At 62.4% G+C, this 57,671-nt stretch carries 51 protein-coding genes and 1 pseudogene (1 of these 52 cut by a window edge); 31 read left to right on the top strand and 21 right to left on the bottom strand.

Features of this window, described 5'->3' with window-relative positions:
* The first annotated feature begins 232 nt into the window (after positions 1-232).
* From AADX97_RS04600 to AADX97_RS04585, 4 genes are all read left to right on the top strand, one after another.
* The gene (locus AADX97_RS04600; protein WP_374232225.1) at positions 233-1,498 is read left to right on the top strand and encodes a DNA cytosine methyltransferase; all 1,266 of its coding nucleotides are present in this window, start codon (positions 233-235) and stop codon (positions 1,496-1,498) included.
* Between the two features lie 89 nt (positions 1,499-1,587).
* On the top strand, positions 1,588-2,676 hold the full coding sequence (locus AADX97_RS04595; RefSeq protein ID WP_374232224.1) for a hypothetical protein: 1,089 nt from the start codon (positions 1,588-1,590) through the stop codon (positions 2,674-2,676).
* A 71-nt stretch (positions 2,677-2,747) separates the two neighbouring features.
* Entirely contained in the window at positions 2,748-3,032 is a 285-nt protein-coding gene (locus tag AADX97_RS04590) for a hypothetical protein (protein ID WP_374232268.1), read from the top strand.
* A 40-nt stretch (positions 3,033-3,072) separates the two neighbouring features.
* Entirely contained in the window at positions 3,073-3,246 is a 174-nt protein-coding gene (locus AADX97_RS04585) for a hypothetical protein (protein WP_374232223.1), read from the top strand.
* A gap of 117 nt (positions 3,247-3,363) precedes the next feature.
* Here AADX97_RS04585 and AADX97_RS04580 read toward each other — a convergent pair whose 3' ends face one another.
* The 7 genes from AADX97_RS04580 to AADX97_RS04550 form a co-directional block, all read right to left on the bottom strand.
* On the bottom strand, positions 3,364-3,792 hold the full coding sequence (locus AADX97_RS04580) for a hypothetical protein (protein WP_374232222.1): 429 nt from the start codon (positions 3,790-3,792) through the stop codon (positions 3,364-3,366).
* Positions 3,793-3,912: 120 nt separating this feature from the next.
* The gene (locus tag AADX97_RS04575) at positions 3,913-4,140 is read right to left on the bottom strand and encodes a hypothetical protein (protein WP_374232221.1); all 228 of its coding nucleotides are present in this window, start codon (positions 4,138-4,140) and stop codon (positions 3,913-3,915) included.
* 222 nt (positions 4,141-4,362) lie between these two features.
* Entirely contained in the window at positions 4,363-4,779 is a 417-nt protein-coding gene (locus AADX97_RS04570; RefSeq protein WP_374232220.1) for a hypothetical protein, read from the bottom strand.
* Positions 4,780-5,420: 641 nt separating this feature from the next.
* A complete protein-coding gene (locus AADX97_RS04565; RefSeq protein WP_374232219.1) occupies positions 5,421-6,095 on the bottom strand; it encodes a hypothetical protein in 675 nt (224 codons plus the stop codon).
* A 1,495-nt stretch (positions 6,096-7,590) separates the two neighbouring features.
* Positions 7,591-7,764 (bottom strand): hypothetical protein, encoded by a 174-nt coding sequence (locus AADX97_RS04560; protein WP_374232218.1) that lies wholly within the window; start codon positions 7,762-7,764, stop codon positions 7,591-7,593.
* 227 nt (positions 7,765-7,991) lie between these two features.
* On the bottom strand, positions 7,992-8,282 hold the full coding sequence (locus AADX97_RS04555; RefSeq protein WP_374232217.1) for a type II toxin-antitoxin system RelE/ParE family toxin: 291 nt from the start codon (positions 8,280-8,282) through the stop codon (positions 7,992-7,994).
* Positions 8,275-8,526: a type II toxin-antitoxin system ParD family antitoxin gene (locus AADX97_RS04550; protein ID WP_374232216.1), complete on the bottom strand. Its 252-nt coding sequence runs from the start codon at positions 8,524-8,526 to the stop codon at positions 8,275-8,277. Before AADX97_RS04550 ends, AADX97_RS04555 begins: the two co-directional genes overlap by 8 nt.
* 260 nt (positions 8,527-8,786) lie before the next feature.
* Between AADX97_RS04550 and AADX97_RS04545 the strand changes: the two are divergent.
* From AADX97_RS04545 to AADX97_RS04520, 6 genes and pseudogenes are all read left to right on the top strand, one after another.
* Positions 8,787-9,002 (top strand): annotated as a pseudogene (locus AADX97_RS04545) (helix-turn-helix domain-containing protein); the annotation flags it as partial.
* A gap of 475 nt (positions 9,003-9,477) precedes the next feature.
* Positions 9,478-10,197: a hypothetical protein gene (locus AADX97_RS04540; protein ID WP_374232215.1), complete on the top strand. Its 720-nt coding sequence runs from the start codon at positions 9,478-9,480 to the stop codon at positions 10,195-10,197.
* Between the two features lie 352 nt (positions 10,198-10,549).
* Positions 10,550-11,617 carry an undecaprenyl-phosphate alpha-N-acetylglucosaminyl 1-phosphate transferase gene (locus tag AADX97_RS04535; RefSeq protein WP_374232214.1) on the top strand — a complete coding sequence of 356 codons (1,068 nt, stop codon included), beginning with the start codon at positions 10,550-10,552 and terminating at the stop codon, positions 11,615-11,617.
* 59 nt (positions 11,618-11,676) lie between these two features.
* Positions 11,677-11,823 (top strand): transcription termination/antitermination NusG family protein, encoded by a 147-nt coding sequence (locus tag AADX97_RS04530; RefSeq protein ID WP_374232213.1) that lies wholly within the window; start codon positions 11,677-11,679, stop codon positions 11,821-11,823.
* A gap of 427 nt (positions 11,824-12,250) precedes the next feature.
* Complete coding sequence (locus AADX97_RS04525; RefSeq protein WP_374232212.1) at positions 12,251-13,219, top strand: UDP-glucuronic acid decarboxylase family protein; 969 nt, start codon at positions 12,251-12,253, stop codon at positions 13,217-13,219.
* A gap of 69 nt (positions 13,220-13,288) precedes the next feature.
* Positions 13,289-13,897, top strand: coding sequence for a D-sedoheptulose 7-phosphate isomerase (locus AADX97_RS04520; RefSeq protein WP_374232211.1), 609 nt, complete (start codon positions 13,289-13,291; stop codon positions 13,895-13,897).
* Between the two features lie 244 nt (positions 13,898-14,141).
* Here AADX97_RS04520 and AADX97_RS04515 read toward each other — a convergent pair whose 3' ends face one another.
* The 4 genes from AADX97_RS04515 to AADX97_RS04500 all read right to left on the bottom strand — a co-directional run bounded on the left by AADX97_RS04515 (position 14,142) and on the right by AADX97_RS04500 (position 17,272).
* Positions 14,142-14,822: an IS4 family transposase gene (locus tag AADX97_RS04515; RefSeq protein ID WP_374232210.1), complete on the bottom strand. Its 681-nt coding sequence runs from the start codon at positions 14,820-14,822 to the stop codon at positions 14,142-14,144.
* Between the two features lie 24 nt (positions 14,823-14,846).
* Entirely contained in the window at positions 14,847-15,527 is a 681-nt protein-coding gene (locus AADX97_RS04510) for a transposase DNA-binding-containing protein (protein ID WP_374238651.1), read from the bottom strand.
* Entirely contained in the window at positions 15,524-16,405 is an 882-nt protein-coding gene (locus tag AADX97_RS04505) for a Druantia anti-phage system protein DruA (RefSeq protein WP_374238650.1), read from the bottom strand. Before AADX97_RS04505 ends, AADX97_RS04510 begins: the two co-directional genes overlap by 4 nt.
* Before the next feature lie 90 nt (positions 16,406-16,495).
* Positions 16,496-17,272: a hypothetical protein gene (locus AADX97_RS04500; RefSeq protein ID WP_374232207.1), complete on the bottom strand. Its 777-nt coding sequence runs from the start codon at positions 17,270-17,272 to the stop codon at positions 16,496-16,498.
* Positions 17,273-17,697: 425 nt separating this feature from the next.
* Here AADX97_RS04500 and AADX97_RS04495 point away from each other — a divergent pair, with 425 nt between their 5' ends.
* The 6 genes from AADX97_RS04495 (at position 17,698) to AADX97_RS04470 (ending at position 25,314) form a co-directional block, all read left to right on the top strand.
* The gene (locus AADX97_RS04495) at positions 17,698-18,387 is read left to right on the top strand and encodes a hypothetical protein (RefSeq protein WP_374232206.1); all 690 of its coding nucleotides are present in this window, start codon (positions 17,698-17,700) and stop codon (positions 18,385-18,387) included.
* A gap of 323 nt (positions 18,388-18,710) precedes the next feature.
* Positions 18,711-19,097 (top strand): hypothetical protein, encoded by a 387-nt coding sequence (locus AADX97_RS04490; RefSeq protein WP_374232205.1) that lies wholly within the window; start codon positions 18,711-18,713, stop codon positions 19,095-19,097.
* Positions 19,098-19,276: 179 nt separating this feature from the next.
* Positions 19,277-19,597 carry a transposase gene (locus AADX97_RS04485; RefSeq protein ID WP_374232204.1) on the top strand — a complete coding sequence of 107 codons (321 nt, stop codon included), beginning with the start codon at positions 19,277-19,279 and terminating at the stop codon, positions 19,595-19,597.
* A 536-nt stretch (positions 19,598-20,133) separates the two neighbouring features.
* A complete protein-coding gene (locus AADX97_RS04480; protein ID WP_374232203.1) occupies positions 20,134-20,541 on the top strand; it encodes a hypothetical protein in 408 nt (135 codons plus the stop codon).
* Positions 20,542-20,582: 41 nt separating this feature from the next.
* Positions 20,583-22,913: a PAS domain S-box protein gene (locus AADX97_RS04475; RefSeq protein WP_374232202.1), complete on the top strand. Its 2,331-nt coding sequence runs from the start codon at positions 20,583-20,585 to the stop codon at positions 22,911-22,913.
* Positions 22,914-23,220: 307 nt separating this feature from the next.
* The gene (locus AADX97_RS04470) at positions 23,221-25,314 is read left to right on the top strand and encodes a SulP family inorganic anion transporter (RefSeq protein WP_374232201.1); all 2,094 of its coding nucleotides are present in this window, start codon (positions 23,221-23,223) and stop codon (positions 25,312-25,314) included.
* 184 nt (positions 25,315-25,498) lie between these two features.
* Here AADX97_RS04470 and AADX97_RS04465 read toward each other — a convergent pair whose 3' ends face one another.
* The 4 genes from AADX97_RS04465 to AADX97_RS04450 form a co-directional block, all read right to left on the bottom strand.
* Positions 25,499-26,953 carry an OFA family MFS transporter gene (locus AADX97_RS04465; protein WP_374232200.1) on the bottom strand — a complete coding sequence of 485 codons (1,455 nt, stop codon included), beginning with the start codon at positions 26,951-26,953 and terminating at the stop codon, positions 25,499-25,501.
* Complete coding sequence (locus AADX97_RS04460) at positions 26,950-27,909, bottom strand: hypothetical protein (protein WP_374232199.1); 960 nt, start codon at positions 27,907-27,909, stop codon at positions 26,950-26,952. Before AADX97_RS04460 ends, AADX97_RS04465 begins: the two co-directional genes overlap by 4 nt.
* Positions 27,910-27,920: 11 nt before the next feature.
* Positions 27,921-29,825, bottom strand: a complete 1,905-nt coding sequence (locus AADX97_RS04455) for a DUF4914 family protein (protein WP_374232198.1) — start codon at positions 29,823-29,825, stop codon at positions 27,921-27,923.
* 455 nt (positions 29,826-30,280) lie between these two features.
* Positions 30,281-30,532: a transposase gene (locus AADX97_RS04450; protein ID WP_374232197.1), complete on the bottom strand. Its 252-nt coding sequence runs from the start codon at positions 30,530-30,532 to the stop codon at positions 30,281-30,283.
* A gap of 82 nt (positions 30,533-30,614) precedes the next feature.
* Here AADX97_RS04450 and AADX97_RS04445 point away from each other — a divergent pair, with 82 nt between their 5' ends.
* The 8 genes from AADX97_RS04445 (at position 30,615) to AADX97_RS04410 (ending at position 39,548) form a co-directional block, all read left to right on the top strand.
* The gene (locus AADX97_RS04445; protein ID WP_374232196.1) at positions 30,615-31,976 is read left to right on the top strand and encodes a DUF1576 domain-containing protein; all 1,362 of its coding nucleotides are present in this window, start codon (positions 30,615-30,617) and stop codon (positions 31,974-31,976) included.
* Positions 31,973-32,173: a hypothetical protein gene (locus AADX97_RS04440; protein ID WP_374232195.1), complete on the top strand. Its 201-nt coding sequence runs from the start codon at positions 31,973-31,975 to the stop codon at positions 32,171-32,173. The genes AADX97_RS04445 and AADX97_RS04440 overlap by 4 nt, the downstream gene beginning before the upstream one ends.
* Before the next feature lie 650 nt (positions 32,174-32,823).
* Positions 32,824-33,189, top strand: a complete 366-nt coding sequence (locus AADX97_RS04435; RefSeq protein ID WP_374232194.1) for a type IV pilin protein — start codon at positions 32,824-32,826, stop codon at positions 33,187-33,189.
* Between the two features lie 16 nt (positions 33,190-33,205).
* Entirely contained in the window at positions 33,206-33,802 is a 597-nt protein-coding gene (locus tag AADX97_RS04430; RefSeq protein ID WP_374232193.1) for a GspH/FimT family pseudopilin, read from the top strand.
* Positions 33,803-33,804: 2 nt separating this feature from the next.
* Complete coding sequence (locus tag AADX97_RS04425; protein ID WP_374232192.1) at positions 33,805-34,389, top strand: prepilin-type N-terminal cleavage/methylation domain-containing protein; 585 nt, start codon at positions 33,805-33,807, stop codon at positions 34,387-34,389.
* 98 nt (positions 34,390-34,487) lie between these two features.
* Positions 34,488-35,468: a PilW family protein gene (locus tag AADX97_RS04420; RefSeq protein WP_374232191.1), complete on the top strand. Its 981-nt coding sequence runs from the start codon at positions 34,488-34,490 to the stop codon at positions 35,466-35,468.
* A 2-nt stretch (positions 35,469-35,470) separates the two neighbouring features.
* Entirely contained in the window at positions 35,471-36,076 is a 606-nt protein-coding gene (locus tag AADX97_RS04415) for a PilX N-terminal domain-containing pilus assembly protein (protein WP_374232190.1), read from the top strand.
* A gap of 22 nt (positions 36,077-36,098) precedes the next feature.
* Positions 36,099-39,548: a pilus assembly protein gene (locus AADX97_RS04410; protein WP_374232189.1), complete on the top strand. Its 3,450-nt coding sequence runs from the start codon at positions 36,099-36,101 to the stop codon at positions 39,546-39,548.
* 51 nt (positions 39,549-39,599) lie between these two features.
* On the opposite strand, the gene AADX97_RS04405 is transcribed toward AADX97_RS04410, so the two are convergent.
* Positions 39,600-42,779 (bottom strand): efflux RND transporter permease subunit, encoded by a 3,180-nt coding sequence (locus AADX97_RS04405; protein ID WP_374232188.1) that lies wholly within the window; start codon positions 42,777-42,779, stop codon positions 39,600-39,602.
* 3 nt (positions 42,780-42,782) lie between these two features.
* Entirely contained in the window at positions 42,783-43,808 is a 1,026-nt protein-coding gene (locus AADX97_RS04400) for an efflux RND transporter periplasmic adaptor subunit (RefSeq protein WP_374232187.1), read from the bottom strand.
* 710 nt (positions 43,809-44,518) lie between these two features.
* Here AADX97_RS04400 and AADX97_RS04395 point away from each other — a divergent pair.
* The gene (locus tag AADX97_RS04395) at positions 44,519-46,933 is read left to right on the top strand and encodes a penicillin-binding protein 1A (protein WP_374232186.1); all 2,415 of its coding nucleotides are present in this window, start codon (positions 44,519-44,521) and stop codon (positions 46,931-46,933) included.
* 204 nt (positions 46,934-47,137) lie between these two features.
* On the opposite strand, the gene AADX97_RS04390 is transcribed toward AADX97_RS04395, so the two are convergent.
* Positions 47,138-48,019, bottom strand: coding sequence for a DUF6279 family lipoprotein (locus AADX97_RS04390; protein ID WP_374238604.1), 882 nt, complete (start codon positions 48,017-48,019; stop codon positions 47,138-47,140).
* Between the two features lie 198 nt (positions 48,020-48,217).
* Between AADX97_RS04390 and AADX97_RS04385 the strand changes: the two genes are divergently transcribed.
* The 6 genes from AADX97_RS04385 to AADX97_RS04360 all read left to right on the top strand — a co-directional run bounded on the left by AADX97_RS04385 (position 48,218) and on the right by AADX97_RS04360 (position 54,875).
* Positions 48,218-48,730, top strand: a complete 513-nt coding sequence (locus AADX97_RS04385) for an MOSC domain-containing protein (protein WP_374232184.1) — start codon at positions 48,218-48,220, stop codon at positions 48,728-48,730.
* Positions 48,727-49,140: a hypothetical protein gene (locus tag AADX97_RS04380; RefSeq protein WP_374232183.1), complete on the top strand. Its 414-nt coding sequence runs from the start codon at positions 48,727-48,729 to the stop codon at positions 49,138-49,140. The genes AADX97_RS04385 and AADX97_RS04380 overlap by 4 nt, the downstream gene beginning before the upstream one ends.
* Positions 49,137-51,317: a protein-disulfide reductase DsbD family protein gene (locus AADX97_RS04375; RefSeq protein ID WP_374232182.1), complete on the top strand. Its 2,181-nt coding sequence runs from the start codon at positions 49,137-49,139 to the stop codon at positions 51,315-51,317. Before AADX97_RS04380 ends, AADX97_RS04375 begins: the two co-directional genes overlap by 4 nt.
* A gap of 268 nt (positions 51,318-51,585) precedes the next feature.
* Positions 51,586-52,206, top strand: a complete 621-nt coding sequence (locus tag AADX97_RS04370) for a redoxin domain-containing protein (protein ID WP_374232181.1) — start codon at positions 51,586-51,588, stop codon at positions 52,204-52,206.
* Between the two features lie 77 nt (positions 52,207-52,283).
* The gene (alaC, locus tag AADX97_RS04365; protein ID WP_374232180.1) at positions 52,284-53,486 is read left to right on the top strand and encodes an alanine transaminase; all 1,203 of its coding nucleotides are present in this window, start codon (positions 52,284-52,286) and stop codon (positions 53,484-53,486) included.
* A 72-nt stretch (positions 53,487-53,558) separates the two neighbouring features.
* A complete protein-coding gene (locus AADX97_RS04360; RefSeq protein ID WP_374232179.1) occupies positions 53,559-54,875 on the top strand; it encodes a homoserine dehydrogenase in 1,317 nt (438 codons plus the stop codon).
* 51 nt (positions 54,876-54,926) lie between these two features.
* On the opposite strand, the gene AADX97_RS04355 is transcribed toward AADX97_RS04360, so the two are convergent.
* The 3 genes from AADX97_RS04355 to AADX97_RS04345 form a co-directional block, all read right to left on the bottom strand.
* Complete coding sequence (locus tag AADX97_RS04355; protein WP_374232178.1) at positions 54,927-55,433, bottom strand: hypothetical protein; 507 nt, start codon at positions 55,431-55,433, stop codon at positions 54,927-54,929.
* A gap of 172 nt (positions 55,434-55,605) precedes the next feature.
* Positions 55,606-57,129, bottom strand: coding sequence for a fused MFS/spermidine synthase (locus tag AADX97_RS04350; protein WP_374232177.1), 1,524 nt, complete (start codon positions 57,127-57,129; stop codon positions 55,606-55,608).
* A 242-nt stretch (positions 57,130-57,371) separates the two neighbouring features.
* Positions 57,372-57,671, bottom strand: the 3' portion of a protein-coding gene (locus tag AADX97_RS04345) for a DUF4340 domain-containing protein (protein WP_374232176.1). 756 nt of this gene lie beyond the right edge of the window; 300 of the gene's 1,056 nt are visible here — the last part of the coding sequence; the start codon falls outside the window, past its right edge — the gene reads right to left on this strand; it ends in the stop codon at positions 57,372-57,374.

The following is a 57,671-nucleotide window of genomic DNA, read 5'->3' as shown; positions in this document are numbered from 1 at the left end:
TTTCCGGACTCTTGTTTGCGACGATTGACCAGATATCGACAGACAAGGCGAGCAATCGCGGTGATCAGCGCTGACGGTTCCAGATGCTGGGTTTGATCTCGTCTCCGAGGCCAAGCGGCGCACCGCGTTGAAGCTCATGGCCGGTGCGGTTAGCATCGTTGCTTGAGGCTGCCTCGTGCGGTCGAGTTACGACGCTCCTACAACGCCGAGCCCACACTAAGTAGCCAGCCATATGTCCTTCGAAAAGCGTTACACCGCTCTGAGTCTTTACACTGGTGCCGGCGGCCTCGATCTCGGGTTCGAGGCTGCAGGTTTCGATTGCCGAGCGGCGGTTGAAGTCGACCAGGACTGCGTTGCTACGCTTCGGGCCAACCGCGCGTGGCCGGTCATCGACCGCTCCATCCACGAGGTATCCAGCACTGATCTGCTGCGCACCGCCGACCTGGAGCCGGGAGAGGTGGATGTCCTGATCGGCGGACCGCCCTGCCAGCCCTTCTCCAAAGCGGGCTATTGGGCCTCGGGCGATGCGCGTCGTCTCGATGATCCAAGGGCAGACACGGTTGCCGCCTATCTTCGGGTCCTGCGCGACACCCGTCCACGCGCGTTCCTGATGGAGAACGTGGCGGGGCTGGCGTTCAAGGGAAAGGACGAAGGGTTGCGCCTGATCCAGTCGACCCTGGAATCGATCAACCGTGCCACGGGAACCCAGTATCAGGCGTTCCTGTTGGTTCTCAACGCCGCCGAACTCGGGGTCCCACAAGCGCGCGAGCGCGCCTTCCTGATCGGTGCGAGGGACGGAACGGCCTTCGGCAAGATCGAGGCCACTCATCGGTTGCCTGTAGACGACGTGCAATGCAGGCTGAACCTCGACATAGCGCTACAGCCATTCATAACGGCTTGGGACGCCCTGTGGGATCTTCAGGATGACGACGCTCCCGACCTCAAGCCGAGGGGCAAGTGGGCTGACCTCCTGGCGTCCGTGCCCGAAGGTGCGAATTATCTCTATTTCACCGATCGAGGTCGTGGGCCGCCGCTCTTCGGCTGGCGACGGCGCTACTGGAACTTCCTGCTCAAGCTGGCCAAAGATCAACCGTCCTGGACCCTGACTGCTCAGCCCGGACCGGCCACCGGCCCGTTTCATTGGAAGAATCGCCGGCTCTCCGCGCGTGAACTCTGTCGTCTGCAGACGATGCCGGACGATTATCGGGTACTGGGCTCTTTAAACAGTGTTCAGCGACAAGTCGGCAACGCCGTGCCGTCCGCCCTTGCTGAACTCTTGGGGCTCGCGATCCGGCAACGCCTTTTCAACGACACGCGAGTCCTGGACTTGACGCCGACCCTGCTACCACGGCGACAGTTAGGTATCCCGCCACCCGAGCCAGTCGTCCCGGTGCCGTCGAAGTATCTCCAGTTCGAAGGCACCCACAGCCCCCACCCCGGCACGGGCAAGGGGCACGGTGCACTCCGTCGCGAACTTGCGGCGGGGATTATCGACTGATGGATTATCGTCGCTTCCGCGTCAGCGCCCCCGATCGTCGCCCTCTGCTAGCGTTTATCCAGGATGCACTCGAACGGTGCGGATGCACCGTGCTGAATGCCTCGTCCCCGAACGAGGCGCCTTTCCGACTCACCTTCGAGGCACCCGACGGGGAGCGCATGGGCATCCTTGTGTATGCGTTTCTCGCCAACTCCAGGGCGACGCGGAATCGTCCTTCCGACGAACATCGCTTCCAGGTCAAGTACGGTTCCAACGACGGCGACCTTCATGACCTATGGCAGGATCCATTCCAGCTTTATACAACCCTGCTCGTAGGTATCAATCCTGAGCTTGGATTCTTCGTCGGCGCCGATCCGCTGCACCATAGTCCGACCCGATTCTTCATCTCGATCGAGTTCAAGGATCGCGACGTTAGAGCGATCCTTGCCGACGGATGGGCATTCTGGGAGCGTGCCACGAGGCGCGCCGGGATCGACCAGCCAATTGAACTCATGGTCGGCGGAACGGCCGAGAGCTTCCTGCGCTACGTCCGCTTCGAGCGCGCGGCAAAGGGTCTCGATGTCGGTCACCGAGCGCTCTTGGCAGAGAAGCTCGCAGCGCTCTATCAATTTGGATCGATCCAGATTGCGCAGACACCCGGCCCGGAGGTCTCCGCAGCTCTCGTTCACCATCTCACGCAGGAATTCGAACTCGCGGAGACCGAGATCCTGGATCTGATCCAGAGCGCGCCGCGACTCAAGATGGCGGTACGCGGGTGGGTGGCCGAGGTCCACCTTCAACGGACACTTGCCGAGCTACCGGGAGTGACCGAATGCGTCAGGCTGGAAGAGGAGGGCAGTCCTGATATTCGCCTACGGATAGCCGACGCGCGGCCGCTCCTGATAGAGTGCAAAAACGTTCTACGGGGGCGACTTGCCGATGGAACCGTCCGAGTCGATTTTCAGCGGACCCGCTCGTCGAAGGATGACCCTTGCACCCGTTTCTACCGCCGCGAGGACTTCGAGGTCGTTGCGGCTTGCCTGCACCCCTGTACCGAGAGGTGGGAGTTCCGTTTTGCGTTGACCGGAGCCATGGACCCGCATAAGCGGTGCATCGGACGGCTGAGTAACCTCGTTCGGTTGGACGACCGCTGGTCACCCGACGCCTTGGGTGCATTCAACCGTGCGCTCGAAGCCTGAGCCAACACTGAGGCTAAGGGGCTGCTCCGAGCTTTGAAGGTCGAACTCCAGCCTCCCCGCTCACCTCAAGGATCAAGCAGTGGGACCGCAAGGTCGGGACGAAGGCCGAGATGGCTGTTCGCCGCGCGCTTTGGCACAGAGGATTACGCTACCGGGTAAACCGGGAGGACCTCTCGGGATGCCCGAACCTAGCCTTCATCCGCTACTTGCGAGGCACCGGCGTTGCGGCCTATCTTTCGACTTTCGAGGCCAATTTGGCGCACGCGCAGCGCATGGGCTGGCGCACGGACCGCAAGACCAAGCGGCTCTATGACCGGCGCACGGATCAGCTTTCGATGGACGAATCGAAAGGATAGGTATGTAATTGCCTGCACCGCCTTTAGCGAGACTCTCGATATGACGAAGCAAGAAGCCAAGGCCGTCGCGTTTTCCTTCATCCGCAATCAACTCCAGGATCTGTCTATTGCGTTGCAGGAAAATTTCGAGGATCTTTCGGAGGAAGTTGCAGATGAATTGCAGGCGGAGATACTAGCGCAGTTTGATCACTGCTTTGGTCAGACCCAGAACTGAAACTCGACTTGGCCTGTACTGATTCTATGAGTCCCGGCAGGGCGAGCCGGTAAACACAGTCAACGTCAGCGGCTCCCAGAGCAAAGTAGGGCCAATCGGACGTACAAGTTGTGAAGTTTACGAAAAAAGGTGTGCCCTCATCGCGTTGATCTGGTCGATTTGTGCTTCCTCCATCAGGACATCCTCGGCAGTGGTCCCTCCGACCCCCCAGCCAAAGAGACCCTTCTCGGGATTATCGAACCCCAGCAGGTGAAGAACCATTTCAGCGGCTTTGAGCTTGTCCGCGGGCTTCTGAGCGGTGTCCAACACCTCTTCAAGGGTCTTGGTCGCCTTCGTGCCTAGCGCCCGCAGATGGTCTCTTGTAGCGTCTAGCATAGCCTTCCGTTCGCGGTTGATTGCCGCCACGAACGCGGGGTTCTTCATCCAGGATGCGGACAGTGATTGCTCGGTTACACCGGCTTCCTGAGCGGTTGCCTTTTGAGTCCATCCAGATGCAATTCTAAGGGCTGCAAGCTCTTGGGCTGGTTTGAGGATATATGTCGGCATTTTTCTTAACCTTCGTTAAAATATCTTCGGGTCTGTACCGACAAGAGACGTCCCGCATGGATCAGACAGTCATAGTCGCGTCAAGATGCACCACAATAAATCGAGTCCAACTAGCTGCACTCACACTGCACCCGGCCAATCCTTGTTGACTTCGTTTTCTGGGACTTGAGACCCATAAAACATGGGTTTCAGCCTGTCACCCGTATAGGGCACCCAGCTTTTTTTCGTACTTGACCAGACCTCACCGCACCCGGCGAACTCGGCTACTGCCTTGGTCCTGAACAGCGCCCCCTCTTTGTCGAAGTAGCGGTATTTGCCTTTTGTTTCTGTCTCTTTGGCTTTGAACACTTTTGAAAAGCCCTCCATTTTGCGAATGCCCTTGAGTTTTTCTTCCTGCTCTATGATGTCTAGCCTAACTGTGAGTATACGGGGCAAGCCGATTAGGTTAATAGTCAGGTTCTGATGTTTCTTGATTGAATGACCGAAGTGACTCTAAGATAGCTTGGGGTGGCACTTCCGTCAAATGAGATGGTTGCAATTAATTGCACCGGGGTTAGTGGACACGCCCTCCTACACGTCCGCATGAAATCGTTTGTACCAGCCGTTCACCTTGTTTTGAAGCCACTCCTCCCACCAACTTGGGTCCTGCCCCAGCTTGAGGCGGTGCGGTTGTAGGGCCGTCCTGATTTGTTTGCGCTGGTCCTTGTTGAGTTTCAAGTATGCCTGATGTCCAGTCATCCCCTGGTTGATATGGTGAATAAATAACTGCTCCGCCTTGTTATTCCCGAGGTGGACTAACTTTTCGGTGGGGACCATTAGGAGTTTGCGGTATGGGGGCGGCAGTGAGGCTAGCTCACTCATAGTGAGCTTAGTCCCCTTAATCCGCGCCTCGATTCTGGTCAGGGGGTAGTCGATATAAATACCCTTCTTCTCAAGGAGCTGTTTCTTTTGGTTGCCGTTTGGTTGCCGTTTCGCCAGACCTACCATGTCCGATCACCCGCGATCTCAAGCGATCGGCTGCTTCCCTCCCTATGGGTCCGCTCGGGTGCGTTCCCCACGCTCAACGGTACTATCAGCCGACTCTAATTGCTCAGTTGCCATCGCGCCGCACGTCGTGACCTTCGCTTGGCGCTACCTGGCCGTCGGTCCTGTTCGCTCCCGTCGGCCGGACCAGCGCCGACGGGCCGGGGCGGCTTCTTCCGCGGTGCCCGCGCCGCGTCTCGGGCAAGGAACCACTGAGCGCTTCCGGGTTCCTGGACGACCCGTGCGTACATGCCCTGCTCTCAGACCCCGGCGGAGTCTCGACATCTGGCCGTTGCGATGCCGAGACTGTTGCCTTCCGATGTTCGGAAGACGTCGGCTCCGCTGGAATCAGTGACGGGGCTCCATCACATGGCCTGCACGCCCCCTGTGTACGCTTCGCAGGCGGGATCGCTCCCGCACCACGCAACACTCGGTTCCGGTGGATGGCCACTCCTTACCGGCTGGGGACTTGCACCCGGTGGGTCGAAAAAAGGGAGTTTCCGATTGGCTTATCCGTTCGCTATCTTCCTCTCCTTCCAGGCTTTGCCTGGCGCAACGGAATGGTGAACTGCGGGGTCAGCCTTAACGGATCCGATGGAAGAGGGTTATGGCTTGCCCGTTTCCTCGACCGAAAGACACTGGATATGTAACTCACGATCTCTGCGGATTAGCGGCGTGTAGATCATTGCTCGCGCGATATCGCGCGGATTCCAGATCTCCGAGTCTCCGAGAACGGCCACATAATCCCCACCAATGCCATACGGATCCCAGAAAATGACCTGATATGCTCCCGGCTCGGTGATCGGCTGCGTCCAGAGTTGGCCACTGAAGTATGTCTTGCCGCCGAACGGTTCGTAGAAGCTGTCACGAGGCTCTCCGGGTTGTGGTCCGGGGATCACAATGGCCCCCTGTCCCGGTGGAATCTCGACACTCTCCGGCAAGTCCAAAATCGGCGCTGGCAGTCCAGGCCCGATCAGAGCAAACCAAGGCATGAAGTCCTCGTACCCGATACAGGCCGGAACGATCACCTCAATATACACCTCCGCGGGTGCTTCGACCTGGAAGCGGTAAAAATCAACGTCTGACTCGATACCAATACTGCGATCATCAATCCACGAATAGACAGCGATCGACTGCTCGATCTCGCCGCGCACGACAAACGGCCGCGTAGAAGACCAATCCAGATGCTCGAAATAGGGAACGTGCGCCGAGGTCGGCAGGGCGAAAGCGACGGTGAACGTCGCGCTCAGTATTAGGTGAAAAGGGGGTGGTCGAAACATATCCGCAGCTCTCGATTAGGTTTTGATGAACCAGCCATTCCCTGCTCCGGGGCCGGATGGTCGCCTGACGTCTTGATGTCGAATAGCGAGAATGCCCGATTGGTGTAGCACAGGCCACTGATCCCGCAACTGCTCGCCCCTCTCTCTCTCCCTCGCTGAGGAAAGGCTTGACAACGCATCCTGACTGGCCGCCGAGAGAGCTATGCTCGATTCTGGTGTATGAGCGGGGGCTGATAGAGCTTGAGCAGGCGGCGCACCGTTACCGGCAACGTGATTGTCGAGACCCAAAGCACCAACGACCGATGTGCGCCATGAGCGACGATACGAGTACGGGGTCCGGAGTGCAAGAAGGAATCGGGGGGAGCCGCTGGCCGAGCTGGGCCTGCCGTTAATGGAATACCAGGGACAGGCCACGGTTACTGCACAGTTCCGGTGCAGTTCCGGGGACAGTACACGTATCTCATGGTCCCGGCGAGTGTTCGCTGCCTACTCGACTGCGGATCCCAGCCTGCGAACCATCACGTCCGCTACTGGCCCGTTGCTGCCACAACGAAGACCCAAGACCAGCATAGTGATGAATCACAAGCCTCGATGACAGCAATGGCGGAGATTGCCAAATATAGCGGGAAACATTCCGAGAAAAACAGGCGGAAAAACGGAAGTGACACCACTAATGCCTGACAAAACCCCTTCCGAACTTTCCGACCGGGATACTCACGATCCGCAGTCGTCAGCCTCATCGACAGGCTGATTTCAGAACATCAACTGAGTCGATCCGGAGTCCCGGCTTGCGGTAGGTCAGTTTCTCGACCTGCTGTACACGCGCAACGTTGACACGGCAGGATCTTGTTCTAAGCTGTTTGACTGTGGCCTTGATGCAGCTCGACAGGGGCCGCCGTGTCGATCATGAGGCATCGACGAAGGACATCCGCTTTCGGCAACTCCCGTTGGGAACAGCCGAGCCGGACATCGCGTGATTTAGTTGAGTGTACGGAATGCACATGGAACCAGATCAGTGCCCCGATTCGCGCAGTCTTCCGATTTCCGACCCTTTCCCCAGGTCGCAACGACCTTTCGTCCGTCTTACGGGCGATCTGAATTTTCGTCTGACCCATCCAAGCACAAGCCTGAGGAATCGCACGAGATCCACTATCAGTGGCTTCGTAGCGTTGCGTATTTGAGTAATATCGATCAGATAAGATAAATCAAAGACTGCAACGGGAAAGGTTGTTTGTAGACGGTCGTGCAAGCGAAACCCCTATTTCACAAGGTCTTGATGGATCGATAACAAGCGAAATTGGAGCACATAGCATGGAACCCGCAACAATTGCATTTCTATTTAGAGCGCCAAGTTTCGCAAAGTCGGTAGGAGCATACGTGGGTCTCATTGAATCCATTGACAAAAAGATGGAGAAACTACTCCAGGGTGATTTCAATGCGGGAATCCGATGTCTACAAGAGTCTTTACTCGCTAACAATCAAAGGGATTTTATTCTCAAAGAAGCGTGGCGACGGTTTCACACGGCAATATCTCATGAAACAGGCCCCCGAGGTTCAGGAGCGTGATCTGCCGGACCTTGCCGCCGACCCGCGTGGAGCGCACCAGCCGGTGGGTGTGGTAGCGCTCGCCGGTGGCGCTGTTGCGGGTGTGCGTGCGACGGATGTACATGCCGTACGCTAGCCCATGCGCTGCCGGCTGCCTAGGGCCATGCCGAAATAATATGGCACTACTTTTTACGGCGAGGTTTCCGTGTGCATATGAATCAATGGCATAGATCGAACTCGGGCACGAAATCGGCCCCGGCCGTGTTTAACTTGGGTTAATAACGACAGTTCTGGTCTTCGACGTGCCGTCTTCAAAGTCGGAGTAGTACCTCTTGGATAAGCGCTATTCCTTTATAAATGCGAATCCGGGTCCATCCGCCTATGCAGTACCCGGACGATCCGGATGACGGAAGGCGTAACGAGGTAGAAGACCACGTGTTGGTTGATCCGCAGCGAGCGGCATCCCGCTCTTAGATCATCCCGAGACTTTCCCATTTCCGGATGCTCTTTGAGCCGAGCGATCCCCGCGACGATCTCGGCAAGGTATTTGTCCGCCTGTGCTTCGCCCCATTCGGTGAAGCTATAGCGCCAGATGTCTTTCAGGTCTTCTCTGGCACGCGGGCGTTTGACGATCTCACGCATCCAGTCCCGCGTCTTTCCGCGCCTCGCGCTTGATCTCTTCCATGTCGAGCAGTGAATCCTCGCCGCTTTCTTCGCCTTCGATCAGGGCCCGGCGCAGCGCTTCGAGTTTCTGTTCCCGTTCTTCGAGCAGGCGCAGGCTTGCGCGTATTACCTCGCTTGCCGAGCCATAGCGACCGTTTTTGACCTGCTGCGAGATGAATCCCTCGAAGTGGTCGCCCAACGAAATACTGGTATTTTTGGACATGTGAAAACCCTCCTTCATGCTACCAATAAATACCATATACTGGTATTTTAGCCAAGATCAAGCAGATTCTCCGAAAACAGGATGCATAATTGCTCAACTGCGAAGGAGCAGAGAAAACCATCGTTAAAAGCGATGACGAGAAGCCGCCCTGTTTTGCTCGTCTCATGCGCTCAGAACACAAAATGACAGGAGAAACGCCCATGGAACTGACGCGAACCGCCCAGATACGCGAGCGTATTCACACGTAACGTGATCGCTGCGGCCTCAGCCACGAGGCGCTGGCCGCGCTGACCGACCGGGCGATGAGTGCCCCGCGCCTTGCCAACTACGAGAGCGGGCTGCGCCGTCCTGGCATCGAGGAGGCTGAGGCTCTCGCCAAGGCACTTGGCGGTGTTTCGGCGGCCTGGTTGTTGACCCTGGAAGACTGCGGGCACCCGCCCGGCGTTGACCGGTTCGGCGGTGTTCTTGCCGTTTAGGAAGGCCCACCCAACCTGACCGATTCAGCCCGAGAACCATCAGGATCGTGTTCGGCAAGCTCCGTAATTTGGTGGTCGGACGCGGGCAGATCTCGGCGGTTTCGTGCTTGCCGCAGTCGGTGGTGCGGCAGCTGGCTGTCTATGCGCAGACAGCGATGGGCGGCCACTGAAGAAAGGAGAGAGCCTGGCTGTAGGGCGGCGTTCTTGTTCGCGGTGCTCTCCATTTCAGGCCGATTGCGATCCGCGGAGTACCTCGGGAACTAGCCGCCCATTCTGAAGGACGATGCGAAGGGCGTATATTCACGGCTGTAGCGCGTGCGATGGTAGCGGAGTGCCGCCGATCTTGACATGAGTCCTTGAGGATGCGTGATACTTGTCCCGCAGATCACCGTGACTAAAACGTGACGCACAGCAGTCGCCCGGTGGCGATCCGTGACATTTTGAGTCACGTTTGCGTGGGGTTGGATGGCGTAACATGTTGATATTTAATAGCTCGTATATCGACGCTATGTTTTGTAATCAGCAGGCCGTCGGTTCGAATCCGTCCGCCAGCTCCAATAAAAACAACGGCGTAGGCAGTTATTCAGCAGGTCAAGCCGGGGCGAGCGAACGGCTCGCGACGCATCCGCTCTTTCGCAAGGTCGATCTCGATGTTGGCGGGACTGGTCATTTGAACCAAAGCCGCGTCTGGATAGGCGCCGATGTCGCGCAAGGCATGGGCATCACGGGTCGAGGTACCATTGTCGCTGCGCCCGAAGCCGGGATCGTCGTGGTCGAGGTCACGAACGCGAGCAACGAAATGTGCTTGTCACATCCGCTCCGCGGTGTCACGCATGCCCCGTGGCGCTCTGCGCCACGTGCCAATATGGCCGAAATGACGAACGAGGCCGTTGGTTCGGCCAAACCAGCGATCGTCAAATCGCCGTCCACGGCGCCCGCATCCGCCCGGAAGGAAAGGAAAGTTGTGGCGCACGGGCAGGGGTCGGCGTGCGCTATCGCGATCGATGCCCAGTGGCGCAGGGTCGACCGCACCGGCACCATCGCTTACCTGTGTTGGACGGCCGCGGTGCGGACGCTCGGATTCTACGGGTCTCGCTTTGATGTCCGCCCGGCCGCCGTCGCGGATCCGCTTGTATGCTGCTGGCGCATGATCAAGAACGTTCTCATTAGGTCGATCATTGCGTATTCGCAATAGTAATGTTGCGACTTGTGATTTTCCCTGAACGGGATTGAATGCTGAAGCTGCGGTCTTGAGACCGGTTTTTTGGTTGCCGCGATGACGGGATCGAGTAAAGGATTTGAGGAGGGTTATATACGATTTGTGGAGTCCGGTTGACCGCTTAGGCGATTTCCGCAAACTTCCATACCCGTAGGTTGTGCTGACGATAGGAAGCACAACTTGCGCCGAGGGTTGGTTGTGCCTCGCACGGCTCGGCACAACCTACGCCCTTGGCATGAAGGTTTCCGGAGTTCGCCTTAGAGGTGGAGACGGAAATGATCGCCCACGATCTGATGACGGTTCTCGGATTCACGCCGGAGAACATCCGGTGATCACGATTCCGGACATGGTCGTCGCGTTTCTCGTCAGCAGCGTCGTTCTAGCCGCGCTCTATCCGCTCGCACCCATGATCGGCCTGATGGATCACCCGGGCGAACGGCGCAAAGTCCATCGCCACGCAGTGCCGCCGATCGGCGGGATCGCGATCTTCTCGGGCCTCGTCGCAAGCACGCTGCTCAGTTTGCCGTATTCCGCGCCTCATCTCTACGGCATGGCCGGTGCCGCCCTCCTGGTGGTGATCGGCGCGACTGACGACCGCTTCGGTCTCGGTCCGAGGGTGCGCCTCGTGGCGCAAGTCGTTGCAGCACTGTTACTGACCCTCGGGTGCGGGGTTAAGCTCACCTCACTGGGTGACTTGCTGGGCTTCGGGCCGATCGAGCTCGGGGTGTTTTCCGTACCTTTCACCGTGTTTGCGATGGTCGGCGTCATCAATGCCGTCAACATGATCGACGGCATTGATGGTTTGGCCGGCGGCCTGATCCTGATCGCGTTCGCAACACTGCTCCTCCTCGCACCCGAGATCGGCCTCATCGAGATCTTGTTGCTCACGACAATCGCGGCGCTTATTCCCTACCTGATCTGGAATCTGGAGCTGTTCGGCGTGACCGGACGCAAGGTCTTCCTCGGCGATGCGGGAAGCCTCCTATTGGGTTACATCCTGGTCTGGGCCCTGGTCGATGCCGCTGGAACGGCCGGGAGCATCGACCCGGTGACGGCACTCTGGCTCGTCGCCTTACCGCTGATGGACACGCTGCGCGTTATGGGTCGGCGGATCCTGCATGGCGTTTCTCCCTTCAGCGCGGATGCAGGCCAGCTCCACCACTTCCTGTCCCGCGTTTTCCGGTGTGCACGTAAGGCTTTGATCCTGATGCTGTCCGCCGCGATCTTGTTGACGGGGGTCGGTGTCTTCGGTTTCCTGAATCAGATCGGCGAATCGGTCATGTTCTATGCGGCCTTGTCGACCTTCGTCGTCTACCTGCTCGTTGCGCGCTACGTGCACAGTTTGTCGCGGGCAATGGAGCAACAGAGACGACCGATGGTCGGCGAAGCAACCTGATCGAAGGGGTGCAAGATGAACTGCGAGACCGGCGTGAAAGCTGCCCCCGATGGTATCTGGTGCAGTCCAAGCCGCGGCAGGCCGAGCGCGCCGAGGTGAATCTCGTCCAGCAGGGCTACAGCGTCTTCCACCCGCAATTGATGGTCGAGCGGATTCGACGCGGGCGACGCGTGGTGGTCGAGGAATCGCTTTTCCCCAACTCTTGATCGAGCTGCTCCATCGCCAAGTCACCCTGACGATACCCATCGCAGACATCCGCCGCTTGGCATGAAGACTTCAAGTCCTATAGAGGGCGGGGAGCCAATCTACATGCAAGCTCTGAACATCGGAACACGACATCCAGGCTTCAGGGGCGAACGGCTTCCCGGGCACTCTTCATAAAGTTCGTTTATCGCTTTCCTTGTCAATCCCTTCAGAACAGAACATACAAGGGGCGACTGAAGTCGCCCGCTTCAGCCCGCTTCAGCCCCAACACGCCGGTAGCTCGCCCGATGCCGGCACCAAGGTCGTCAACGAGCTGATCGCTTGCCGCGGTTCCGCTCCAATGGCAGAGTAAGGCCATGAGCCCAAGTGTCGCACTCGACGAAGCCTTGACCAGCGCCCGGCAAACTACCCCTGAAATCTGGAAGATAAATGAACTACTCCTTACGAAAACGCATCCTCGTCACCGGCGGAGCCGGCTTCCTCGGCAGCCATCTCTGCGAACGTCTGCTCACAGAAGGTTACGACGTCATTTGTGTCGACAACTTCTTCACCGGCACCAAGGACAACATCGCGCATCTCCTCGAAAACCCCTATTTCGAGCTGATGCGCCACGACGTGACCTTCCCGCTCTACGTGGAGGTCGACGAAATCTACAACCTGGCCTGCCCGGCGTCGCCCATCCACTACCAGTTCGACCCGGTCCAGACCACCAAGACCAGCGTCCACGGCGCGATCAACATGCTCGGCCTGGCCAAACGGGTCAAAGCCAAGATCTTCCAAGCTTCCACCAGCGAGGTTTACGGCGACCCGGCCATCCACCCCCAGCCCGAGCACTACTGGGGCCACGTCAACCCCATCGGTCCGCGCTCCTGCTACGACGAAGGCAAGCGCTGCGCCGAGACCCTCTTCTTCGACTACCTTCGCCAACACAATCTCGGGATCAAGGTCGCGCGCATCTTCAACACCTACGGCCCGCGCATGCACCCCAACGATGGCCGCGTCGTCTCCAACTTCATCGTCCAGGCCCTGCAGAACAAGCCCATCACCATCTACGGCGAGGGCACCCAGACGCGTTCCTTTTGCTACGTCGACGACCTGATCGAAGGCTTTATCCGTCTTATGGACAGCCCCGACGACCTGACCGGACCGGTCAACCTGGGCAACCCCGGCGAATTCAGCATGATCGAGCTGGCCGAGACCATCCTCGAGCTGACCGGATCGCGCTCGGCGCTTGTCCATGAGGCGCTGCCGCAGGACGACCCCAAGCAGCGCCAGCCCGACATCGCTCTGGCAAAGGCACGACTCGACTGGGAGCCGAAGATCTCGCTCCGAGAGGGTCTGACACCTACGATCGCCTACTTCGAGTGCCTGTTGACGCGGGAAGTCAACAATGGCTGACCCCGTACGCCAACGGCTCGGGATCTGTCCGCAGGACCGAGCTCGACCCGCCCGCCCGGTGTCCATCGCATGAACGAATCCGGCCGACAAGCCTGTATCGCCGACCACTTGCGGCAGCACATCGACCTTGCCCGGCTGGTGCTGGAGCGTCTGACCCCCGCGATCGAACATGCCGCGGACCTGTTGATCAACGCGTTGACGTCGGGTCACAAGATCATGCTCTGCGGGAACGGCGGTTCCGCGGCGGATGCCCAGCACATCGCTGCCGAGCTCGCCGGGCGTTACCAAATTGCAGACCGACGCGCGCTTCCGGCCATTGCCTTGACGACCGACAGCTCCGTCATGACCTCCGTCGGCAATGATTTCGGTTTCGACCGGATCTTCGCCCGTCAGGTCGAGGGGCTCGGGCAGCCCGGCGACGTTCTGATCGGCATCTCGACATCGGGCGGCTCGCGCAACGTCATCGCTGCCGTGGAGCAGGCCCGCCGTCAGGGGCTCGAGACGATCGGCCTCTTGGGCCGGAGCGGAGGCGAGCTCTTAGCGCTCGTCGACAGTGCCATAGTGGTCCCATCAGACAGCACCGCTCATATCCAGGAGATGCACATCACGATCGGCCATTTGCTGTGCGCATTGATCGAAAATGCCACCGTGAGTGACCGTTCAGCATCGAAAACCTGATGGCCGGTTCAGCATAAGTACGCAGCGGACCGCGACCCCCGAACCACATGCCAACCCGCAGGGTCCGCGGTGCGGACCGGCGGCTCGCCTGAACCGCAACGCGACAGGATAGGGCGCCAGCATGTACCCGTGCGGATCATCAGCCCGACGACACCGCAACTCCTACCGCCTTGCCCCGTGGCGCTCTGCGCCACGTGCCGCGATGGCGGAAGTGACGAACAAGGCCATCCCTACAGCCACATCGTTACCCACAACTCTCCCCGTCGGCAGTGCGCTGGGCCTCCAACGCGAGCACGAAATCGGCAGCCCGCTGGAGTCCGATCCAGATCGTCTGGGGTCCGGGGAAGCCATCACGCTTGCGGTTGAGGAAGCCGCCGAGGCCGGCGACCATGCGGACCATCTGATCGAGCGACGGCGGGGTCTCGGGTGGCGGCTTGCGTTGGGTCACCAGGTAGACCGCCTGCCATACGGCCCGATCGAAGACGACATCGCAAGGCATCTCGGGACAGTCGCGTCCGAGCATGGTGAGCAACAGCACGCGCCAGGCGATAATCATGTAGAACGCCAGTGCCGGCTCGAGGCGTTCGCGCTTCTCCAGCTGCAGTTCTTCGATGCGACAGCCGCTTTTGAGGATTTTGAAGAAAATCTCAATTTGCCATCGGCACAGGTACCAACTGAGTTTCTCCAGCGCTTGCTCGGGCGTGGTCACGGGCAGGTTGGTCAGCAGCAACCATTCGACGGGGTCCTCACCGGGTGGCGGTTGGAGCTCGGTGGCGAGGATAGCGGTGATCTCGATCTCGGCCAGCTTGCGATCGCGCCGATACGGGGCCGGCAGCTTCAGGCGCACGGCCTTGATCTGCTGGTGGACGGTGCGGGCGGTGCGTCCGTTGCCGCCGGGTTGATCGAAGCAGGTTTCGGTGAGCACCGGGGCCTGGTCTAAACGCTGGCGTCAGGTCTCGGGATTGCCCTCGGCGTCCTTGCCGAGGACGCGGTCGTGCTGGCCGCGTACCAGCCAGTCGGCACCGGTATCCGGGCACGGGGCCTCGACGAACAGCTCGTCGATGTCGGCCTCGCGATCGGCGAGATAGGTCAGGCGCGTCTCGGGCAGTTGCTCGGCGAGTTCGTTCACCCGCGCGAAGCCGTCGATCCAGCGCAGGCTTTCCTTCTCTTCGATCGGGCGAGCGGCGTCCTTGGGTTGGGCGAGGCTGCCGGGCTCACGCACCCAGGTGTGGGCATGGAGCAGGCCCAGCGCCAACCGATCGGGGGTGACCGCCAGGGTTGGATGCAGGTACAGCCCCCGGCGGGTTTCATCGTTGAGCGGCCCCGGGCCCTGGATATCGTTCTTGCCGGTGTAGTCGAACTCCGAGGTGTCTTCGATACACAGCACCCGTGGGTGCTCGCGCATCCGCTCGACGGTGCAGGCCATGTGCGGAGCGAGCACCGCCTCGGCGCTGACCGCGGCATGATCAAACAGGCGGTAGGGCGCGCGGGTCTCGCCCCAGCCACCGCACGCGCTCGGAAGACTCAGCATCGGTTTCTCACCCAGGCGCTGCAGCACCCGCCGCGCGCGACGATTCAGACGCACGTCACCCGGATCGATGTCCGCCAACTCCGCCACCAGCGCGCTCATGCCGCCACCCCCAGGGCGCGGCGGAAGTCCGCGCGCAGCGGGTAGACGAAGACGCCCTTGCGCGGCAACGTCGCGCGATGGGTGACATCGCACTTGCCCCGCCCTTGCGTCTCGCCCAGGTAGCGCCAATTGGCCGCCGCGTAACAGGTTCCGCGATAGCGCGCCCGCTCCACGAAGGTCTCCAGCAGCACCGGCCGCGCGCCGTAGCGCTCGGCAAAGTCGTTGCCCACCCGCCGTGCCGCGAGCCCCAGCACCTTGGAGGCCAAGTGCTGCACGCGAATCCACGGCAGCAGCAGAAAGCGGGCATTGTTCACCACCGCGCCCAGGCGCGCTTCGCGCTGCAACCGGTCCCAGCCGATCCAGGCGTCGCGCACGCCGACCTTCCACGCCGCCGCCCCGAAGCCCAGGGCGCCGAGCAGACCTTGATCCGATTCGATCAGGTAGCGCATCTGCGCTCCCGGCAGCGGACTGTAACCGAGATAGTGGTAGCGATCGACGAGGCCGTTCCATAACCGCGACGCCGCCTTCTCGCGCACCACGCTCAGGCGCACACCCGAGAGCGCATCCACCCGCCCGTCCAAGGCGATTGCGGGCGGCCACGGCACCGCCGCGTGCGTCAGTGCGCGCCCATTGCCATTGCCCCAGCGCGGCGCCGGCAGCGCGATCAGGCCCGCCCGGTGCAGCCGCAACAGCCCCACCCGGGCGCTCATCAGCTTCGGGTCGCCCAGCGCGTTCGTCCACTCCAGAGCCCGGCACACCCGCCGGGCAATCTCGGCACGGTTCGCCGGCTCGGCACGGCGGATCTCCTCCCGGATCACCTCCAGATCGGTCGCACTCAATGCCCGCCCACACAGCTTCTCCGGCCTCTGCTCGCTCACTGTACCTTGCCCCCTGCGGTTGACGAGGGGACAATTTCACCAGCTCAGCGGTTCTGTGTCCGGCCCCGACCTAGGTGCAGATCGCGGGATTCAGAGATGTGGGTAACGATGTGAGTCTGGAGGGGCCGTCTGACTAAGTTGATACAGCAAACTGTTCACGCCGTTGACATGCTGCTTGGTCGCCTCTATGAGGCGCACGATCTCACGACCAGATGCCTTTAACGACGCACAATGTACTTCGATGATTTTTCGTTTGCCGTTTGTTTCCTCGGCAATTTTCCGATTCTTGCTGCGCGCAAATAGCGCACTGCCCAACAGCGCCGTGCCGCCAATCGCCCAGCCAACCGGCCCGGCCAGCGCCAGAAATGCCGAACCGCCGGCCATGCCGCCCCCACCGGCGGCCAATGCACCGCCCCCGATCCATGCCAACGCCGCATTTGTGGCGGCGGCACCGAAAAGGGCGGAGATGGCAGTTCCCGTTGAGGCTGCACCAACGGTCGTGGCAACCGCCATGGCGACCGTCGGCCCCATGGCGGCGACGCCAACGCCTGCCATGACCCCTGTCGCCGCACTCGTTTCCGCTTTGAAATCAATGGCGGCAGCTTCGCTTTCGAGCTGCCGAATCATGCCGCTGAAGACCTTGAGCTCCGCCTTGTAGGTTGAAAACGAGCGGTCGAACTCCTTTGGGGTATTGGCAAGGCGATTGATGTATTTTTCAACGCTGCCAATGACTTCCCGACTACTCTCCTGGCGAAGAATAAATAACCTTTCGGAGTCCGTCTTGACGCTTTCGAAGCTCCGCAGATAGGACGACTGGGCACTCTGGAGCTGGCTCAGAGCCTCTTTTTTGAGATCACCGTTCAGCATGTTCCTTCCAGCTAGCTTAATTCCGTTATGACCACAAGGAATATTAGCGACAAAGTGTGCGAGAACCGTGAAACGGTTCGCACTTTAGAGGCCAACCGTGCGGCAAAGTGTGCTTTGAGACGCTGGATGTGCGCTTTTTGTATACGTGGAACACTATTCTCGGCCACATCCGGCGGCATGAGCATGCTGTAAGACCGCCTGCGCGCCTCTCGCCGTTACCTGCGGCGAGAAGCTCACCTCAGCTGCGCTTCGGCGACGTGGATCTGCCTGCACAAGTCCAGGACCCGCGGCCCCCAGCGCACGCTCGGCCCGATCGGGCTCCTCGAACGCCAAGCTCGCGTTGCCGTCCTCCAGGCTGTCGAACGCTATGTCCTGAAATACGAACAAGGCTGATCGTGGTCTCGTGATCTGCACGGATCAGACGGATGCCCAAAACTGAGGGGCAAGCGCAACGTAACGAAAGGAGTACGGCTGGGTGTGTTGCCGGATTGCGCACCCATCCGTCCCGATTTAGATATGTTAGGCTTCTCGCGCCATACATCGGGTATGGTGCCGAGGGAGGACAACCCATGTCTGTTTATCATAAGAAAATCATGCTCACTGCAGCCCTCTTTGCGTTTGCTTTGGCGGGTTCGACAGGTTACGCCAATCCACCGAAGCCCACCGGACCATTGAAATGGTTGGAGCCGAGTGTGGATCGGCTTGAGTCGGTCGTCATCACAGTCAAAACCGATCCGCTGGAAGATCCGGAGCCGGCCTGTATCGCGATCCAGATCGGCATCAATCTCCTGCTATCCGAGGTGCCGGGGCAGCCCGGAGAAACGGTCACGGTGACGCCTGCGGATCGTGTCGTCTTGTTCCCGACGTTGGATGGGCTCGAGCTTGTCAATCCACTGAATGATTTAACGCAACCGGACTGCGATACGCCTTCGGGTCTGAATACGGGGTCGCTGCAAGGACTCTTGAACCGCTTCACTCAACTTGGAGGAGAGGTGCAGAGCTGCCCCTTGTGTGCGAACCGACGCGACATCACGGAGCCCACCTTCGGGACGATCGCGACCGGTGAAGACATTCACGACCTCTTTCTTTACGCGGATAAGGTGATCCCTTTCTAGCCGACGACCGCCGCAGCTCGGCCGTCGGTGCGTCACGGTGCCCGGGCTGCTTTAATTTGCTTACGCGATTTGCCGGTGCTTTGACCCGATTGCCGACGCATCCCTTTCTATGATCTCTCGGAGGCGCGGTTCCACCGGTGGCTCGACAAGGCACGCGATACCTGTGATAGCTGTAGGGGGAGAGCACCACGGGTTGAGGCTTGGGGGAATCTAGAGGCAGGTTGTGCCCCACGTAATCCCACACCCTAGGCTCGACCATCTTGCAGCATGCCGTGGTCTCGGGCAGCGTTGGAGACATTCCGTGCAGCACGCTGGTTGACCGCATGACCACGCTCTTCTCGATCATCGAATCCCCGAACCATCCTCGCTTCGACGCCCTCTATGAGCGTCTCGGCATCAGCCAGATCAAGCTCGCCTCGCAACGCAAGGCGTTGCAGGCCCTCAAGTCCATGACGCCGGACTGGATCGTGGCGGAGTTCTTCTACGGCTTTGGCAACAACTACGCCGGAGCCAATGTCAGCAACCTGGACGTTGTTCTGGCGGCCTTACACAAACAGGCCCCGTCGGCACGAACGATCGTACTGGTCAGCAAGGAACAGGCGCAATACGTCCCGCGACTGGCCGAGCGCTTCCGGATCCATGCCGTGCTGACATTGCCGGTCACCGAGACCGACATCGAAGCGGTGCTGCGGGCTACGCAAACGTCTTAGCCGCGCTCAAGCACACGGCTCGCTGTCCTTGCGGTGAATAGATACCTCACCATCCGGCCGCCTCGCGTCGCCCTCCCGAACCGTAGTTCCGGGAACAGTTTACCTAATTCCCTAGACGAGATGCTTCGGATCGGTTAGAACACGAAGTGACGTCTCCGTGGCGAGGGATTGGACGACCGATGGCCAGACTTCCGAGGGTGGTTGTCCCGGGACTTCCACATCTTTTGACGCAGCGCGGTAATCGACGCCAGCAGACCTTTTTTTGCGACGAGGACTATGCCGAGTATCGGCGACTGCTCTCGACGTCCTGTCGAGCGTGCGTCACGCAGGTTCTGGTCTACTGTCTCATGCCGAATCATGTACACCTGATCCTGGTCCCTGGCGATGAGCTCGGTTTGCGTGACGCGCTGGGCGAGGCGCATCGTCGCTATATGCGTATGACCATTTCCGCGAAGGCTGGCGAGGGCATCTTTGGCAGGAGCGTTTTCACTCGTTCGTGATGGACGAGCGGCACCTCATCGCCGCTGCCAGGTCTGTGGAGCTGAACCCCGTCCGTGCGCGGCTCTGTGCACGGCCGAAGGACTGGCCGTGGTCGAGCGCCCGGGCCCATTTGGCCTGAGTGGACGATGAGCTCGTCAGCGTGCGTCCCCTGTTGGAGCTGATCTCCGACTGAGCTCGCTTGATCGGCGAGCCCGACGCGCCGGACATCGCTGACGCGCTGCACGCGCATACCAGCACCGGCCACCCGCTCGGTCCGGACTCCTTTGTTGAAGATCTGGAGCAACGCCTTCGGCGTGCGCTCAAGCGACAGAAGCCCGGGCCGAAGGCAGCGCGACGAGACTCTCACACCCGAGACCTCTTTGAGCTGCTGGAGCGGGATTAGGTACACTGTCCCCGGAATTGTCCCCGGAATTGCTCGGTCATGTAGGATCCGGGATTCGGCAGTTGACTGCTGCGTGCCTCTGAAGTCCGCCCGCAACCATCGATTCGGCCACCACCGATACCTCTGCCATCGTCGATGATACGGAACATCTCTTTGCGCAGGATCCTGATCACGAGCTTCACCTTGCTGGTGGTCGGCGCCGTGACCGCGGTTGGCCTGCTCGCGCTCCATGCGGGCCAGCGGGCGATCGCGTCCATGGCCGAACACCTGATGGCGCAGGTCGGCGAGCGCATCGACCAGCGCCTGACCGCTCAGCTCGGCGATCTGCGCCAGGTTGTCCAAATCAATGCCTCCCTGATCCGCCAGGGTCGGCTCGACTGGCGGGACGGTCCCGCCTTGGAGCGGCACTTTGCCGGACAGCTCGGGCTGTTCGGCGGCGTGACCCATCTCGGTCTGGTGACCGAGCAGCATGAATTCAGAGCGAGATCGGCGACTTCCTGCGGGCTCTCGAGATCAGCGCCGAGGGTCAGGCGTTCCTCATCGGTCGCGAGGGGCTGCTGATCGCCACCTCCAGCGGCGAGACCCCCTTCGACGGCCGCCCCTTGCCCGATCATGCCCGGAATGTCGCCGTCGGGCATCGCCGTCTAGCGGCCATCGACAGCGCCGATCCGGTGACCGCCGCGACCGCCCGACAGCTGTTTGTCGAGGTGCCGGGCCTGGCCCACTTGGATGAGCCCCGGGGCTTCGCCTTTCCCTTCCAGGGTCAGCGCTATCTGGCCAACGTCGCCCCCATGTTCGGGGAATCGCCCCATCCGGACTGGTTCACCCTCGTCGTGGCGCCGCTGCAGGACTCTACAGCCCCGATCCGGGAGCGCGTCCACGAGCCACTCTTGCTGATGCTGTTGACCTTGGGGATCGCCATCCTACTGGGCTTGGTCGCCGCGGAATGGATCAGCCGGCCCCTCCGGGAATTGAACGCGGCGACCCTGCGGCTGGCCGAAGGCGACTTCAGCCAGCCGCTGCCTGCCGCGCCCATCCGGGAGTTGCGCGAGCTGGGCGAGACCTTCAACGCCACGAGCCTGTGCCTGCGCGACACCTTCACCAGTTTGCAGGCTAGCAACCAGAGCCTGCGTGCGGCCGAGCAGGCCCTGGCCGGGGAAAACCGTCGCTTGGAGGAGCGGGTCGCCGCCCGCACCGCCGAGTTGGAAGCGGCTCGGACCCGGCTCGAGGAGGCATTGGCTCAGCGGACCGAGTCCGAGGGGAAATTCCGCGGAATGTTCGAGCAGTCCCCACTGGGCGTCGCCCTGTTCGACCCGGCCGGCGGCCGGATGCTGGAGGTGAATGACCGTCTGCTCGAGCTCATCGGCCGCACTCGCGAAGAGCTGCTCGGCATCGGATGGGCGGACATCACCCATCCCGACGATTTGCCGCGGGAACAAGATTGCGTCGCCCGGCTGTATGCGGGCGAGATCGATGGCTTCGAGCTGGAGAAGCGTTATCTGCGGCCGGACGGCACCCCGGTGTGGGCCGATCTGACCGTGGGGTCGGTGGCCGTGGTCGGCAATGCGCACCCGCTCCATCTCTGCCTGGTCGAGGACATCAGCGCCCGCAAGGCCGCCGAGGCCCGGGTGCTGGCGAGCGAACGCCAGCTCCGTCGCATCCTCGACAACATGCCCATCGCCATCGCCGTCAGCACGCTGGGCCGCCCGGCCCGGATCACCTACAACAATATTCAGTTTGTGCTCACCTGCGGTTATACCCCGGAGGAGATTCACACCGTCGACGATTGGGCACGGCGTGCCTATCCCGATGCCGCCTATCGCCAAACCTCGATGGACTGGTGGTATGCAGCGGTGGAGACGGCGGTTGCCGGCAGGGGGCAGGTCGAGTCCGGAGAGTTCCGGATCACACACAAGGACGGCACCTGCCGAGACGTGATCATCAGCGCGACCGTCCTCGATGATCTCTTGTTGGTCTCCTTCGTCGATATCTCCGCGCGCAAGCAGGCCGAGGCCCGTTTGGCCGAGAGCGAGGCACGCTTCCGCCTGGCCTTCGACAATGCCAACACCGGCATGTGCCTGGTCGACCTCCAGGGCCGGCTGTTGCAGGCCATCGCCAAGATGAGCGCCATCTTCGGCTATTCTCGCGAGGAGTTGGAGGGCATGAGCATCGACGATCTGACACTACCGGACGACCGGACGCTGAGCCAGGGGTTCATCGACCGGGCCGTCCATGGCGCCGGCGACAGCGCCACCTTCGAAAAACGCTACCGCCATCGTCAGGGACATGTCATCTATGGCCAGGTGGCCTCGTCGCTGGTCCGGGATGCCCGGGGCCAGCCGCGCTATTTCATTTCGCAGGTGCAGGACATCACCCAACGCAGACAAGCCGAGGCGGCTCTGGCGCAGTCGATGGCGAACTTAGAGACAGCTAATCAGGAGCTGGACCGGCTCGCCACCACGGATATGCTGACCGGCATCCGGAATCGTCGCTACTTCGAGCAGACCGTCGTCGCCGAGATCGCACGGGCCACCCGTTACGACGAACCCATCAGTCTGTTGATCTTCGACATCGATCATTTCAAGAGGATCAACGATACCCATGGTCACCTGGTAGGCGACCAGGTCTTGGTCGAGCTGACGCGCCTGGTTGGCGACCATCTGCGCGCGTCCGACCTACTGGCCCGCTGGGGCGGGGAGGAATTCGTCATCCTCATCCCTCAATGCGGGCTGAACGAGGCGCGGCAACTGGCTCAAAAGCTGCGCCTGCTGATCGCCGGCGAGACCTTCTCCGGGGTCGGGTGCGTCACCTCGAGCTTCGGCGTGGCGGACTATCGCCCACCCGAGACCGCCGATGCTTGGCTGGACCGCGCAGATCAGGCGCTTTTCGACGCCAAGGTCGCCGGGCGCAATCGGGTCTTTCCCGCGTCTTGACACGACTCCCCGAGGCGCCGGGACATCACGAGCGGGGTCTTTCCTATTGCCCGATTCTCAGACCTGACGTCCTCATGGTCCACGGCGCGGCGTCATACCGATCTGTCGTTGTCTCGCGTGAACGAACGGACCGAGGAGAGGAGGTCCCCGGCCTGTCCCCGAGGTACCCATCGATAAACAGCTATGTCCCGGAGGCCTATCATCGATTGGTCCGACCGCCAACATGGCGTTAACCTAGTGTACCATTGACCCTGCGAGCACACGTATCGTCCGTGTGCTCGGTCGTCTATCAGCCGGACGTGTTGTCATGATGGAACGCCTTCACACTGTCTTGCCCTTCCTGCGCTGGTTCCCCATGACTCGGGAGGGCCTGCGCGACGACATCGTTGCCGGAATCACGGTCGCCTTGGTGTTGCTGCCGCAGGGCATGGCCTACGCCCAGTTGGCGGGCTTGCCTGTCGTGTACGGGCTCTACGCCTCCTTTATCCCCGTTATGATCGCCTCGATGTGGGGCTCGTCGAGTCAGCTGCACACCGGCCCGGTGGCCATGCTCTCGCTGATGTCCGCGGCGGCGATCATCCCCTTCGCGTCGCCGGGAAGCGCGAGCTTCATCGAGCTCTCGATCATGCTGGCCTTGATGGTCGGAGTACTGCGTCTCGCACTGGGTTTGTTCAAGCTCGGGGCCATCGTCAACCTGCTGTCGAGCCCGGTGGTGGTAGGCTTTACGAATGCGGCGGCGCTGATCATCGGACTCTCGCAGCTGAGCAAGATCATCGGCGTGCCTTTTCCGCGCTCGGACTTCTATCTCGCCGATCTTTGGCGCGTCGTGCAGCAGATCGGCGAGACGCACTGGCCGACACTGGTGTTCGCGGTTGCGGCCTTCCTGTTGATCAACGCGATAAAACGGGTCTCTTCCAGGCTCCCCGGCGTCTTGATCGCCGTACTCGCAACGACCGCCGCGTCTGCACTCATCGGCTTCGAGCACAAGTCGACAGTCGGGATCGAGCAGATCCAGGACGTGCGGACGGTGGAGACGATCGGGGCTTACAGCCAGACCGAGATGCGCATCAAAGCCCTCACCACGTTGATCGCGGAGCGCAGCCGCGAGGCCGCTCGACTCGAGCAGGAGGGCGGGATGGATGCCATCAGGAGCGCCTCGGAGTTGTCGGCGTCGGTCCGTCTCTTCCAGTACGAGCTGGATCAGTCGCGGTCACAGAACAACGCGCGCCGCATCGACCTGCACGCGATCCGCTTGGAAGGCTCGCCGATCCCGGACGGGCCGATGCTCCTCTTCGCCAAAGGCCAAGTCCCCGAGGGACTGGCGCGTGACGGTCGGATCTGGCATTTCGTCGAGACGCGCGACGGGGAGGTGACGCTCTCGTCGGGCGGGGCCGTGGTGGGGGCAATCCCGGAGGGGCTGCCGCAGTTCGCCGTGCCCGAGGTGCACTGGGACCTCGTCCTCGCTCTGCTTCCGGCTGCGATCGTGATGGCCCTGATCGGCTTCATGGAGGCAACCTCGATCTCCAAGGCCATCGCCACCACCACGGGCGAGCGGATCAACGCCAGCAAGGAGCTGGTCGGGCAGGGTCTGGCGAACATCGTCGGGAGCTTCTTCAGCTCCTACACGGTCAGCGGATCCTTCTCGCGATCCGCCGTAGCGGCCAAGACAGGCGCCAAAACCGGCCTCTTCGCCGTCATCAGCGCGCTGGCGGTGATGGTCGTCCTGCTCTTCTTCACGTCCTACCTCTACAGTCTGCCGCAGTCGGTGTTGGCGGTCATCGTGATGATGGCCGTCTTCGGGCTGATCCGAGTCGCGCCGCTGGTCCACGCCTGGAAGGTCGACCGTGGCGGCGCGATCGTCGGCATCGTGACCTTCCTGGCAACCCTCGTGATGGCCCCGGCAATCGCCAACGGCATCCTCCTCGGCATCGCCCTGACGGTGCTGCTCTATCTGATCAAGAGCATGCGTCCGCGCGCGGAGATCGTCGCGCGTAAACCCGACGGAACGCTCGGCGGCATCAAGGCGCACAATCTCGCGCCGGTCAGCGAGACGGTCGTGCCGGTCCGCTTCGACGGCTCGCTGACCTTCTCGACCGTCGCCTACTTCGAGGACATCGTGCTGGAGGCCATCGCCGATTTTCCGAAGACCAGGGTGATCCTGATCATCGGAAGCGGAATCAATGAGATCGACGCATCAGGTGAGGAAAAGGTCAACGAAGTTGCTCAACAGCTGCGGGATGCCGGCATTGGGCTCTACTTCAGCGGGTTGAAGCATCAGGTGATGTCCGTCTTCGAGAAAACCGGGATCGTCGAGGAGCTCGGACGCGATCACTTCTTCCCGAACAAGGAGCATGCGCTGAAGGTCTTGCTCGAGCGCTATGAGGCATCCTCCGAACAGTAAAAAAAGACGGCCGGTGTGCGCGACTTTTCGGGGCTCAACACCTTCAAAGCCGGCTCCAACCGTTACCCTCACACCTCGCCAGCCCTCATGCCTGCGCATCGCGGAAGTGTTGCCGGATGCCCGGCAAGGCTCGATACCGGGCTTGTGGTCAGCGATTGCACGTGCACGATCACCCGTGAGTGCATCATGCAGGTTCTGACCCTTGGCCAACGGGCTGAATGCCTGTCGGTCGCATGTCGCTGCAACGCGCCGGATCCGTGAGAGGGGCGTGGGGTGCCCGCACGGCCAGCATCAGGGCGGCCGCGGCCAGACAGATGACGCCGCCGACCAGGAAGGCCGTGTGGTACTCGCCGAGCTGGAACAACCGGGTCGCCAGTGCGTTCGTCCCGTCGAGCACCTGATATTCGATGCCGCCCGCGTCGTGCATCAAGGAGGCGGCCAAGTGGGGGCCGAGTAAGCCGCCGGCGCCATACGCGGTGAACAACAGGCCGTAATTGACGCCGATGTTGCGGGTTCCGAAGTAGTCGGCGGCCAGTGCGGGATAGAGGGCGAGATAGCCGCCGAAGCACAGGGCGATCAGCGACACGCCCAGAAGATACAGGGGGTACGCCCGCATCCAGTCGAGTCCGAGCAGGAGCAGTCCGCAGAGAACGAACATGAGCATCAGCGTGCGCTCTCGTCCGAAGGTGTCGGACACCCGTCCCCAGAGGATGCGCCCGCCGGCGTTGAAGATGGCCAGCACCGCCACCGCCATGGCCGCGGCCGAGGAGACGGCGACGAAGTGCTCGTGGGGCACCGGGATCTCGACCACCGTCGCCAGACTGAAGCTCTGCCAGATGGGGGCGGCCTTCATGATGATCATGAGGCCCGCGGTGCTGCCGGCCAGGTAGGTGATCCACAAGACCCAGAACACCGGTGTGCGCAGCATCTGCCGCGGCGTGAATTCGGCATGGAGCGCGCCCGCTGCGGGTGCCGGCGGCGTCCATCCGGGCGGACAGTATCCGGCCGGAGGGTTGTGCAGGAGCTGCGCACCAAGCACCACCGTCACCAGAAAGATGCAACCGAGGATGGTGAAGGTGCCGAAGATCCCAACCTGGGGGAGCGGAAAGAGTTCGATCCCGAAGAGCTGGTAGGAACCGCCCGTGATCAGGGCCCGCGCCAGCGGCGCGAAGAAAAAGGCGCCGGCCCCGAAGCCCGCCACCGCCAGCCCGGTGATCAGGCCGCGCCGGTCCGGGAACCACTTCACGCAGGTTGCGATGGGGCACACGTAGGCCATGCCGATGCCGATGCCGCCGAGCACGGCGTAGGTGCCCACCAGCCAGAAGAGGGCCACCTCCTCGGAGAAGCTGCCCGTCAGCCCCGCGAGGATCAGCCCCGTCCCCAACACGACGCCGCCGATGGTGCCGACGCCCCGCGGGCCGAGCCGGTCCTGTATCTGGCCGCCGAAGATCACGGCGAGGGCGAAGGTCGCGATGACGATTTGGGCCGGCAGGGTGACCTGCGCCTCCGACCAGCCGGGGAAGACGCCCAGCAGGGGGGTCTGGAACACGCTCCAGATGTACACGGCGCCGAGGCTGACCTGGACGATCAGGGCCCCGGCGACCACCAGCCAGCGATTGTGTCTGTGCGCGTTGTTCATGGGTCAGACATGGACTCGGTAGAGGATGGGTGGGCCTGCGCTTCGGGCAGCGGCTCGGGATGTGCGCTGGGCCGCGCGGCCGACGCCGGGTAGGGCACGAGGAGCTCGTAGTCGACCAGGCCCCAGAGGGTCCGTCGGCGACGGCTGACCAGGCCTCCCGAGCGCGGACAAGGCCGCACGATCAGGTGGCGTGGCTTGTGGTCCAGGACGTCCCAGCCAAGACGGCGCAGCTCCCGACGCGCCTCCCCGGAGAGGTGCCGCAGCTCGGGCTCGGTCAGATATCCCTGCTGGTGGGCGGTCTCCGCATCGATGCCGTCGATCCAGCGGTAGAGAAGGATGTACATGCGCTCCCAGGCGTAGCGCACCTGGGCTCCCTCGGTTTGGGCGGCCTGGTCCTCGCCGAGAACCCTGTCGTACCACCAGCGCCGGTGGGTGCGGCGGCCGAGCTGCCAGTCGAGGTAGCGGGTGGCCGGGCTGTAGATCGCAAGCGGTGCCTTGGTGGGAATGTGGCACCCCGCCGCGGCGCGCAGCCGCTTCAGGTGGGCGAACTCCTCGAACGGGGACAGGAATTCGCTGGACGCGATGCGGTCCCGCTCCTCCCAGTCCATGACTTCGTCGCGCGCGATCGACACCAGCGCCTCCTGGGCGAAGCGGCTGAACTTGACCACCAGCGCGAACTGCTCGCGCTGCCTGTGCGGCACCGCGACCCGATACACCGCCCCGGTGGCCCCGGCCAACTGGCGCCCCACCTTCGACAACTGCTCGCCGACGAACCACTGGGACGGCAGGATCGAATCGAGTACCGGCCAGCCGTGGCGGGTGACGAAGAGGTCGCCGGACTGCTTGCCTCGCAGCTGGAGGTAATCGACCCCGAACACCCGGCGGCGCAGGGCCGCCGGCGCCTGGTCGAAGGAGCGCTGGTGCGGGTGGTGGAAGCGGTGCTCGAATCGTTCCAACGGGTGCTCCCTCAGTCGTCGCCGGGCTCGAAGAGGGGCAGATCGAGTAGCGCGGCATAGTCATCCAGGCTCCCGTTCGACAGGCAGCAGTCGATGATCCGGCGGCCCGTCGGCAGGAGCTCGGGATCGAGAAAGGCGCGCAGCTCGCGGTGGAAGAACGCGCTCAAGATGGCCGCACCCTGGTCGTAGGCATCGGCTCCGACCTCGGGCTGTTGGTCGACCTCGAAGAACCAGGGGCCGATGGTGCTGCCCTCGACGATGATGGTGCCCGGGGTGTAGCCGAGCAGCGCGCAGCGCGAGGGCTTGAGCCGGTCCGTACCGAAGCGGGCCCCGCCCCGGCGCGCGAGATACTCGCGAGCGATCCACTGGGGCATGAAACCAACCTCCCAGGCGCCGATATGCTGATTGGGGATCAGGACGTAGCGCACCTCGGGGGTCTCGATGATCTGGTTGAGCAGCAGGTTGGCGTGGTCGACCCTCCGCCCGGTGGCAAACGGCCAGTAGGAGCCCACACCCTCCGAGGACATGCCCTCGGTCTCGACGATGCTCGGGTTCGAATGACCGCGCGGCGCCACCAGCCGCCACAGCCAGGCGAGCGCCGGAGGCAGCAGGTGAAACATCCCGACGATGCCGTAGCTGGGACGCGAGCGCGTGCAGGGCGGGGTACGCACCCCCATGCTGCGGACGTCCACGTCCACCGCGCCGGGGACCACGCGCGGGATCACCGCCCGCGGGATGATCACGCGCGGGTTTGGGCAGGGCACCCCAGGGGAGTCCTCGATGTGCTCCCACAGCAGCGTCGTGGCGTCCGGGCGCCCGTGAATGTTGAGGAACAGGAGCGGCGCCGGAGGGTGGATGGTGAGCTCCTCGATGTGCGGGTCGGTGCCGTAGCGTGCGATGTGGTTGCAGCGGACGAACCATGCGTTCTCGGCGTCCATCAGGGTCAGCTTGCCGGTGCCCTTCTCGAGGGAGGGGTGGCACAGGGCCATGTCGTCCGTCACCGGTCGCAGCTCGCAACCGCGCGGCAGGGTGAGCGTGCGCTCCTCGCGGGTGACGAGGTTGCGGCCGATCAAGAGGGTCCCGTCCGGGTGACGGTGGGCATACTCCAGCATCTCGCTCTTGCCGCCGCCGCTCGCGCCCTCGTGGGTGATCACCAGCTTGTTTTCGTAAGGGGTGACCACCTGCACGGTGGAGCAGTGCATGGTCACCCAGCGTTCCACCTCGCCGATGTTGAGCAGTACCCCATAGATCCCCTTTTTGGCGCTCGGACCGGGATAGAGGTTGTAGCTGAACAGCTCGTGGACATCCTCCAGACGGTTGTGCACCACGACCTGACGCCCGCCGAAATGCGTATGGCGGAAGGGCGGGGCGACGTAGATGATCGCCTTCGGCTGGAAATCCGCGGGCAGCTCATCCTCGTGCATGATCCCCTGCAGCAGGGCGAGCCCGAGGGCGAAGAACCCCGCGTTGTCCGGCGCGATCACCAGGGCTTCGGTGCCCTTGTCGGGGAGGCCCGCGTAGAAGGGGAAGGCGGCGAGCGGCTGGGTCTTGAGCCATGCGAAGGTGGCCTCGCGCACCGGCTCAAACGGCTCGCCGAAGCGTTCCCGGTAGGTCGGCTTGTCGGTGGGGCGGGCATCGCCGATCACCATGCAGTCGGGGTCGCGACGACGCATGTAGGGCTCGGTGTAATTGGCGCAGATGCCGTTGCGGGTGCGGCACACGGTGGCCTCGACCACCCGACCGCGGCCCGGGACCTCGTAGGCGACCTCGTGGATGCCCCCGGGCGCGTCGCGCACCGCGAGTGCCATGAGCTCGGCGGTGGTACCGGCAACCGTGACGCGCGGTGCCGCGGCGAGCAGCTCAGCCACGCCAGGGGGCAAGGCCAAATCAAGCAGGAAACGCGAGGCTGTCGTCATGGCGGATAGGGCTCCGATCGGCGGCTGTCAAAGGGGTCGGATAAAAACGGACGAGACGATGGCGCCACATCGGACGGGCTCGAGGGCGTCGCAGGTGCCGCTGAACGCGCAGCTGCGGGCCGAGGGCCTTACTCATGCCGGCGGGCGCGAAAAGATCCTCGTCGAGTCCATCGGCCGGTAGGTTCCCAACGATGATAGCCGCGGCGCGCCGGACGACGAGCAGCGAAGCGATGGAAAAAACCCCGATAACACATCGGATAATCAGAACTATTGGTGCGCTGTCCGCGGCTGTCCGCGGCTGTCCGCAGATCTCGACCCGATCGGCGAGCTCGGCACGTTGCGCGCCGAGCCAGGCGCATTCGCGGGCCGTCGGATCATGTTGACCCCGATGAGAAAAGGGTCGGAGCCCTTATGCTGGAAGCGCTTCGGTTGGCGCCTGATTACAGGCGATGTGATCAGAGTCGTTCAGTTAGAAGCAGGTGGACGTGGTTGGTCATCAGGACATACGCATGTATTCTGCATGACCAACGCCCCGACGCTTCCTTCAACCAGTGGAGGCATGCTCGGTCGTCGATGTCGTCAGAGAAGATAGGTCGCTGGTTGTTGCCGCGTCGGACAACATGCACGGGAACACCCGGAAGGAAGAATCTTGGCTTGCGGGGAATCGGACCGGGCGTCGGTTGATTGTCTACGGACAGGTATAGCATCGACAAATGGATCCGACCTTTTTACTCTGACTCTTTTTGGCCCCCCTTGGCCACATCCCGCAGCCACTACACGGTCATCCCGATGTCATCGACAAAGACGCCCGACGACGCGGCGAATGAGTTGACCCGGCCAGCACGAGAGATTACGGACCGGCTGATCCTTCTCGTGATCGGCGGTTATGCCGCCCTGTTCGTCTTTTTCGGTTTTCTAGTCTCCAGTCCCACCGAGATCGGCGAGGGGTTGTTCGCGATAACGACTTCGCGCGACACCCTGTTGACCGATTATTTCGGCGTCGGCGGGGTGGGCGCCGGATTCGTCAATGCGGGCCTACTGACCCTGAGTGCTTGTATGGTCTACGCCATCGTGGGGGCAAGGATCAATGGTGCGGCGGTGGCCGCGCTCTTCCTTCTTTTAGGGTTTGGTCTGTTCGGCAAGAACCTACTCAATATCTGGTTCATCGTCTTCGGCGTGGCGTTGTACGCGCGTTTCAAGGGACAGCCATTCGCGACCCACATCAATGCCGCGTTCTTCGGAGTGGCGCTGTCGCCGGTCTCCTCGGAGATCCTCTTCAGCTCCGTGTTGCCGGTTGGGATCGCAGTGCCCCTCGGCATCGGTACCGGAGTGCTGATCGGATTCATCCTGCCGCCGGTGGCGGCTCAGGTTTTCAAGGCCCATATGGGCTTCGCGCTCTATAACATGGGGTTTGCCGCCGGTCTGGTCGGGATCGTGATCGTTGCCTTATACAAATCCTACGGGTTCGTGCCGGACCCCGTGCTCGTCTGGACGACCGGGAACAATCTTCTGCTGGGTGGTTTCCTCGGGTTTGTATTGGCGACGATGCTGGCGATCGGACTCATACTGGACCGAGAGGCGCCCTCCGGACTTAAGCGGATCATGGGCGAATCCGGCCAGTCGCCGAGCGACTTCATCGCCATCGGCGGGTTCGGAGCGACCTTGGTCAACATGGCGCTGAGCGGGGCGATCGGGCTGGCCTTTGTGCTGGCCTTGGGTGGCGACCTGAACGGCCCGGTGATCGGTGCCCTGTTTTCGATCATGGGGTTTGCGGCGTTCGGCAAGCACCCCAAAAACATCGTGCCGATCATCATCGGTGTCTTCCTCGGCTCGCTTGCAAAGCCGTGGAGCTTGGCTGACCCATCCATCCTGCTCGCCGCGCTCTTCGGCACCAACCTGGCGCCGGTCGCCGGACGCTTCGGTTGGCGCTGGGGCATCGCCGCGGGCTTCTTGCACTCGTCCACAGCGCTCAGCGTCGGTGTGGTACACGGCGGTCTGAATCTATACAACAACGGCTTCGCGGCCGGGATCGTTGCCGCCGTCCTGGTCCCCATCATCATCGCGATTAAGTCCGGCAAGGCGCGGGCCGAGCCGCCGCTTCGCCGGCCATCCGGCGCCTCGGGACGGCGCGCCGATGACGGCGATGTATGACCGCCACTGACTGCGACACCCGCAGCGTCCTCGGAAAAGACGGTCGCGACGGCTTCGCTAGCTCGATGAAGACCTGCCGCAAGCTGGGTATCTCGTTTTGGGATGATCTCGGCGACCGCATCAAACCGCTCGGGATGGTTCCGCTGTTTCCCAACATCGTCCGCGAGCCTGCCTTCGTCGCTTCGGCGACACCCTGAGTCTTCGAGAAGCGACCATCCGTACACTTAAGCGGCGGTGTTCCGCCGCTCAACGATCGATCGACCCTCTCGTTGCGGCGAGCAACGATTTTCTGCTGGTTTTGTGCGTTGCCTCCCGGTCCCGTGCGGCATCGCCGGCCATACTCCAATCCAAGACTCGACACACGTGAGTGAGATGGTGGTTCTCTCCTGCACCGGCAAATGCCAAAAGAGGCTCTCGGGCGCGTCAGGCGACGCGGGTGCATGACTCGATATCTCGCGGCAGTGTGTCGAGATGAATCCCGGCAGGGGAGACACCGATAGGAAGCAGAGGTCCTCCTCGTCCGATCTGTCCGGCGGCGAACCGCCGCGGGACGGCGACCGAGCAGCGAGCGACCGCCATGATCAGAACTTCGGATCAACCGTGCAACAACGACTTCGGCCGCGAGCCGCTTCGGGAGGAAAGCCTCTCGACAGCGGTTTCGGTCGTTGCGTCGATCGTTGCTCAGCAAACGCCCGCCATTCCAGAACCCACCAGAGCCCAGCACTGGAGCGAGAGCAAGTGTCGGTGCCCCGATTCTGTACTTTGCGCACAGTGCGCATCCGGGCCACTGGGTCCCGGCGGTCGGTATCAGGCAGCCCGCAAGCGCGGCTTCACCCTGATCGAGCTGATGATCACGGTCGCCATCATCGGCATTTTGGCCGCGGTGGCGTATCCGAGTTATCAGCAGTATGTCCTTCGCTCCAATCGCGCCGAAGCACAGGCCTATTTAATGGATCTTGCGCAGCGTGAGCAGCTCTTTCTGCTCGATGCGCGGCGTTATGCCTCGCTGGCTGAGCTGGCTGAGTTAGGTGTCAACGCACCCGCCAAGGTGGCGCAATATTATGCCGACCCTGTCATCACAACGGGCGCCAGTCCGCCGAGCTTCACCATCAGCGCGACGCCGAAGGCCGGAACACCCCAGGTCAAGGATCTGGGCGGCGCCGCGCTGATCATCGATCATCTCGGCGCCAAGACACCCACCGATGCTTGGTGAGCGTGAGGAGAGCAGCATGAGCATCACCCACATCATCCGTCTCACGCCTGGACCCTCGAGCATCCCCTTGACCCTCGCGAAGGCATGTGAAACGGGCTCCCCGAACACTCGGCGTGCGAGACGAGCACCCCACGCGCACTCGCCAGGGGCCGCGCACGGTTTCACCTTGCTGGAGCTGATGATGACCATCGCCATCGTGGCCATCTTCGCCGGGATCGGGGTGCCATCTTTCACACGGACCATCGCCAACCATCGTGTCCATGCCGCGGCCAGCGATCTACAAACCGCGCTCTGGCGAACGCGCTCCGAGGCGATTCGTTTGAACCGCGACGTCACACTCCAACCGGCATCGAGCGAGGCCGGCTGGGAGGGCGGCTGGGTCGCCCTGCCGTCGGGTGCCACCGAGACGCTTCTGAGCGGCGATGCGTTCAGGGGTGTCACGCTCAGTGGTGGTCCCGCGAGCGTCGTCTATCGCGCCTCCGGGCGTGCGCGCTCCGACACCGCGACCACCGCGACCTTCGAGATTGCCTCGAAGCAGGATCGCGACGCGCCCAAACGCTGTCTGCGGATCGACCCGAGCGGTCAACCCATGCTGAGTGACGGAGGCTGTTGATCGTGTCCAAGCGACGTCATCACTTGTCCCGCCAGATTGGCTTCACGCTGGTCGAGATCCTGGTCACCGCGGTCATACTCGCCTTCGGACTCCTCGGCCTCGCCGGCTTGCAAGCCAAGATGACGGTGACTCAGATGGAAGCCTATCAGCGCGCCCATGCGCTGGTGCTCGTCGAGGACATGGTGGCGCGGATCAATAGTCAGCGCGATGGGGCTAAATCAGGTTCTTATGTCTCGAGTGGCGGTATGACCCGGGTCGGGACTGGAACAACATGGAGCTGGTTCGATTGCAGCCTCTACTACTGGATTAGCGTCCCGCTCGTGGATCTCTGCGAGTGGGATCGCGCTCTGAAAGGCGCCGACACGGTCGAGGATGGCAGATCCCTCGGTGGTCTGATCGGCGCGCGTGGATGTATCGAATGGCTCTCGGATCCGGATGAGCCACTCACCCTACGCGTCAGCGTGGCCTGGCAGGGGTTGGCCGAGACACAGGCCCCTTCACTGCCCTGCGGACGGGATGCATTCGATACGGAGTCCAAACGTCGTGTGCTGACGACCGAATTGATCTTGGCGGATCTGGAGCAATGAGGCAAGCAGCCATGTCATACGATCTCAGCATGATCGAGCCTTCGTACTCAACCCGTCCCTTTCTCATTGGACCCGGGAGCCGTGGATCGAGGACGAACATGACAGGCTTCACGCTCCTTGAGCTGATGATCGCCATGACCATCGGTGTCTTCCTGCTCGGCACCTTGGCCGTTGTGCTCATCAATAATAGCCAAACACGTTATGAGCTCGAGAAATCGCTCGGCCAGATGCAGAATGCGCGCTATGCCTTGCAGGTCTTGAGCGACGATGTCGCGAATGCCGGCTTTTATGGTGAGGTTAAAATCGGCGACTACACGATCTGGACCCCAACCGATAAAGAATGCCCGACGATTCAGGATTTCACAAACCAGACTGCCCCTCCCATTAAACTACCTGTCTGGATCCGGGGTCTCAACAACATTTCCACCAGCTTACCCAGTTGTACGCCGGATGCATTAGGGGGGTCTGACATATTCGTCGTACGACGCTCAGCCACCTGCGCCGCCGGTGAATTTGGCTGTGATGACTTCCCGAAAGTTAATGGGCTTCCTCATATCCAAAAGTCTGGTTGTGGAGCGTCACTGACGATTGCAACGATACGCGACGACTTCGCTGGAACTATCCCGCCCTGCTCCGGCTCGCCGCCGTCGGATGCACCCATCTATCGCCTGATCAATCATGTCTACTACCTGATGAATCTGGCAGTTTCGGTTTCGGGAGAGAGCGTACCGACCCTAATGCGCGCCGAACTGACAGCGAATGGCTACGAAAGCTTTCCCATCGCCGAGGGGATCGAACATCTTCATTTCGAGTATGGAGTCGACACCAGTGGGAACGGTGAACCCAATCGGTATCGAACCGCAAATGATATCACCGAAACTGATTGGCAAAATGTCGTCTCCGTTCGCGTCTACCTTATCGCGCGCAATCTGAGGCCGACCAATGGATATGAGGACGAGCGGACCTATAAGCTCGGACGTGCGAGTGTGGAACCGTCGGGGGACGCTCGGAGCTTCAAACGACAAGCCTATAGCACCACGATCCGGCTCAACAATATCGCGGGTCCACTGGAGCGATGACCATGCAGCAATTCGTTCAATTGTACCAGCATGATAACCAGCGTGGCGCGGTCTTGGTGATCGCGCTAATCATGCTGCTGTTGACGACTTTGATCGTGGTCGCCTCGTTCCAGATGGGCACCAGCAATCTCTTGGTCGTGTCGAATCTGGAATCGAGACAGCAGACCCAAAAGGCCGCCGAGGCGACATTGGAATTTGCCGTCGACGCCCGATATATAAATATCCTCATTGATAGCGTGGCACCGGGTTCGACGACCGCGCCCTTTTACTGCAAGGGTCAAAAGAATCATAAGTGTTTCGATCTCGATGGCGACGGTTCGGATGATCTTGAGGTCGACCTCACGACGCAGCCACCGCGATGTATCGGCACGACAGGACTCCTTAATAATCAACTGACGACAGAGCCGGACGATCAAGGCTGCTTCCTGGGGACGCTGCAAATCGGCGCGGTCGAAGGCTCCGACTCGAAAGGTTACTCCTTGTGTTCGACAGCGGACTGGGATCTCGTCGCGCGCGCGGTGGATCTTGCGACCGGATCAGAGACGCGTGTGCGTCAGGGCGTCGGGAGACGTGTCTCCAACAACGATATTCCACCTGAATGCCAGTGAGTGGCGCGCTCGGAGGCTCATCATGTTCAAGCCAAGTCATCTCATCCAGACTCCAACCCTTCGCCCGAGCGGGACCGGCACCCTTCAGATTCATCCGCCCGGCGCCGGGATGCTCGCCAGTGCGGATTCAAGCCATGAGTCCCCCTCTCCCCGGCCCCCTTCCGCAGGCATGGGCGGGGGCTCATGTCATCCCTTTGGAGGGCATGGTCATGGGTTACATCGACTCGGTCTCACGCTTGGGCTGATGCTGCTGACCATGGCCTTGCAGGTCGTCGGCGAGGACATCGATATCTTCGTTGGCGGCGTCGGCGGTCAGGCCGACAAGCCACGCATCCTCTTCGTGCTGGACAACACGTCGAACTGGTCGCGGAATTCGCAACATTGGCAACCCCAAGGCACCAAGCAAGGCCAGGCCGAGGTGCGTGCCATCAACAACTCGCTCGACGGACTGACGGACAAGATTCACGCTGGCCTGATGATGTACAGGACGATCGAGCCAAACATCGATGCCGGTTATGTCAGGCATGCGCTCAAGCTCCTCGATAGCACCAATCAAGCGAGTTTGGGCGCGCGTCTCGAATCGATCGCAGTCAATATCGAAACACCAGACGAAAAGCGTCCCGCGAATCCCAAGTATGGTCATCTCATGCATGATGTCTATAACTATCTCGCGGGCGCCGACTCACTCTTGTCGGGCAACGGCACACCAAGCACCCTCGCGGATACAGCGGGCTATCAGACCAACTACTCGCGCTTCAGCTCACCCTTGACCGCGGCCAATGTCTGTAGCGACACCTATCTCGTCTTCGTCACCAATCCTCAGAGCAATGGACCGACGACCGATGATTCGAGTAATTCGAGCGCGCTCGCGAGCCTCGTCACGTCCGTCGGTGGCACGAACGATAAGCTCGCGGGTCAAAGTGCTGGAACGCCGCTCCCGCTGCCACTCTTCGTGGAGAACAAGACCAGCGAGGCATTCAGTGGATTCAGCGAGGCTTGTTACAAGAACGAGACGGAGTGTAACAAAAACTGCGCGAACGAAGGCTACACGAGCTGCACCTGCGACAAGAAGAAGACCGAGACCTGCACGAGTGGTTCTCGATACTGGATCGACGGCACCATCGAGAAGATCGAGCTGGTCCCAACCGGTCAATACAACCTGACCCTGGGCGCGGCCTGGAACCTGGATGACTGGTCCAAGTTCCTTTATACCCATGGCGTCCAGATCCCAGGTGCAGCGGCCTCCGACCCGCGCTCGCGCGTGATCACCTATACGATCGATGTTTTCAACAAACAGCAGAATGAGGATCATACCTCATTGATGATGAGCGCCGCTCGGGTCGGCGGTGGCGCCTACTTTGCCGCACGCAGCCAGGACGAGCTCGAGGTCGCGCTCGACACCATCATCGCCGAGATCATCTCGGTCAACTCGACCTTCGCCTCGGCATCCCTGCCCATCAGCGCGACCAATCGCGCCCAGAACGAGAATCAAGTCTTCATAGGCATGTTCCGGCCCGAGCCGGACGCATTACCCCGCTGGTTCGGCAACCTCAAGCGGTATCAGTTGAAGTATTTCGATGGCGTGCTGGATCTCGCCGACAAGGACGAACAGCGTGCGATCAACACCCAGACCGGTTTCGTCGCGGAATGCGCAACCAGCTTCTGGACGACCAACTCCGAGGATTATTGGAGCGGCAAGGGTGTCGTGCCCGATCCCAAGAGTCTCTGCCGGACTGTCACTCAACCCTACTCAGACACACCCGATGGACCCTTCGTCGAGAAAGGCGCTGCTGGACAGCGACTGCGTGCGAATGTCGCCGATCGGAACGTCGAGACCAGAACCACGTCGGGCACGACCCTGACACCCTTTTCTACGACCAGTAGCGATCTAGAGGCCGATCTCGTAAGCTACACACTCGGTTTCGCAGAGGATGAGGCGGCGGCAAGGCCGAGCATTCACGGCGATGTCGTGCATTCGCGACCACTCCCGGTCAATTATGGCGGGAGCACGGGTGTCACGGTCTTCTACGGTGCGAACGATGGCACCTTGAGGGCTGTCGATGCCGCGACGGGCAATGAACGCTGGGCCTTCATCGCCCCCGAGCATTTCGACAAGCTTGCGAGACTCGAGGCCAATTCGCCCAAGGTCGCCTATCCGAATCAGACGGCGGCCGACGACAGTCCACTCGCGCCCAAGGATTATTTCTTCGATGGCTCGATCGGACAGATCATCCGCTATGGCGACGACAACAGATTGAGTTTGGCTTGGATCTATCCGACCATGCGCCGCGGCGGTCGGATGGTCTATGCCTTCGATGTGACCAACCCAGACGCACCATCGTTGATGTGGTATCAGGGTTGTCCAAATACGGACGATGACACCGGATGCACCTCGGGCGCGAGCGGTCTCGGCCAGACCTGGTCGATCCCGAATGCAGGCTATCTCCGAGATGCCTCCGACGCGGATGCGAAGATCCCGGTCGTCGTGATGGGCGGTGGTTATGACCCTTGCGAGGATGCGGAAAACGCCTCGCCGAGCTGTGGATCGTCCAAGGGTCGCGCCGTCTATGTCTTCGATGCCGCGAACGGAAATATCCTCAAGAGCTTCGCGACGGATCGCGCCGTGGCGGGCGACGTCAGTCTGGCCGATCTCGATTACGATGGTCGCATCGATCTCGCCTATGCCGCCGATACGGGTGGGAACCTATATCGTATCGACCTGAGTGACGGCTCGCCCGAGGCTTGGACGATCCAGAGAATCGCACGCACCCAGGGTGGGGGTCGAAAATTCCTCTATGGCCCGGCGGTCATGCCCTATCGTCCGGAAACTGTCGATTTCGTCTATCTCGCGCTCGGATCGGGCAATCGCGAGCAGCCCTTGGAGACGGATTACCCCTACGCGAGCGACATCGAGGATCGCTTCTATGTCTTTCTCGACAAACCTGGCGAGGACGCGAGTGTCTATCCATTCGACCTGGACAGCACCAGCACCATGTTCGACTATACGGTGAACAACGCCTGTACCGATCTGGGAATCACGCCATCCAGCACGAAGCGCGGCTGGTTCATGGGTCTCCCCGACCGTGGCGAGCAGACCGTCACCCATGCCTTGATCGTCGCGGGGATGGCGACCTTCAGCACCTCACGCCCGGGCGGCACGTCCGTCGACATCTGCTCGCGTCCGATCGGCGTCGCCGCGGGTTATTGGGTCAATCTGTTCAATGGCTCGGGTGCCATTGGAGACATCGATAAAACCTGTGGCGGTCGGAGATCGACGACCCTTACGGGCGGCGGCATGCCACCCTCGCCCGTCATCGCGGTCGTGCCGGTCGAGGGCAAACCGAGAACGGTCGTCATCGGTGCGCCGCCGCGCGACGGCTCGACGGGGACACCCATCACTCCCCAGGAAATCAAGCCCGTTGGCAAACACCCGACTTATCGATACTACTGGAGCAGCGACGTCGATCGCTAAACTCACCAAAATGGAGAAAAGTAGGATGAGTTTCGCTCCGCTCTACCCATCCTATGACATTGGTTTTCTGGATGGGGCGCGGTGTTTGCGTTTGCCTGTCCGTTTTTCTTCCCATTCTGTCAAAAGATCCCACGCCACCGGGACGATGAAGAGTGTCAGGAAGGTTGCGGTGGCGAGGCCGGTGACGAAGGTCGAGGCCATCGAGCCCCAGATGACGGAGTAGCTGGGGATGCCGATGGCCATCGGCATGAGTCCCAAGGTGGTGGTGAGGGTGGTGAGGACGATGGGGCGCAGGCGCAGGCGCACGCCTTCGCGGATGGCCTCATGGCGGCTCAGTCCGTCTCGATAGCGTCGGTTGATGAAGTCGAGCAAGACGAGCGAGTCGTTGACGACCACGCCGGTGACGCCGACGACGGCGATGAAGCTGTTGATGGTGAAGAGTGACTGGGTGACGACTTTGCCGAAGACGATCCCGATGATCGAGAACATGACTGCAGAGAGGATGATCAGCGGCTGGACGTATGACTTGAACTGGGTTGCGAGGATGAGGTAGATCAGCAGTACGGCGAGGCCGAAGGCTCGCGCGAGACTGTCGAAGGAGCGCTGAGTTTCCTCGAACTCGCCGCCGAAGATCAGCGTGGCCCCGGGGTAGAGCCCGCGCAGCTCCGGATACTGAGCACGCACCCAGGCGATGACTTGGGCGGAGGAGATTTGGGCGCCGGAGCGAATATTGGCCGTGACGGTCAGGCTGCGTTGGCGTTGATAGCGTTTGAGCTCGCCGGGCTGGACCTCGGCGATGGGCTGGACGATGTCGCGCAGCAGCACCGGACCGGAGGGGTGCTCGATGACCGGGATATCGAGCGCGGCCTCGGGTGCGTCCAGATAGGCGGGGTCGACGCGGAGCTTGAGGTCGACCTCTTCGTCGCTCAGACGGTACTTGCCGATGTAGCGCCCGTCGAGGACCGACGCGGCCATGCGTGCGGCATCGCCCGCGGTGAGACCGAGCTCGCGGGCTCGCGATTCGTCGACGGCAAGCCGAAAGACGCGCGAGGGGATGCCGCGATCGTCCTGAAGATCGAGCAGATTCGGACCGAATTCGGGATGCTCGCGCAGCCGCTGCAATAGATCCGCACTCAGGCCCCGCACGGCCGCTTCGTTCGATCCGGCGATCTGGATGTTGATGTCCTTTCCTGTGGGCGGGCCGTCTTTCTCGGCGCGGACGCGGATCCGGACTCCGGGCTCGGCGAACTGCTCGATGAGACGCTCGCGGATCCTGTCGAGGTGGTCCAGCGGGTCGTCGAAGGCTTGATCGGCCTTGCTCGGCAGCGCGACCATGACCGTGCCCAGATGTCGGCCCAGCTCGTCCTCGTAGTCCTCGCTGACGGTGAAGCCGGCAAAGCCCGCAGCGGAGCGTGCGTAGCCGGGGCCGTCGGCCATGATGAAGCGAGCGACCGCCTTCACGCGTTCGTGAGTCTGCTCGATCGGCGTCTCGGGCGCGCCTTCGACAAAGGCATAGTAGGTGGAATAGTCGTCCGGGAAGAACTGGATGCGCACCAAGGGCGCAATGCCGGCGATCGAGACGCCGAGGACAGCGATGGCCGTCAGGAAGGCGACGAGCACCACCGAGAGGCTCAGCACCCGAAAGCGCATGGTGACCCGGATCAGCCGCTCGGTCATGTCCCGGAGAAGCCGCATCAAGCGGTTCTCACGCTCGCCCTGAACCGCACCTTGGCCAGTCGCGTTCGCCTTGGGGCGCGGACCGAAATCAAGGTAGTGCAGGGGCAGGATCAATAAACACTCGAACAGCGAAGCGACGATGGCAAAGCTCACCGCTTTGGGGATGAGCGCGAAGAACTCGCCCGTCGAGCCGGTCATGATGAGCATCGGCAGGAAGGCCGCGACCGTCGTGGCGGTCGCGGAGATCACCGGCCAGGCGACCTCCGCGGTGCCCTCCACGATCGCCTGCTCGATCGGCTCGCCGTCTTGGACATGCCGGTAGATGTTCTCCACCACGACGATGGCGTCGTCGACGATGATCCCGGAGACCAGCACGAAGCTGAAGAGGGTGAACTCGTTGAGCGAGTTGCCGGTCATCTGCATCATCAACGCGGTGACCATGAAGGAGAAGGGAATCCCGACGGTGACCAGGCCGGCGTTGCGTATCCCCATGAAGTACCAGAGGATCAGGCTGACCAGCAGGACCCCGACGAGCATGTTCCAGCCGAGGGTCTGGATTGATTCCTTGATGTAGGTTGTCGAGTCCAGCGTGAGGACCACCTCGATCCCTTCCTGCTCGAGAAGGGGCGCGACCTCCTCGAGGATCGCCTCGGCCGCGGCGTAGATCTCCATCGCATTGCCGTCCTCGGCCTTGAGCAGCCGCAGTGCGACACCGTCCTTGCCGTCGGCGGAGGTGATGATGTTCGGGGTGCGATAGCCGAGACCGGCGTCCGAGATCAGGTCGTCGACGGTGACGAAGGAGCCGTCGGCATCGCGGCGTACCACGGTGCCGACGACTTGATCGCGCGTGCGGAAGCGCTCGTCCACACGCACCATGTACTCGCCGGTGCCGTCGCTGAAATCGCCGGCCGGGAGGGTGACGTTGGCGTCCTGTAATGCCACTGCAACCTGATCCAGGCTCACGCCATGCGACTTGAGCTTCCAGGGATCGAGAAAGATGTGGAACTCGCGTCGCTGCTCCCCGTCGAGCTTCACCTCGGTGACCCCGTGGATCTGGGCCATGCGGATCTGCAATTCTTTCGCGATCAAGGACAGGGCGCGGTTGGAGCGATCGCCGACGAGGTTGATCGCGACGACCGGGAGCCAAAACGAGGTGCGGATCAGGTCGAAGCGCGGCGGGTCGACGCCTTCGGGAAGACGCTCTAGGATGCTGAGCACGCGAAAGCGAAGCTCGTCGTAGAGTGCGCCGTAATCGGTGTCGTCGCGAAACTTCACGACCAGGGTCGAGCGCTCGCGCACCGAGTTTGCGCGGATGAGCTCGACGTGCTCCAGGCCGTCGAGCGCCAGCTCGATCTCGCGTGTCACCAGGGCTTCGACATCGCGTGGGGAGGCGCCCGGATAGATCGTGGTGATGATGACCTTGCCGAAGTTGACCTCGGGATAACGCTCGGTCGGCAGGGCATCGAGCGCGAAGATGCCCGCGACGATCATGAAGACGAACAGCAGGTTGAAGAGCACCCGCTGGCGGAGGGTGAAGCGAACCAAAGCGCGCACGGGTCAGCGACTCCCGACCGTGCGAACCCGATCGCCGGGCTTGAGCCCGGGGGCAGTGACCCGGATAAGATTCGGATTCAGCGCGTCGGGTCCGAGCGGCAGCGCCGAAACCCGCTCCCCGCTCTCGCGAATGATCCAGGATTCCTCGTAGCTGGAGTCGATCGCGGAAGGCGGGAGACTGACGGCCCCCGTGGCCTCGGGCAGGCGCAAGCGTAAGCGCACGCGCAGTCCGCCGCGAGCGGGTTCGACCGTATCGGTTAGGGCCAGCTCCACGGCGATCTTGCGGGTCTCCGGGTCGAACCCGGGGTTGACGCGGTGGATACGCGCCCGGATCGCAGGGTCGGTCGTGTTTCCTAAGTCCATGACTTCTAGGGCGAGATCGGAGCGAGTCTGCTCAAGGGCAACGAACTGCTCCGGGGTCAGGGCGAAGGGGACCAAAAGGGTCGAGAAATCCGCTGCACGCCCGACCGTTTCGCCGGCGCGCACCCATTGTCCGAGCTCGACATTGCGGGCGGTGACCAACCAGCCGACGGGGGCCGAGATGGTTGCGCGCGTGAGCCGCTCTTGGAGCATGCGCCGTTTGACATCCAATGCCCTCAAGGCGTGGCTGTTGTCGCGCAGGGACTGCTCGAGCGTCTCCAGTTGGGAGGCCGAAGCGCTGTTCTGGCGTACGAGCTCCCGAAATCGCGTGACCTCGCGTTGATCGTAGTCGATCTGCGAGCGCAGACGTTCCTCTTGGACGCCGATCTCCTCGAGATCGAGCAGCAGGAACGTGGTGTCCAGTTGAGCGAAGCGACCGCTGTCGTCGATCCGGTCGCCGACATCGGCGAAGAGCGCTTGGACCCGTCCGTCCGACTCCGCCACCAAGGGAGCCTCGGCGAGGGCGCGGGTAAATCCCACGAGTGCGATCTCGCGCATTGCAGGGACTGCGGCGACCAGGGTCGGCTCGGAGATATCGGCGGCGACGACACCCTTGAGCGCGACGATCAATAGAAAGACCACGGACGCGCTGAGTCGAAGAAACCTCATGAGCGACGCGGTTTGTCCCGACAGTGCCGAGTCGGTCCCCGGCTCGGATGGACATCGCGGTGGGTCGAATCCAGTTCGCGCATCACAAGCTCTACTCCTGCCTTGTTCGTCACTGCGGCCATAGCGGCACCCATCTGGCGCAGAGCGCCAAGGGGCATGCGTGACACCGCGGAGCAGGTGTCACAAGCCCTTGTAGGTTTTGGGTGGCCGGTCTAAATATCGAGGCCATCTTTCCCCTGTTGGAACGCCCCGACGCCGTCGGACTCGCCGACGACGGCCTGATGAGCGGATCGGGTGCAACGCCCGATCGAGCGCGGCCGGCTCAGAGTGCCCTAGTGTACAATCGCTTCCGACTAAAATGACGAAGAGACTTGCTGCTCCCGGGAGACCTCCACGTCGATCGGGCGAAGCGGGCGGAGGGGCAATTGATCCGAAAGTCCGATAGCTCGATGCCGGGATCCGGCGGGGGTGTTGTGCAGCCCGGGATCCGCACAACGGAGCGCGAAAGGGTTCGTTCCGGTTTTGGATCCGGCTCCGGCACTGATTCCGATTCCGGCTTGGAGCCTGGCGCGCGCTCGGATCCACCCCGTCCGCGTTCGACGGCCGGAAGGTCCTCGGCACGCGTCGCGCTTACCAAGCATCGCAGCAATCGGGGTGCGTCACGGCGCAGTCGCTCCGTTTTCGGTTGGTTTTTCGGATTTCTCGGCGTCTTGGGCGCGCCCCTGCAACTGCTTGCATTGGGTCTGCTCGGGGCGGGTGTCTTCGTGTCGGTCCATGCCCCTGAGCTTCCGAGTGTGGAGAGTCTGCGTCAGGTCAAGTTCGAAGAGCCGCTGCGGGTCTTCAGCAGCGACGGCGGTCTGATCGCCGAGTTCGGCATTGAACGCCGCCGTCCGGTCGCCTACGAAGACATCCCGCCACTGGTGGTGAACGCCTTTCTCGCGACCGAGGATGCCCGCTTCTTCGAGCACGGCGGGGTCGATGCGATCGGCATCGGCCGCGCCCTGCTGAGCTTCGCCTCTACCGGCACCAAGGCCCAGGGCGGAAGCACCATCACCATGCAGGTGACCCGCAACTTCCTGCTCAGCTCGGAGAAGACCTTCCAGCGTAAGCTCGCCGAGGTCTTGCTCACGCTGCAGGTCGAACGGACACTGACGAAGGATCAGATCCTCGATCTCTATCTGAATCAGATCTTTTTCGGTAACCGCGCCTACGGCATCTCGGCTGCGGCCGCGCTCTATTATGACAAAGAGCTCGATGAGCTCACCCCCGCCGAGGCGGCGATGTTGGCGGGCATTCCCAAGGCGCCGTCCAGCAACAACCCCGTCACCGATCCCGAGCGAGCGCTCGAGCGACGCAACTACATCCTCTCGCGCATGCTCGAGCTCGGTCAGATCGACCGGGAGGAGTATGAGATTGCGGTCTTGACTCCCGATATGGCGCGACTGCATCGCCGTCAGCCGGATCTCGATGCTGGTTACGTCGCGGAGATGGCGCGCCAGACCGTTGTCGAGCATTACGGCGAGGAAGCCCTCAGCCAAGGCTTTCGGGTGACCACCACGGTCGATGCGCGGTTGCAGCGCGCCGCGCAGGCGGCGGTGCGCCGGGCGCTGCGCGATTACGACCGACGCCACGGCTATCGCGGCGCCGAGGCCAAGATCGACCTCGACGGGGCTACGGATGCAGACATGGACGCCTATCTCGAGACCGTCACGACGATCCCGGACCTGACGCCAGGGTTAGTGACGCGCGCCTCCACCGGCGAGGCGGAGATCTATATCGGCTCCGGGCGTCGTGTCGAGCTGGGCCTCAAACAGGTCATCTGGGCACAGGAGTTTCGCAACGCGAACTGGCGTGGCCCCCGACCGAGACGGGTGACAGATGTCCTCGCGGTCGGCGATCTTGTTCGACTCCAACATGACGGGGAAGTGCATGACGGGCAAGGACATGGCGGTGAGGTGTCTTGGGAGCTCGGGCAGATGCCGAGTGTCGCGGGCGCCTTGGTCTCGATCGCGCCGCAGGACGGCGCGGTGCGCGCCTTGGTCGGGGGTTATTCGTTCAACGCGAGCAAGTTCAACCGGGCGGTCGACATGCGCCGTCAGCCGGGCTCGAGCTTCAAGCCCTTCGTCTTCGCTGCGGCGCTTCACGAGGGCTGGACCCCGGCGAGTCTGATCAAGGACGAGGCGGTGAAGCTGACCGGCACGCAGGATTGGAACCCTCGCAACTCCGATCGCAAAGAGATGGGGCCGATCCGGATGCGGCTCGCCCTGGCGCTCTCGCGCAACCTGGCCGCCATCAACCTGCTGCAGAGCGTCGGTCTGGAGGACGCTCAGAACTACATCCGGGTATTCGGATTCGATCTGGATGCCATGCCCTTGGGTCTGTCCATGGCGTTGGGAACCGGCGAGATGTCGCCGATGAAACTGGCCGAGGGTTATGCCGTTTTCGCCAACGGCGGCTTCCATGTGACGCCCCATTTCATTCAACGCATCGAGAGCGGCGACGGGGAGATCCTGTTCGAGTCGCGCGCACCGCGATCCTGCTCGGACTGTTGGTACCGCTACGGCGATGACTCGGCACGGGTGCAGGGCACACACGCCGGCGCGGCGGCGCCGCAGGTAATCGATCCGCGGATCGCCTATCAGATCAACTCGTTGTTGCGCGAGGTGGTCGAGACCGGCACGGGAACACGCGCCAAGAAACTGAATCGCGACGACATCGTCGGCAAGACGGGCACGACGAACGACGTGCGCGACTCCTGGTTTGCCGGCTATCAAGCCGACTTCGTCACCATTGCCTGGATGGGCTTCGACGACTTCGAGAAGCTGGGTCGCGGCGAGGAGGGCGGGCGCGCCGCGCTCGGGATGTGGGTCGATTTCATGGGCACCGCACTCGAGGATCTCCCGATCGCGCAGCTCGACCCGCCACCCGGCATGGTACAGGTGCGTGTCGACCCGACCCGTGGCACCGAGACCAAGGCCAAGAGCGGTATCCTCGAGATGGTGAACGAGGAATTCAGCAACGCCCTGCTCGGCCCCGAGCCGGTCAGGATCGCGGGCCCGACCAGGAGAAAGGCCGATACTTCCGTGCGCCGATCCGCGCCCCGAGTGATGGACGACCTATTCTGAACCTAAACCGCGTCCCGAGCCATTTAGGACGTTTGGTGTGGACGTCACCGGTGTCGGAATTTTAGAAGTTGGAGCTGGACGCGGTTTAGAAAATGAGAAAATTCGAGATTTTGAACCGCGTCGACTCGACAGCCCGTTGGTCCCGAAAGCGCTTGAAGCTCTTGCAACAGGTGCATGTCGCTCCGGACGCGGTTCAACAGCGGTTCAACAGGTCATCTGCGCCATCCTCGGCTGCTTCTGAAGCTTCATAAAGTCATCCCGAAGGCTGTGTAAGCGCTTGTTCATGCGATCCCGTTGACTGGCGTCGAGGGTCTTGCCGAGGCTGACGAAGAGCTCGCCGATCCGCTCGCCCAGCAGTTGGCCGCCTTGCTCGAGATCCGGCGGCAGAGCGTTGAAATCGACGAGCCAGTCGGTGAGGAAAGGCTTGATCTCGGACTCGGGTGCCTTGGCCTGGAGCAGCGCCATCAAGCGCTCTCGTTTGCCGGTGCGATACTCGACCAGGCTCGCCTGAGTATCGGGCATGCGACCAGTTACCTCCGCGACGATCGCTTGCTGCTCGGCGCTCAGCGGGCCGGTCCAGTCCTCGATGGATTTGACGTATCGCCGGGTGCGTTTCTCTTTCTCGCGCGCACTGCTGCGACTCGCAATCTCGGCGCGATCCTCTTCGGCCTCTTTGCGGAAGCGCTGGCCGAGGCGCTCGACCTGCGCCGGGGTCAACTCGGTCAGAAGCGGCGCGGCGAGGGTCACGGCGAAACGCGCTTGGCGGCTGTAAAGATCTCGAAATTCGCCGGTCAGACAGCCCATGTTGCGCGCGTCGAACCCAGCCTCGCTTGCCGCGAGGATTTGATCGAAATAGGCCGCCAGATAGGGCAGCTCCTCGGCGCGATGCCGCACCAGCTCGGCATCGAGAATGGGCTTCCAGCGCTCGAGCTGGGCTTGCTCCAGGTCCAGGTAATCTTTGGCGTAGGCCGTTACGAGGAAATCACCGGTATTGTAGGCCACGCCGACACGGCTGCATCCTGCAACCGTTAAGGCAGTTGCGACGATGGCCGCGGCGATGCGGATTGGGAGAGAGATTCGGGGCATGGCGAGTGTCGTCTGATTGAAGTTGATCTTGGTCTGAATGACAGTGCTGACGTGAACCTTATCAGCCGGCGCGGCTGCTGTCCGCGGTTGGACGGCACCGAGGCCGAATGGATCCCGCGGGCGAGCCGAACGTCTTGTCATGATCGTCACCGCCCCGATCTCCTGCTGACGTCGAGTTTCAAGCCGCGGGCGCTTCGCATGGACTCTATTTCGGATCTGCTTGCTCGATTTCCGCATCCGGGCGAGGTGGTGTGGATCGGCCGACGGCCGGCGCGCCGGGCGGATGTGATCCAATGTACAGCAGTGACGGCATTGGCCGGGCATGGCCTCGAAGGCGATCATTACGCGGGGCGATCGGGTTCGCGCGGTGTGACCCTCGTGCAGGCCGAGCACCTCGCGGTCTTGGGCGCCTTCTTGCGTCGCGATCCAGTCGATCCCGCACTCATCCGGCGTAATTTGGTCGTCTCCGGTGTCAACCTCCTGGCGCTGAAAGGACAACGGTTTCGCATAGGTACGGCGGTTCTAGAAGGAACGGGTCCTTGCCCGCCATGCTCGCGCATGGAGGAAGTATTGGGTCCCGGCGGCTACAACGCCATGCGTGGTCACGCCGGATTGAACGCGCGGGTCGTCACGGGCGGGATGATCCGGCTCGGCGACGCTGTCGTGCCGCTGCCTGGCGAGCTCGATCGAGAGGAGACGTTTTCGCGATGAAATGCCCCTTTGCTGCTCCGATGCTCAAGACCACGGCGGCCTGCCGGCATGCTCGCGAGGTCGTCCGCCGAGGGGGCTCGGAGTTCGACTGCCAGTCCGATGTCGAGCATGCCCGCTGCGAGCAGGTCTTCGCCGGCCTCAAGGCGTCCGCGCTCGCCGTCTCGAGCATCGAGGACGATCCGGCGCAGATGCCCCACAGCTTGCTGGTCAAGATCCAGTCCGGCGGTCTCCTCGGTGTGCAGCGTCTTCTCGGAGAGCCCGACGCGGACGGGCGCGTGGCCGATGTCGGCGACCTGTTGACACGCGCGTGCACGCACTTCGGCGGGGCCGATCGCATCCCTTACGCGGCGCTGACCGAGGATATGACAGCGTTCAAACTGGAGCGGCGAGCGGGGCGGCGCCGGGGATGACGGGAACGTCCGCCGAGCCATCCTCGAGCAACCTCAGGCGCCAATCGGCGTTTCGCCGGCTCTTGCAAACGGGCCTTGCCCTTCTCGTTGTGGCGCTGGTCTGGCCGGGCTCGATCCCGGCCAACCCGGTCACGACCGATAACGTGACGGCCCGCTTGGTCGCGGAGCGGGGCGAGATTACACCGGGCGAGACGGTCGATCTGGCACTGGTGTTCGAGATCCGAACGGGCTGGCACACCTACTGGCGCAATCCGGGCGACTCGGGCGATCCGCCGCGTATCGACTGGACCCTGCCGGATGGTGTGGAGGCCGGTCCTCTGCGCTGGCCGAGACCCGAGGTGATCCCGGTCGGTCCGTTGGCCAATTACGGATACTCCGAGCGGGCCGTTCATTTGATTGCCCTCTCGGTTCCGGCAGAGTGGCCGGTGGGCGAGCCCGTGCGGATCCGCGCGGATGTCGACTGGCTGGTGTGCGAGGAGCATTGTGTCCCGGAATCGGGGCGCTTCGATCTGACGCTCCCGACCGGAGGTGCTGTCGGACCGGTTCCGATCGATCCGGCACCAGCGGAAATCTTTGCCGCCGCCCGCGCGGGACTGCCGGACGGGCGGATCGAGGGCGCCGTGCTCGGCGCCGCAAGCGTGGGGCTCGGTCTCGTCATCCCCGCGGATGGGTTGTCGGAGGAGATCGACGGGGCCTGGTTTTTCGCTGGCGAATGGGGTCTGATCGAGCACGCGGCGGAGCAGCCTTGGCGATTGGTCGACGGCCAACTGCGGATCGATTTGTCGCCCGGTGCGTTGGCGGATCAAGCTGCGCCGGAAGGGCTGCTGGTGGTCGCGGACGCGCTCGGAGAGGTGCGTTCCTATGAGCTCGCAGCCGTGCGCGGGCCGCTCCCCAACGCCATCGCTCCGGATCGCCCCATCGGATTGCCGGTCGCCTTCATCTTCGCCCTGCTCGGCGGGCTGATCCTGAACCTGATGCCGTGCGTCTTCCCGATCCTGGCGATGAAGGCGTTGAGTCTGATCAATGGATTATCCGGGCAAGGCCCGGAGGCGGCGCGCGAGCGTGTCCTCCACGGGGTCGCCTACACGGCGGGGGTGCTGCTGTTTTTTGCCGGGCTTGCGGTGCTCTTGTTGGCCCTGCGCGCCGGCGGTGCGGCCGTCGGTTGGGGTTTTCAGCTCCAGTACCCGCCCTTCGTCGCCTTCATGGCCTACGTCTTTTTCGTGATCGGTCTGAGTCTCGCGGGTGCGGTCACCCTCGGCGCTCGGCTGATGAGCCTGGGTGGTGCCCGAACGGGATCGGGTACCGCGGGTGCCTTCGGAACCGGCGCCCTCGCGGCCTTGGTCGCCGCACCCTGCACCGCGCCCTTGATGGGCGCCGCCTTGGGCTACGCCGTCACCCTGAGCTGGCCGCTGGCGTTGGCGATCATGCTGACCCTGGGATTCGGCTTGGCGCTGCCGTTTTTTGCGTTGTCTCTCCTGCCGCGGTTGGCCCGTCTGCTGCCGAAGCCGGGGGCCTGGATGGAAACCCTCAAGCAAGCGCTCGCCTTCCCGATGTTTGCGGCTGCGGCCTGGTTGGTCTGGGTCCTGAGCGTGCAGACCGGATCGGCGGGGGTCGCGCTGGTGCTCGGCGGTCTGGTCTTGTTGGCCTTCGGACTCTGGGTGCGCGAGCACACGCGCGGGCTGCCTTCGATGCGACGGCGCTGGGGTCTCGCCGCGACCTCGGCGGCACTGATCGGCGCCCTGTATCTCGGGGTCGCGACCGATCGGCTGGCGGCGCCGACGCTGTCCGAGGGCGCGGTGTCCGCGAGCGGACTCGCGAGCGAACCCTATTCGCCGGAGCGTCTCGCCGCGGCGCGCAATGAGCGCCGACCTGTCTTCGTCAACATGACGGCCGCGTGGTGCATCACCTGTCTGGTGAACGAGCGCGTCGCCTTGAGCGCGTCGGACGTCGCGCGGAGCTTCTCGGATGCCGGCGTGCTGTATCTCAAGGGCGATTGGACCAACCGAGACCCTGCAATCACCGCCTATCTCGCCGATCACGGGCGCAACGGCGTCCCGCTCTATGTCTACTATCCGGCGGACGGGGATCCGCAGGTTCTGCCGCAGATCCTGACCGATGACATGGTGCTGCGCGCAATCCGCACATCGGCACCGGGTTCGTCGGGGCGCGATGGATGAGTCGAGCTCAAGAAGTCGCGTCTCGGTGGTCCTAAACCGCGTCCAAAGCGAGATGCTCACTTTCGAGTGAGCTCGACGTTTGTTGCATCCGCTGCCCCTAGCGGGGACGCGATTTAAAATAATATATTTTTTAATCTCTTAAACCGCGCCGGCTCCAGCGGTCGTGAAATCCGCCGGGGCCGATCCCATTCAAAAACATCGCATATCGCACTGGGCGCGGTTTAAGCATCCTGATGACTGATCACCCACCAGAGAGAAGGAGAAGACCATGAAGCAGACTTTACAGAAGACGCTTGTCTTAGGCGCTGTCGCCTTGGCGGCGACGTTGGGCTTCGGCGTCGCCGTCGCGGCCCCCAAGGTTGGCGCTCCGGCTCCGGATTTCAGCGTCGTGGACAGCGCCGGCGAGACCTGGGGCCTCGGTGGTCTCGCGGGCAAGAAGGTCGTCCTGGAATGGACGAATCACGATTGCCCGTACGTGGTCAAACACTATGCCTCGGGCAACATGCAGGCCCTGCAGAAGGAGGCGACCGATGCGGGTTATGTGTGGCTTTCGGTCATCTCCTCGGCTTCCGGCAAGCAGGGGCATGTGAGTGCGGCGAAGGCCGATGACCTCACGGATGACCGAGGCGCGGCACCGACCGCGGTCCTGCTCGATACCTCCGGGGCCATGGGCCGCGCTTACGATGCCAAGACCACGCCGCACATGTACGTCATCGATCCCGAAGGTATTCTGGTCTTCATGGGCGGCATCGACGATAAACCGACGACCGATCAGGCCGACATCGAAGGTGCAAGGAACTACGTGCGTCTCGCCATGGCCGATCTGGCTGCCGGCAACCCGGTCGCCACCCCGGTCACTCGGCCCTACGGGTGCTCGGTGAAGTACTGATTCGGCGGCTTTGAATCTGGCGGTCGGGACTGTAGACTTCAGCGTTTTCCCCACTCCCAGCGTCAAGAGGTTGTCCAGTGGTTGCCCCCGAGCCCGATTTTCACCGCATCAAGCGGTTGCCGCCCTATGTCTTCAACATCGTCAACGAGTTGAAGGCAGAGGCGCGTGCACGGGGCGAGGACATCATCGACTTCGGGATGGGGAATCCCGACCAGCCGACCCCGCAGCACATCGTCGACAAACTGGTCGAGGCGTCGGTCCGCAAAGACACGCATCGCTATTCGGTCTCGCGCGGGATCCCACGACTGCGCCGCGCCATCTGCCATTGGTATCGCGATCGCTTCGATGTCCATCTGGATCCGGACAGCGAGGCGATCGTCACCATCGGCTCGAAGGAAGGGCTCGCCCATCTGGCGCTCGCCACCATGGGGGCCGGGGATTCGGTTTTGGTGCCGAATCCGGCCTATCCGATCCATCCCTATGGATTCATCATCGCCGGTGCGGACGTGCGCCATGTGCGTCTCACCCCGGACGTGGACTTCTTCGAGGAGTTGCAGCGCGCCATCCAGGACTCCTGGCCGAAGCCCAAGATGCTGGTGCTGAATTTTCCGGGTAATCCGACCACGCAATGCGTGGAGCTGGATTTCTTCCAGAAGGTCATCGATATCGCCTCCGAGCACGGGATCTGGGTGGTTCACGACATCGCCTACGCCGACATCGTCTTCGACGGCTATCGAGCCCCCTCGATCCTGCAGATCCCCGGAGCGAAGGATATCGCCGTCGAGTTCTTCTCGATGTCCAAGAGCTACAACATGCCGGGTTGGCGTGTCGGCTTCATGTGCGGCAACCGTACCCTGGTCGCCGCCCTTGCGCGGATCAAGTCCTATCTCGACTATGGGACCTTCACGCCGATCCAGGTTGCGGCCATCGCCGCGCTGGAGGGGCCGCAGGATTGCGTGCGCGAGATCAGCGACACCTACGAGAGCCGGCGCGATGTTCTGTGCAGCGGGCTGAACGCCGCGGGCTGGCCGATCGAGCCGCCTAAGGCGACGATGTTTGTCTGGGCGCCGATTCCCGAGCCCTATCGATTACTCGGCTCGCTTGAGTTTTCCAAGAAGCTCCTGCAGGAGGCCAAGGTCGCGGTCTCGCCCGGCATCGGCTTCGGCGAGTACGGTGACGGCCACGTGCGTTTCGGGCTGATCGAGAACGAGCATCGTACCCGCCAGGCGATCCGCGGAATCAAAGAGATGTTCCGCCGCGAGTCGCGCGCCGGGAGTTGAGCTTTAGAGCAGGTGACGTACGCGTCGGCGAACCGATTTGCGAACACCGATTTGCGAACAAGGGGTGCATGAATGGAACCGGTGAAGGTCGGACTTTTGGGCTTGGGGACGGTCGGCGGCGGCACCGTGACGGTCTTGTCGCGCAATGCGGCGGAGATCGCGCGCCGCGCCGGCCGCGGGATCGAAATTTCGCACGCGGCGGCGCGGGACTATGATCCGGAGCGCATTCAGGGTCTGGAGGCGATCGGGCGGATCGGCTCGGACGCCTTCGCCGTGGTCGAGGATCCCGAGGTCCGGATCGTCGTCGAGCTGATCGGCGGGTACTCGCCTGCGCTCGAGCTGGTGCTCAGGGCGATCGAGAACGGCAAGCACGTGGTCACGGCCAACAAGGCGTTGATCGCGCGGCACGGCAACGAGATCTTCGCCGCAGCGCGCGAGCGCGGCGTTATGGTGGGCTTCGAGGCGGCGGTCGCCGGCGGCATTCCCATCATCAAGGCCCTGCGTGAAGGCTTGGCGGCCAACCACATCGAGTGGATCGCGGGCATCATCAATGGCACCGGCAACTTCATCCTGACCGAGATGCGCGACAAGGGTCGCGACTTCGCCGATGTCCTCGCCGAGGCCCAGGCGCTGGGCTACGCGGAGGCCGACCCGACCTTCGACGTGGAAGGCATCGATGCCGCGCATAAGCTGACGATTCTCAGCTCGCTGGCCTTTGGTGTTCCGCTCCAGTTCGAGCGGTGCTTCACCGAGGGCATCTCGAAGGTCGGCGCACTGGACGTCGCCTATGCCGCCGAGCTGGGCTATCGCATCAAACACCTCGGAATCACGCGTCGCAGCGAGGACGGGATCGAGCTGCGGGTGCACCCGACGCTGATCCCCGAGCGCCGTCTCATTGCGAACGTCGACGGCGTGATGAACGCCGTTCTGGTTAAAGGCGATGCGGTTGGACCGACGCTCTACTACGGCGCCGGTGCGGGTGCGCTTCCGACGGCCTCGGCGGTGGTCGCAGACCTGGTGGATGTGGTACGCGCCCTGACGACGGATCCCAACAATCGGGTGCCGCATCTCGCCTTCCAACCCGACGAGTTGGCCGACACCCCGGTGATGCCGATGGAGGCGGTGCAGACCGCCTATTATCTGCGTCTCGCCGCCCTCGACCAGCCCGGGGTGATGGCGCGCATCGCGAGCATCCTCGGCGAGCAGGGTATCAGCATAGAGGCGATCAAGCAGAAGGAGCCGGAAGAGGGGCAGACCCATGTGCCGCTGGTCATGCTCACCCATCGTGTGATCGAGCGTCAGATGAACGAGGCGATCGCCCGGATCGAGGCGTTGGATTCGGTGCGGGGCGAGGTGACGCGGATTCGGATGGAGACCTTGTCCGGCTAAGGTCGGGGTTCGACAGTTGGCGCCGGCCCCGCCCCCGCGCGTCAGCGTGCCTCAAGGCCACAGCCGAATGGCGGCCACCACAAGTGCTCCGACGCTGATCGTCAGACCGAGAGACCAGAACATGAAGCGGTCGAGCCGCCGCGTCAGCTCTTCGAAGCGTTTATCCATGGATTCGAAGCGTTTATCCATGGATTCGAAGCGTTTATCCATGGATTCGAAGCGTTTGTCCGTGGCTTCGAAGCGTTTCTCGACGGCATCGAAGCGCTGGTCCATGTTCAGCTGTATTTGCTCGAAGCGCTTATCAACGGCATCGAAGCGCTTGTCCATATTCAGCTGCATCTGCTCGAAACGCTTCTCCACTGCGTCGAAGCGTTTGTCCATCTGCACCAGGATGGTCTGGATGAGCTCGCGCTGGTGTCTGAGCTCCTCCTCCACCCGGACCATGCGCTCGCGCAGCTCGATCTCGTAGACAGCCGGCGGCTTGGCGAAGGACTGCTCCGCCAGCCATTCGCCCAGATGGGCCTTGATGAACTCGATGTCTTCCCGTGCCAGGGCCATGTGTCCCTCCCGTCGCGCTCCGTCCGGAGATGCGCTCTAGTTTAACGTAGATCCGGCAGTTGAACGGCCCCAGGGGCCGTAGCGGCCATCATCCGGCGGGTGAACCCTCGGACGAACGCGATCGTCAAGGCCGTCAAACCCTTTTGATTCGACGCCGGAGACCTGTTGTTGTTCACCGCCCCAGGTCCTCGAAATAGAACTCCGAGACCAACCGCTCGACGGGGACATAGTTGTCGGTCAAGAGCGGCAGCGCGTCGAAGGCCGTCCCCGTTCGCATCATGGGATCGGTCGCACGCAGCCAACGATAATCGAAACCGCGTCGGGCGACGAGCGTCTCGGGCGGCTCCCGGGCATCGCTTGCGGAGATGACGAAGGTCATGCGCTCTGCCTCGGGCGGGACCATGTCCATCCAGACGTGGACGTGCTCGAACGACTCGGACAAGGTCTTCATCATGCTCTTGACCAAGCGCGGATCCGGAAAGGCGTCCAGGACGTTGAGCAGATAGATCCCGTCCGGCGTCAGGCGTGATTTTGCAAGCTCCGCGTATTCGCGGGTCACGAGGTGGTAGGGGATGGAGATGTCGTGGAAGGCATCGGAGACGATCACGTCGTAGCGCTCGGATGGCTCGCGGGTGAGGACGGTCCGTGCGTCCTGGTGGACGACCCGCATCCCCTCGGTGTCGAGGAACAGCCGCTCTTCGGCCGTCCGCGTAACCAGTGGGTCCAGCTCGGCGACGGTGACGGTCGCGTTCGGGGTCCGGGTGCGGACCGAGCGGGGCAGGGTGTAGGCGCCGCCGCCCGCGAAGAACCAGCGTAGCGTCTCGGCCTTGTCTGCTCCGAAGTGCTCGAGTGCGAGCTCGTCCATCAACTGCACGTAAGGCGAGATCAGCATGCCGGGCTCGCTGTCGTGATTGGTGCCGTGGACCAGATGGTCCAGCACCAGGCTGCGCGCGACGCCGAAGGGCGCGCGCTCGGAGTCGTCGACGACTCGGATGCAGAAATAGTTGCTCTCGCGATCGCAGGGGTTGGAGAAGCCGTTGCGCGCATCCGTCACCAGGATCAGACCGACCGCCGCGGCAAGCGCGGCGACGGGCGCCACGCGCGAGCGCCCTTTGAAAAACGGCAGTGCGAGCATAAAGAGCCCGAGCGCGGTACCGATGATGATGCCGCGCGTGCCCAGATACTGGATCAGCACGTAGCCCGTGACGAAGGTGCCCAGGATGCTGCCCAGAGCCCCCAAGGCGTGCATACGCCCGACGATATGGCCGGTGCGTCGATCCAGCCCCAATGCCAACGTCGTCAGAAGCGGCGTCACCACGCCGAGCAACAGGGCGGGCATGAAGAAGAGCGCAAGGACGTAGAAGAAGCTCGCACCCAGCAAGGTCATCTCGCGCGCCTCGATCAGCGGCGCGACCAGTGTCAAGAGAAAGAGGATACCGAGGCTGAAGAGCCCGGCCAGCGCCAGCGTGATGCCGGCTGCCAACTCGTTGCCGCCGCGATCGGCCCAGATCCCGCCGATCCAGTTGCCGAGCGACAACCCGGCGAGGATGACGCCGATGATGGCAGTCCAGGTGTAGAGCGACACCCCGACGTACGGCGCGATCAGGCGGCCCGCGAGGATCTCCAGGACCAGAAGGAATGCCGAGCTGAGAAAGATGGTGACGCCGTACCAGGTGATGCGCAGACGGTCGGACACGATGGACTCCGGGAATGGGCGATCGGTCCGCAAGGATAGCGAAGGGCGGGATCGCCGACCAGAGGGCCGCCCGGCATGTTGGCCTGTTGGATCTTAGCAACCGTTCAATAACACGTGATCCATCTTAGCCCCTCTCCCCTCGCGGGAGAGGGGTTGGGGAGAGGGGGAGAATGAACCTGAATGGCTAGGCTGTTTCTGAACGGTTACTTAGTGACGTGTCACACGACCACGCTCGCGACGTCTCAGTCCGTGGGTTGCGGCTCCTCGCTCTGCTCCTCCGGCATCGGCGGTATCTCCGATAGGCTCGAGGGCTCGACGCCCGCGGATGGATCGGCCGCGTCGTCGGCCGCGAGAAGATCCGCGCTCTCGATGTCGAGCAGCTCTCCCAGATCGAACTCGGAGAGCTTGAAGTACCAGGGCCGTTCGCGGTCTTTGAGGACATAGTCCTCGCTGTCCTTGGATCGTGAGATCCGATAGTGCCGCGTCGAGCCGTCGGTCAGTCCGATCTCGAGCTCGATCAGCGGATCCTGTTGATTGTAGGC

Origin of the sequence: Thiocapsa sp. C2-2m, assembly GCF_041903745.1 — a bacterium.
GTDB lineage: Bacteria > Pseudomonadota > Gammaproteobacteria > Chromatiales > Chromatiaceae > Thiocapsa > Thiocapsa roseilacustris.
Note: the sequence above shows the minus strand (reverse complement) of the source record. Positions and strands in the feature narration are given on the sequence as shown.

What these genes read in the sequence shown, in the direction of transcription:
- AADX97_RS04600 (WP_374232225.1), top strand. Translation starts at nt 233, where the DNA reads ATGTCCTTCGAAAAGCGTTACACCGCTCTGAGTCTTTACACTGGTGCC.
- AADX97_RS04585 (WP_374232223.1), top strand. Translation starts at nt 3,073, where the DNA reads ATGACGAAGCAAGAAGCCAAGGCCGTCGCGTTTTCCTTCATCCGCAAT.
- AADX97_RS04580 (WP_374232222.1), bottom strand. Translation starts at nt 3,792, where the DNA reads ATGCCGACATATATCCTCAAACCAGCCCAAGAGCTTGCAGCCCTTAGA.
- AADX97_RS04570 (WP_374232220.1), bottom strand. Translation starts at nt 4,779, where the DNA reads ATGGTAGGTCTGGCGAAACGGCAACCAAACGGCAACCAAAAGAAACAG.
- AADX97_RS04565 (WP_374232219.1), bottom strand. Translation starts at nt 6,095, where the DNA reads ATGTTTCGACCACCCCCTTTTCACCTAATACTGAGCGCGACGTTCACC.
- AADX97_RS04560 (WP_374232218.1), bottom strand. Translation starts at nt 7,764, where the DNA reads ATGTACATCCGTCGCACGCACACCCGCAACAGCGCCACCGGCGAGCGC.
- AADX97_RS04555 (WP_374232217.1), bottom strand. Translation starts at nt 8,282, where the DNA reads ATGCGTGAGATCGTCAAACGCCCGCGTGCCAGAGAAGACCTGAAAGAC.
- AADX97_RS04550 (WP_374232216.1), bottom strand. Translation starts at nt 8,526, where the DNA reads ATGTCCAAAAATACCAGTATTTCGTTGGGCGACCACTTCGAGGGATTC.
- AADX97_RS04540 (WP_374232215.1), top strand. Translation starts at nt 9,478, where the DNA reads ATGTTGATATTTAATAGCTCGTATATCGACGCTATGTTTTGTAATCAG.
- AADX97_RS04525 (WP_374232212.1), top strand. Translation starts at nt 12,251, where the DNA reads ATGAACTACTCCTTACGAAAACGCATCCTCGTCACCGGCGGAGCCGGC.
- AADX97_RS04520 (WP_374232211.1), top strand. Translation starts at nt 13,289, where the DNA reads ATGAACGAATCCGGCCGACAAGCCTGTATCGCCGACCACTTGCGGCAG.
- AADX97_RS04510 (WP_374238651.1), bottom strand. Translation starts at nt 15,527, where the DNA reads ATGAGCGCGCTGGTGGCGGAGTTGGCGGACATCGATCCGGGTGACGTG.
- AADX97_RS04500 (WP_374232207.1), bottom strand. Translation starts at nt 17,272, where the DNA reads ATGCTGAACGGTGATCTCAAAAAAGAGGCTCTGAGCCAGCTCCAGAGT.
- AADX97_RS04495 (WP_374232206.1), top strand. Translation starts at nt 17,698, where the DNA reads ATGCCCAAAACTGAGGGGCAAGCGCAACGTAACGAAAGGAGTACGGCT.
- AADX97_RS04490 (WP_374232205.1), top strand. Translation starts at nt 18,711, where the DNA reads ATGACCACGCTCTTCTCGATCATCGAATCCCCGAACCATCCTCGCTTC.
- AADX97_RS04485 (WP_374232204.1), top strand. Translation starts at nt 19,277, where the DNA reads ATGGCCAGACTTCCGAGGGTGGTTGTCCCGGGACTTCCACATCTTTTG.
- AADX97_RS04470 (WP_374232201.1), top strand. Translation starts at nt 23,221, where the DNA reads ATGATGGAACGCCTTCACACTGTCTTGCCCTTCCTGCGCTGGTTCCCC.
- AADX97_RS04465 (WP_374232200.1), bottom strand. Translation starts at nt 26,953, where the DNA reads ATGAACAACGCGCACAGACACAATCGCTGGCTGGTGGTCGCCGGGGCC.
- AADX97_RS04455 (WP_374232198.1), bottom strand. Translation starts at nt 29,825, where the DNA reads ATGACGACAGCCTCGCGTTTCCTGCTTGATTTGGCCTTGCCCCCTGGC.
- AADX97_RS04450 (WP_374232197.1), bottom strand. Translation starts at nt 30,532, where the DNA reads ATGCTATACCTGTCCGTAGACAATCAACCGACGCCCGGTCCGATTCCC.
- AADX97_RS04445 (WP_374232196.1), top strand. Translation starts at nt 30,615, where the DNA reads ATGTCATCGACAAAGACGCCCGACGACGCGGCGAATGAGTTGACCCGG.
- AADX97_RS04440 (WP_374232195.1), top strand. Translation starts at nt 31,973, where the DNA reads ATGACCGCCACTGACTGCGACACCCGCAGCGTCCTCGGAAAAGACGGT.
- AADX97_RS04435 (WP_374232194.1), top strand. Translation starts at nt 32,824, where the DNA reads ATGATCACGGTCGCCATCATCGGCATTTTGGCCGCGGTGGCGTATCCG.
- AADX97_RS04430 (WP_374232193.1), top strand. Translation starts at nt 33,206, where the DNA reads ATGAGCATCACCCACATCATCCGTCTCACGCCTGGACCCTCGAGCATC.
- AADX97_RS04420 (WP_374232191.1), top strand. Translation starts at nt 34,488, where the DNA reads ATGACAGGCTTCACGCTCCTTGAGCTGATGATCGCCATGACCATCGGT.
- AADX97_RS04415 (WP_374232190.1), top strand. Translation starts at nt 35,471, where the DNA reads ATGCAGCAATTCGTTCAATTGTACCAGCATGATAACCAGCGTGGCGCG.
- AADX97_RS04410 (WP_374232189.1), top strand. Translation starts at nt 36,099, where the DNA reads ATGTTCAAGCCAAGTCATCTCATCCAGACTCCAACCCTTCGCCCGAGC.
- AADX97_RS04400 (WP_374232187.1), bottom strand. Translation starts at nt 43,808, where the DNA reads ATGAGGTTTCTTCGACTCAGCGCGTCCGTGGTCTTTCTATTGATCGTC.
- AADX97_RS04390 (WP_374238604.1), bottom strand. Translation starts at nt 48,019, where the DNA reads ATGCCCCGAATCTCTCTCCCAATCCGCATCGCCGCGGCCATCGTCGCA.
- AADX97_RS04385 (WP_374232184.1), top strand. Translation starts at nt 48,218, where the DNA reads ATGGACTCTATTTCGGATCTGCTTGCTCGATTTCCGCATCCGGGCGAG.
- AADX97_RS04380 (WP_374232183.1), top strand. Translation starts at nt 48,727, where the DNA reads ATGAAATGCCCCTTTGCTGCTCCGATGCTCAAGACCACGGCGGCCTGC.
- AADX97_RS04375 (WP_374232182.1), top strand. Translation starts at nt 49,137, where the DNA reads ATGACGGGAACGTCCGCCGAGCCATCCTCGAGCAACCTCAGGCGCCAA.
- AADX97_RS04370 (WP_374232181.1), top strand. Translation starts at nt 51,586, where the DNA reads ATGAAGCAGACTTTACAGAAGACGCTTGTCTTAGGCGCTGTCGCCTTG.
- AADX97_RS04360 (WP_374232179.1), top strand. Translation starts at nt 53,559, where the DNA reads ATGGAACCGGTGAAGGTCGGACTTTTGGGCTTGGGGACGGTCGGCGGC.
- AADX97_RS04355 (WP_374232178.1), bottom strand. Translation starts at nt 55,433, where the DNA reads ATGGCCCTGGCACGGGAAGACATCGAGTTCATCAAGGCCCATCTGGGC.